This window comes from Desulfovibrio intestinalis, from assembly GCF_014202345.1.
GTDB classification, from domain to species: domain Bacteria; phylum Desulfobacterota; class Desulfovibrionia; order Desulfovibrionales; family Desulfovibrionaceae; genus Desulfovibrio; species Desulfovibrio intestinalis.
In genome coordinates this window covers 230,687-288,357 of record NZ_JACHGO010000002.1, presented here as the reverse complement: position 1 = coordinate 288,357, position 57,671 = coordinate 230,687, and the positions used below count along the sequence as shown (strand labels likewise).

48 protein-coding genes and 1 riboswitch (2 of these 49 running past the window's edge) are annotated in these 57,671 nt (G+C 55.7%); of the genes, 20 read left to right on the top strand and 28 right to left on the bottom strand.

The window, feature by feature from the left end:
* From HNQ38_RS04090 to HNQ38_RS04075, 4 genes are all read right to left on the bottom strand, one after another.
* On the bottom strand, positions 1-209 hold the start of the coding sequence (locus tag HNQ38_RS04090; protein WP_183718139.1) for a metal ABC transporter permease. It extends 658 nt beyond the left edge of the window; the window shows 209 of its 867 coding nt (coding positions 1-209); it begins with the start codon at positions 207-209; the stop codon falls past the left edge of the window.
* On the bottom strand, positions 202-1,143 hold the full coding sequence (locus tag HNQ38_RS04085) for a metal ABC transporter ATP-binding protein (protein WP_183718138.1): 942 nt from the start codon (positions 1,141-1,143) through the stop codon (positions 202-204). The genes HNQ38_RS04090 and HNQ38_RS04085 overlap by 8 nt, the downstream gene beginning before the upstream one ends.
* Positions 1,130-2,185: a metal ABC transporter substrate-binding protein gene (locus HNQ38_RS04080; protein ID WP_183718137.1), complete on the bottom strand. Its 1,056-nt coding sequence runs from the start codon at positions 2,183-2,185 to the stop codon at positions 1,130-1,132. The genes HNQ38_RS04085 and HNQ38_RS04080 overlap by 14 nt, the downstream gene beginning before the upstream one ends.
* A 599-nt stretch (positions 2,186-2,784) precedes the next feature.
* Positions 2,785-3,645 (bottom strand): pirin family protein, encoded by an 861-nt coding sequence (locus HNQ38_RS04075; protein WP_183718136.1) that lies wholly within the window; start codon positions 3,643-3,645, stop codon positions 2,785-2,787.
* 229 nt (positions 3,646-3,874) lie between these two features.
* Here HNQ38_RS04075 and HNQ38_RS14355 point away from each other — a divergent pair, with 229 nt between their 5' ends.
* The gene (locus HNQ38_RS14355) at positions 3,875-4,792 is read left to right on the top strand and encodes a M23 family metallopeptidase (protein ID WP_221277800.1); all 918 of its coding nucleotides are present in this window, start codon (positions 3,875-3,877) and stop codon (positions 4,790-4,792) included.
* On the opposite strand, the gene HNQ38_RS04065 is transcribed toward HNQ38_RS14355, so the two are convergent.
* Both HNQ38_RS04065 and HNQ38_RS04060 read right to left on the bottom strand, forming a co-directional pair.
* Positions 4,764-5,171: a hypothetical protein gene (locus HNQ38_RS04065; protein ID WP_183718135.1), complete on the bottom strand. Its 408-nt coding sequence runs from the start codon at positions 5,169-5,171 to the stop codon at positions 4,764-4,766. The genes HNQ38_RS14355 and HNQ38_RS04065 overlap by 29 nt on opposite strands.
* A gap of 3 nt (positions 5,172-5,174) precedes the next feature.
* Complete coding sequence (locus HNQ38_RS04060; protein WP_183718134.1) at positions 5,175-6,023, bottom strand: 50S ribosomal protein L11 methyltransferase; 849 nt, start codon at positions 6,021-6,023, stop codon at positions 5,175-5,177.
* 238 nt (positions 6,024-6,261) lie between these two features.
* On the opposite strand from HNQ38_RS04060, the gene HNQ38_RS04055 reads away from it, so the two are divergent.
* The gene (locus tag HNQ38_RS04055) at positions 6,262-6,984 is read left to right on the top strand and encodes a class I SAM-dependent methyltransferase (RefSeq protein WP_183718133.1); all 723 of its coding nucleotides are present in this window, start codon (positions 6,262-6,264) and stop codon (positions 6,982-6,984) included.
* Entirely contained in the window at positions 6,981-8,717 is a 1,737-nt protein-coding gene (locus tag HNQ38_RS04050) for a YcaO-like family protein (RefSeq protein ID WP_183718132.1), read from the top strand. The genes HNQ38_RS04055 and HNQ38_RS04050 overlap by 4 nt, the downstream gene beginning before the upstream one ends.
* 461 nt (positions 8,718-9,178) lie before the next feature.
* Here the strand turns inward: HNQ38_RS04050 and HNQ38_RS04045 are convergent, their stop codons facing one another.
* On the bottom strand, positions 9,179-10,369 hold the full coding sequence (locus HNQ38_RS04045) for an HlyD family secretion protein (RefSeq protein WP_183718131.1): 1,191 nt from the start codon (positions 10,367-10,369) through the stop codon (positions 9,179-9,181).
* Between the two features lie 180 nt (positions 10,370-10,549).
* On the opposite strand from HNQ38_RS04045, the gene HNQ38_RS04040 reads away from it, so the two are divergent.
* On the top strand, positions 10,550-11,260 hold the full coding sequence (locus tag HNQ38_RS04040) for a hypothetical protein (RefSeq protein WP_183718130.1): 711 nt from the start codon (positions 10,550-10,552) through the stop codon (positions 11,258-11,260).
* 557 nt (positions 11,261-11,817) lie between these two features.
* On the opposite strand, the gene HNQ38_RS04035 is transcribed toward HNQ38_RS04040, so the two are convergent.
* The 3 genes from HNQ38_RS04035 to upp form a co-directional block, all read right to left on the bottom strand.
* Positions 11,818-11,982, bottom strand: coding sequence for a chaperone protein (locus tag HNQ38_RS04035; RefSeq protein WP_183718129.1), 165 nt, complete (start codon positions 11,980-11,982; stop codon positions 11,818-11,820).
* Positions 11,983-12,113: 131 nt separating this feature from the next.
* A complete protein-coding gene (locus HNQ38_RS04030; RefSeq protein WP_183718128.1) occupies positions 12,114-13,373 on the bottom strand; it encodes a uracil-xanthine permease family protein in 1,260 nt (419 codons plus the stop codon).
* Positions 13,374-13,411: 38 nt separating this feature from the next.
* Positions 13,412-14,038 carry a uracil phosphoribosyltransferase gene (upp, locus tag HNQ38_RS04025; RefSeq protein WP_183718127.1) on the bottom strand — a complete coding sequence of 209 codons (627 nt, stop codon included), beginning with the start codon at positions 14,036-14,038 and terminating at the stop codon, positions 13,412-13,414.
* A gap of 195 nt (positions 14,039-14,233) precedes the next feature.
* Between upp and HNQ38_RS04020 the strand changes: the two genes are divergently transcribed.
* The 7 genes from HNQ38_RS04020 to cycA all read left to right on the top strand — a co-directional run bounded on the left by HNQ38_RS04020 (position 14,234) and on the right by cycA (position 23,679).
* A complete protein-coding gene (locus HNQ38_RS04020; RefSeq protein ID WP_183718126.1) occupies positions 14,234-15,352 on the top strand; it encodes a DUF362 domain-containing protein in 1,119 nt (372 codons plus the stop codon).
* Between the two features lie 314 nt (positions 15,353-15,666).
* Positions 15,667-16,434 carry a class I SAM-dependent methyltransferase gene (locus tag HNQ38_RS04015; protein WP_183718125.1) on the top strand — a complete coding sequence of 256 codons (768 nt, stop codon included), beginning with the start codon at positions 15,667-15,669 and terminating at the stop codon, positions 16,432-16,434.
* Positions 16,435-16,952: 518 nt separating this feature from the next.
* Positions 16,953-18,980: a monovalent cation:proton antiporter family protein gene (locus HNQ38_RS04010; protein WP_183718124.1), complete on the top strand. Its 2,028-nt coding sequence runs from the start codon at positions 16,953-16,955 to the stop codon at positions 18,978-18,980.
* A gap of 470 nt (positions 18,981-19,450) precedes the next feature.
* Positions 19,451-19,882 carry a CoA-binding protein gene (locus tag HNQ38_RS04005; protein WP_183718123.1) on the top strand — a complete coding sequence of 144 codons (432 nt, stop codon included), beginning with the start codon at positions 19,451-19,453 and terminating at the stop codon, positions 19,880-19,882.
* Between the two features lie 4 nt (positions 19,883-19,886).
* Complete coding sequence (locus HNQ38_RS04000) at positions 19,887-20,336, top strand: YkgJ family cysteine cluster protein (protein ID WP_183718122.1); 450 nt, start codon at positions 19,887-19,889, stop codon at positions 20,334-20,336.
* A gap of 3 nt (positions 20,337-20,339) precedes the next feature.
* Positions 20,340-21,371, top strand: coding sequence for a J domain-containing protein (locus HNQ38_RS03995; protein ID WP_183718121.1), 1,032 nt, complete (start codon positions 20,340-20,342; stop codon positions 21,369-21,371).
* A gap of 252 nt (positions 21,372-21,623) precedes the next feature.
* Positions 21,624-21,713: riboswitch (glycine riboswitch) on the top strand.
* 562 nt (positions 21,714-22,275) lie between these two features.
* Complete coding sequence (gene cycA, locus HNQ38_RS03990) at positions 22,276-23,679, top strand: D-serine/D-alanine/glycine transporter (RefSeq protein ID WP_183718120.1); 1,404 nt, start codon at positions 22,276-22,278, stop codon at positions 23,677-23,679.
* Between the two features lie 107 nt (positions 23,680-23,786).
* On the opposite strand, the gene panD is transcribed toward cycA, so the two are convergent.
* Positions 23,787-24,203: an aspartate 1-decarboxylase gene (gene panD, locus HNQ38_RS03985; RefSeq protein WP_183718119.1), complete on the bottom strand. Its 417-nt coding sequence runs from the start codon at positions 24,201-24,203 to the stop codon at positions 23,787-23,789.
* Positions 24,204-24,379: 176 nt separating this feature from the next.
* Positions 24,380-24,802 carry a hypothetical protein gene (locus tag HNQ38_RS03980; protein ID WP_183718118.1) on the bottom strand — a complete coding sequence of 141 codons (423 nt, stop codon included), beginning with the start codon at positions 24,800-24,802 and terminating at the stop codon, positions 24,380-24,382.
* A gap of 276 nt (positions 24,803-25,078) precedes the next feature.
* Between HNQ38_RS03980 and HNQ38_RS03975 the strand changes: the two genes are divergently transcribed.
* Positions 25,079-26,029 carry a DMT family transporter gene (locus HNQ38_RS03975; RefSeq protein ID WP_221277799.1) on the top strand — a complete coding sequence of 317 codons (951 nt, stop codon included), beginning with the start codon at positions 25,079-25,081 and terminating at the stop codon, positions 26,027-26,029.
* Positions 26,030-26,425: 396 nt separating this feature from the next.
* Here the strand turns inward: HNQ38_RS03975 and dapB are convergent, their stop codons facing one another.
* The 3 genes from dapB to uvrB form a co-directional block, all read right to left on the bottom strand.
* Positions 26,426-27,205, bottom strand: coding sequence for a 4-hydroxy-tetrahydrodipicolinate reductase (gene dapB, locus HNQ38_RS03970; protein ID WP_183718117.1), 780 nt, complete (start codon positions 27,203-27,205; stop codon positions 26,426-26,428).
* Positions 27,206-27,228: 23 nt separating this feature from the next.
* Positions 27,229-29,385, bottom strand: coding sequence for an NAD-dependent DNA ligase LigA (ligA, locus tag HNQ38_RS03965; RefSeq protein ID WP_183718116.1), 2,157 nt, complete (start codon positions 29,383-29,385; stop codon positions 27,229-27,231).
* Between the two features lie 340 nt (positions 29,386-29,725).
* Positions 29,726-31,762, bottom strand: a complete 2,037-nt coding sequence (gene uvrB / locus HNQ38_RS03960) for an excinuclease ABC subunit UvrB (protein WP_183718115.1) — start codon at positions 31,760-31,762, stop codon at positions 29,726-29,728.
* 57 nt (positions 31,763-31,819) lie between these two features.
* On the opposite strand from uvrB, the gene HNQ38_RS03955 reads away from it, so the two are divergent.
* Entirely contained in the window at positions 31,820-32,314 is a 495-nt protein-coding gene (locus tag HNQ38_RS03955) for a hypothetical protein (protein ID WP_183718114.1), read from the top strand.
* Here HNQ38_RS03955 and aat read toward each other — a convergent pair.
* The 9 genes from aat to hpsG all read right to left on the bottom strand — a co-directional run bounded on the left by aat (position 32,275) and on the right by hpsG (position 44,264).
* Positions 32,275-33,078 (bottom strand): leucyl/phenylalanyl-tRNA--protein transferase, encoded by an 804-nt coding sequence (gene aat / locus HNQ38_RS03950; RefSeq protein WP_343060084.1) that lies wholly within the window; start codon positions 33,076-33,078, stop codon positions 32,275-32,277. The genes HNQ38_RS03955 and aat overlap by 40 nt on opposite strands.
* A gap of 18 nt (positions 33,079-33,096) precedes the next feature.
* On the bottom strand, positions 33,097-35,652 hold the full coding sequence (gene clpA, locus HNQ38_RS03945) for an ATP-dependent Clp protease ATP-binding subunit ClpA (RefSeq protein WP_183718113.1): 2,556 nt from the start codon (positions 35,650-35,652) through the stop codon (positions 33,097-33,099).
* Positions 35,653-35,659: 7 nt separating this feature from the next.
* Complete coding sequence (gene clpS / locus HNQ38_RS03940) at positions 35,660-35,980, bottom strand: ATP-dependent Clp protease adapter ClpS (RefSeq protein WP_183718112.1); 321 nt, start codon at positions 35,978-35,980, stop codon at positions 35,660-35,662.
* Positions 35,981-36,003: 23 nt separating this feature from the next.
* Positions 36,004-36,648, bottom strand: a complete 645-nt coding sequence (locus HNQ38_RS03935) for a class IV adenylate cyclase (RefSeq protein ID WP_183718111.1) — start codon at positions 36,646-36,648, stop codon at positions 36,004-36,006.
* 2 nt (positions 36,649-36,650) lie between these two features.
* On the bottom strand, positions 36,651-38,021 hold the full coding sequence (gene radA / locus HNQ38_RS03930; RefSeq protein ID WP_183718110.1) for a DNA repair protein RadA: 1,371 nt from the start codon (positions 38,019-38,021) through the stop codon (positions 36,651-36,653).
* Positions 38,022-38,180: 159 nt separating this feature from the next.
* A complete protein-coding gene (locus HNQ38_RS14430) occupies positions 38,181-39,098 on the bottom strand; it encodes a DMT family transporter (RefSeq protein ID WP_343060083.1) in 918 nt (305 codons plus the stop codon).
* A complete protein-coding gene (locus HNQ38_RS03920; RefSeq protein ID WP_183718108.1) occupies positions 39,095-40,495 on the bottom strand; it encodes a sigma-54 interaction domain-containing protein in 1,401 nt (466 codons plus the stop codon). The genes HNQ38_RS14430 and HNQ38_RS03920 overlap by 4 nt, the downstream gene beginning before the upstream one ends.
* 27 nt (positions 40,496-40,522) lie before the next feature.
* A complete protein-coding gene (hpsH, locus tag HNQ38_RS03915) occupies positions 40,523-41,464 on the bottom strand; it encodes a (2S)-3-sulfopropanediol dehydratase activating enzyme (RefSeq protein ID WP_183718107.1) in 942 nt (313 codons plus the stop codon).
* A gap of 304 nt (positions 41,465-41,768) precedes the next feature.
* Positions 41,769-44,264, bottom strand: a complete 2,496-nt coding sequence (gene hpsG, locus HNQ38_RS03910; protein ID WP_183718106.1) for a (2S)-3-sulfopropanediol dehydratase — start codon at positions 44,262-44,264, stop codon at positions 41,769-41,771.
* Between the two features lie 730 nt (positions 44,265-44,994).
* Here hpsG and HNQ38_RS03905 point away from each other — a divergent pair.
* Together HNQ38_RS03905 and HNQ38_RS03900 are read left to right on the top strand one after the other, a co-directional pair.
* Positions 44,995-45,828, top strand: a complete 834-nt coding sequence (locus HNQ38_RS03905) for an amidohydrolase family protein (RefSeq protein WP_183718105.1) — start codon at positions 44,995-44,997, stop codon at positions 45,826-45,828.
* A 10-nt stretch (positions 45,829-45,838) separates the two neighbouring features.
* Positions 45,839-47,206 (top strand): MFS transporter, encoded by a 1,368-nt coding sequence (locus tag HNQ38_RS03900; RefSeq protein WP_183718104.1) that lies wholly within the window; start codon positions 45,839-45,841, stop codon positions 47,204-47,206.
* Between the two features lie 560 nt (positions 47,207-47,766).
* On the opposite strand, the gene HNQ38_RS03895 is transcribed toward HNQ38_RS03900, so the two are convergent.
* The 4 genes from HNQ38_RS03895 to HNQ38_RS03880 all read right to left on the bottom strand — a co-directional run bounded on the left by HNQ38_RS03895 (position 47,767) and on the right by HNQ38_RS03880 (position 52,293).
* Complete coding sequence (locus HNQ38_RS03895) at positions 47,767-48,513, bottom strand: zinc-ribbon and DUF3426 domain-containing protein (RefSeq protein ID WP_281377807.1); 747 nt, start codon at positions 48,511-48,513, stop codon at positions 47,767-47,769.
* A gap of 20 nt (positions 48,514-48,533) precedes the next feature.
* A complete protein-coding gene (hpt, locus tag HNQ38_RS03890) occupies positions 48,534-49,085 on the bottom strand; it encodes a hypoxanthine phosphoribosyltransferase (RefSeq protein ID WP_183718102.1) in 552 nt (183 codons plus the stop codon).
* A gap of 225 nt (positions 49,086-49,310) precedes the next feature.
* Entirely contained in the window at positions 49,311-49,778 is a 468-nt protein-coding gene (locus HNQ38_RS03885) for a TlpA family protein disulfide reductase (RefSeq protein WP_183718101.1), read from the bottom strand.
* Positions 49,779-49,884: 106 nt separating this feature from the next.
* Positions 49,885-52,293 (bottom strand): homocysteine S-methyltransferase family protein, encoded by a 2,409-nt coding sequence (locus tag HNQ38_RS03880; protein ID WP_183718100.1) that lies wholly within the window; start codon positions 52,291-52,293, stop codon positions 49,885-49,887.
* A 357-nt stretch (positions 52,294-52,650) separates the two neighbouring features.
* Between HNQ38_RS03880 and HNQ38_RS03875 the strand changes: the two genes are divergently transcribed.
* The 5 genes from HNQ38_RS03875 to cysS form a co-directional block, all read left to right on the top strand.
* Complete coding sequence (locus HNQ38_RS03875) at positions 52,651-53,982, top strand: RNA polymerase factor sigma-32 (RefSeq protein ID WP_425485982.1); 1,332 nt, start codon at positions 52,651-52,653, stop codon at positions 53,980-53,982.
* A 21-nt stretch (positions 53,983-54,003) separates the two neighbouring features.
* Positions 54,004-55,755: a tetratricopeptide repeat protein gene (locus tag HNQ38_RS03870; RefSeq protein WP_183718099.1), complete on the top strand. Its 1,752-nt coding sequence runs from the start codon at positions 54,004-54,006 to the stop codon at positions 55,753-55,755.
* The gene (locus HNQ38_RS03865; protein WP_183718098.1) at positions 55,752-56,546 is read left to right on the top strand and encodes a hypothetical protein; all 795 of its coding nucleotides are present in this window, start codon (positions 55,752-55,754) and stop codon (positions 56,544-56,546) included. Before HNQ38_RS03870 ends, HNQ38_RS03865 begins: the two co-directional genes overlap by 4 nt.
* Before the next feature lie 266 nt (positions 56,547-56,812).
* A complete protein-coding gene (gene rpiB, locus HNQ38_RS03860) occupies positions 56,813-57,247 on the top strand; it encodes a ribose 5-phosphate isomerase B (RefSeq protein WP_183718097.1) in 435 nt (144 codons plus the stop codon).
* A gap of 9 nt (positions 57,248-57,256) precedes the next feature.
* Positions 57,257-57,671: the 5' end (the start) of a cysteine--tRNA ligase gene (gene cysS / locus HNQ38_RS03855; protein WP_183718096.1), read on the top strand. Its footprint extends 1,037 nt past the window's final position; the window shows 415 of its 1,452 coding nt (coding positions 1-415); it begins with the start codon at positions 57,257-57,259; its stop codon lies beyond the right edge, outside the window.

Here is a 57,671-nt window from a genome sequence, read left to right as displayed (position 1 = left end):
ATAAGGCCCAGAGCCACCCCGGCAAATGCAGAATGGCCTATAGCGTCTGAAAAAAAGGCCATACGAAAGCTTATTACTTCCACACCGAGCACAGAGGCCATCGGGGCCAGCAGCAGCAAACCCAGCAGGGCCTGCTGCATAAAGCGCATCTGCAGGCAATCCAGCGGTAAACGTCCCAGAAGATCATATAGTAACGTAAGATCAGGCATTACCTGCCTCCTCGGCGGCAGAACGTGTCGGCTCGCCCGCAGGCCCGGCCTTTGCCCCATCAGGGCAATGCCCTTGCGTCAAAAGATGGTCCGGGGTCACTGCCCCGCCACGGCGCTGCACACTGGAATATTCTGGCAAAAGCTTCTCCGGCGCGCACACAGCACCGCACTGGGGGCAGCCGGGATCAGCGGGATCGCACTGGTCAGGGTAAAGATGAATGGGTACGCCAAAGAGCTCCATAAGCGTTGAAGCGCCAAGAGCTTGGTGGGGCGCGCCTTCAGCGCAGACGGTTTTATTGAGGCAAATAACGTGGGTTGCGTAATGCGCTGCCAATGAAAGGTTATGGCTGACCATTATCTGGGTGAAGCTTTGCTGCAAACGAACTTTGTTAAGCACTTCCCAGAACAGACGCTCGCCCTGCACGTCAACCCCGGCAGCGGGTTCATCCAGCACCAGCAGGCGAGGTTCGCGGGCAAGGGCCGCAGCCAGCAGCACCCGGCGCATTTCACCGCCGGAAAGATCGCTCAATCGGCGGTTTTCAAGCTTTTCTGCCTGCACCAGCGCCAAAAGTTCTCGCGCCTGCTTGCACATGGAATGCTTCAGCCCAAACCACAGCGGGCGGCGTTGCCTGTTCAGGGCCAAAAACTCGCTCACGCGCAGGGGCAGGCTTGCATCCATATGCAGATGCTGCGGCACATAGGCCGTGCGCGGCAGACCCGAAAGGCCTGCCGCCTCAATACGGCCAGTATAGTTCATTTCGCCGATCAAGCAGAGCAGCAGCGTGGTCTTTCCTGCCCCGTTGGGGCCAACCAGCACAGTACTGCTGCCAGCGGGCACAGTGGCGCACACATCTTCCAGGATGGGCCTTCCGCCACGGCACACGCATACATGATCAAAAACAAGGGCAGGAGCGGAATTGTCAGCGCTGCTCAAAATACTTCTCAAGGATGTTGATGTTGTTGTTCATAGTTTTTTCATAATGATCCAGCGATGGATTTGCCGGACCCGAGGCCAGAGAATCCAGTTGCGCGGCGGGAATGCCAACCTCGCGGGAGAGGGTTTGCACGGCCTTGTCCGAATACTGCGGCTCGCTGGCGATGAGGGCGGGCTTATGCTCGCGCAGCACCTCTGCCACTTTGAGCAGGCGTGCTGCCGAAGGCTGCGCCTCTTCATTTTCCTGAATAACGGCTACAACTTCAAGGCCGCCGTCACGCGCCATATAAACAAGGGCGTCGTGCATGAGCGCAATTCCCTTATTGGATGACTTGTTGCCCAGCGTGGCAAGCCTTTCACCCAGATTCGCCAAAACCTTTCCATAGGCCTGGGCATTAGCTTCATATGTGGCGGCATGCTGCGGGTCGGCCTTGGCAAGGCCATCAGCCATATTCTTCACCATAATGCCAGCCTGAACGGGGCTTGCAAAGGCATGAGGATTGACGCCGCCGTGATCGTGAACATGACCATGCTCGTGTGCGTGATCGTGCTCGCCTTCCTCATGCTCGTGGCTGACAGCGGCGTGGTCATGCCCGTTGTGCTCGTCCGCCGCTTCCTGATGCTCGTCTTCTTCGCCGTCAGCTTCCATCACGGGGGTGATCCCGGCGCTGCTGTCCACCACAACCAGACCCGGTTTGGCGTTGGGCAAAGCTTTTTGCATGAAGTCGTCCAGCCCAAGCCCATTGAGCAGCAACACGTCGGCCTGAGCCAGTTTCTGCATGTCTTTGGGAGTCAGGGCATAATCGTGGGGGCAGCCGGTCTGGGCCGGAATAAGCAGGTCAACCTGAACGCCGGGCCTGTTTTGAACCACGTTGCGAGCAAGAAGATATACGGGGTAGGTTGTGGCAAGAATACGCAGTGTGCCCTGGCTGGAAGCAGCGGAAACACCCTGCGGCGTAAACAGGCCCAAGCCTGCGAGGCTGGCCGCAATCAAGGCAACGGCGGCGCTATGACGAAAAACCGTAAATATGCTTTTTTTCATAGTATTACTCCATTTCACCAGATTAATGTTCTTGGTTATGCCTCCACTATGGGCCTGTCAAGGCAGCATGAGAGAGGCATTGGGCAATACAGAAAGGCCGCCTTGACGACGGTCTTCTTTAGGAGCTGTTTCTAAATAATTCTTTTGTGCAATTGGCTGCGTCAAAAGGCTTTTTTACTCCCGTCATGTACCGCGAAAGTACACTCCTCTCGTAAAAAAGCCTTTTTCCTTGTCCTTGGCGCAAAATCATTTATTTAGAAACAGCCCCTGGAACAGAGAAACTTTAAAAATATATATTCTCAAAGTTCAAGGCACGCTCGCTACGGCATTTAACCGCGCGAATAAATAGCAGTGCTGTCTTTATCCATAGCTTCGCGGCAGCCGTTGCCCCAAGGGCTTACGGATGGTGCCAGCGATTGCATGGAAAAAACAGGGTTGTTACACATGCTGTCTTTAGGCGTAGTTTCCTTCGTCACAACGCTTAAAGCCTGCGTCGCCACGGCTGAAGCCGCGCTTACGCCTTCACAACGGGCGTCTGCTCACGCAGCCACCTGAGCATTTCAAAATGAAATTGCTCAACTATTTACCACACCATACCGTTAACCCGCTTTTCCCTTGGGGGCGTGCCGTATGAAGGTGCCGTCTTCCAACTCAAAAAAAGCCTGCTTCAATTCTTCGTCCGTATTCATGACAATGGGGCCGCCCCAGGCCACGGGCTCACGCAGGGGCGCGCCGGAAACAAGCACAAATCGTGCTCCTTCGGGACCGCCCACAAGGCTCACCGCATCACCGGGAGTGAACAGACAAGCGTTTCGATGCGGAATTTCACCGTCGCCGCCAGCCAGTTCGCAGCTGCCTTCAACCATATAGGCAAAAACAGTGTCCTGCGGCTTGGTGGCCACAGTCCAGAGCGCGCCGGGTTTCAGCGTTACATCCAGAAAAACCACGTCCACATGATCGCCCCTGGTAGCCCCGGAAACACCGTTGTATTCCCCGGCCACCACGGAAACGAGGGCGCCGCCTTCTTCCACCTTCGGCACCATATCGGCCTTGATGTCCCTGTATTCGGGATCAACCATCTTGCGCGCTTGCGGCAGGTTGATCCATAGCTGCAGGCCCAGCATACGGCGGGATGCCTGGGGCATCTCCTGATGCAATATGCCGCTGCCTGCCGTCATCCACTGGCAGCCGCCGTCGACGATGCTTCCCGCATTGCCAAGGCTGTCTTCATGATCAATGCGTCCACGCATAAGGTAGGTGAAGGTTTCTATGCCACGGTGCGGATGCGTGGGAAAACCTTTGATATAGTCCTGAGGATTTTCAGAATCAAATGCGTCCAGCATGAGAAATGGGTCAAAACTGCGTACTGTGGGCGAACCAAGCACACGCACAAGGTGTACGCCAGCTCCATCAATGGCCTTTCGGCCTGTGACCAGTTCAGCAATAGCGCGTTTTTTCATGGCAGCTCCTTTGGACGGGCCTGCACAGGTGTAGAAAACTTGCCGACAATGATGGAATGCTGTACCTAGGCGGTATGCTTCTGCCATTTCGGCCTGCAAGCCCTGTTTCAGGTAAACAGAAAACAGCGCCGGGGGCAACCCGCCCATACCGCCGCTGCCTCATAAAGCCGTCCCGGCGGCCACCTGTTCCCCAATATATATCCGGCGTAACTGCCAATCGGCCAAAACCATGCATAATAGCCTTGTTGCCTCAATTCTGCTGGTCATGTTCGCCGTCCTGTACCCTGTGTCGGAATCAGCAGCTCAAGATACCGACAATCGCTCCCGTCAGGAAAACGAAACATCAGGCGCAGCCTCCGAACCATCGTCCGAAGCAATGCAGGAACCTGTTCCTGCCCCTATAGCTGCTCCCGTTTCTGGCCCCGCACCTGCCCGGGACTCTGCCTCCAAGCCTGAAGAAAACCAGCCCCAGGGCAAGCTTCAACATCAGGATGAAGAAAAGAAAAATCTGGCGGCAGAAGACAACAAACAGCCGGAAATACCCGGCGGCGCGCTGCCATCTGCTCTGGCTCCACGCCAGTTGCCGCCGCTCAAGGAACTGCTTACCTCCCCCTTCGGCCCGCGCCGCATGCCCACATGGCTGAGCCGACGCGGCATGGTGGTGCGCGATCACAGCGGCATTGACCTGGGAGCCCGTCTGGACTGGCCTGTTGTGGCCTTTCGAGGTGGCAAGGTCACACACGCGGGCAAGGACGGATTATCCGGCATTGTGGTGGATATTCTTCAGGACGACGGCATGACTGCGCGTTATGCCCACATGGGGAAGACGTTGGTAAAAAAGGGGCAGGAAGTCATACAGGGAACGCCTGTGGGGCTGGTGGGCTGTACGGGGCGCACAACCGGGGCGCATTTGCACTTTGGCCTGCGTGACGCATCGGGCAAGCTTGTGGACCCCCTGCCCTTTCTGACCAGAGGCGAAGACGTTTTGCGCCCGGCCCCGGAAGACATACCGGAGCAGCTGACGCCGCAGACCTGTGGCCCTATGGTGCGGGGACGTGATGGCCGCCCTGCGCGGGCGGGGCGCAGCCTCAAGGAGCTTGAAAACTATACGCCTCCGCCTATTCCCCGCTGGGAGGACAGACCCTGATTCTGGCATGTCTTCTGCCGCGTTTACGAACCCCGCCTGCACGCTGTTTCTTTGTCTTGCTGGCATATAATGTCGCCAGACCTGCTGTCAGCAATATCTGCCCGGCAAACAGCGTGGGATCACGGTCCATAACGGCGGCCCCGCAAACAAGCACCGCCCCGGCAATAACAAGAAATTTTCGGTGAAAAAACAGGCCCAGAGCCTGCACGCCAGCTCCAAAAACCAGCATCAGACCCCAGGCCCATAAAAAAGCAGTGTCAGAAGGCAGCCAGTAAACCTGAGGCTGATCCGACAGAATTTGTTCCGCAGCTGCAACGCGTTGTCCGACACTTTGGAGCAGCCCCTGGGCAGCAACCATCATGACCGGGCAAACGCGCACAGACTATTCCCACACCAAAGCGCACCATTCCCCGTCCAGCACCCGGCGGGGCCTGGGCAGGCACTGGGCCATGTAAGCTTCTTCCACGCTGTCGGCCTGAATTTCCAGCAAGCCTGAAAGGACGAGGCACGCGCCGGGTTTGCAGGCCTGAACAATAAGCGGCGCAAGCTCGATAAGCGGGCGGGCAAGAATATTTGCCAGCACCACATCATAGGTTTTGCCCGGCACGGCATCTATGCTGCCCTGCGCCACCGCAAAGTCCTCCACATGGTTGAGCACGCGGTTTTCCAGCGCGTTTTCCACGGCAAGGGCGTCGATATCAAGTCCTTCGCCCTTGAGACCGCTTTTGCAGCAGGCAATGCCAAGCACGCCCGATCCTGTGCCAAGATCCAGAAAAGTCTCGCCAGGCGATACGCGGCCAGCGTCAATCAGATCGCTCAACACCATAAGGCACAGGGCGGTTGTTGCATGATGCCCGGTGCCAAAGGCACTCTTGGGCTCAATAAGAACCTTGATGCGGCCGGGAAAATCCTGAGTGTCTGCCAGCCAGGGCGGCAAAACCACAAAGCGCTTTCCACACGGCACGGGCGTAAAAAACTGCCGCCACGCTGCCAGCCAGTCCTGCGCTTCAAGAGTTTGCATTTTGCATTTTGCCGAGGGCACACGCGCTTCAAACGTGCTGCGCAGCCCTTCGATAAAATCGGCATTCTCGCAGTGGATGCGAAAACGGCTTTCGCCTGTGGGCAGGCTTTCTTCCTCCCAGCCGAAAGAAACTTCCAGGGTTAAAAGACCCACGGCAATGTCATAGGCGTTTTCATCCACAATGATCTCAAGCTGAAAAATATTGTTCATTATCCATCTCTGTTTTGCTGTGACAGGCTGAAAAGCTAGGCCAGCATGACAGACTTTGCCCCTGTGGTCGAGGGCGTCGTTGCCGAACATCCCGAAATTCGAGCACAAGAGGCCGGCAATACGCTTCTTGCTCTGGCAATAATCCCTAAAATCCGTTGCATATTGCCATGCGGGAGGATTCCTAGTAAAAAAATGGTTTGCACCCCCCTTTGTAATTCGCTTTTTTCAAGGAAAGCACATGCCTACACGCACGGAAGAACTGGAAAACCTTCTCGCCGTGATCCGCGCCGACTTTGATGTGGATTTCGAGCCTATGCAGATTGATGAAAATCCTCTGCAAATTCTGTCCATTAACAACATGCAGTCCCATCTGGACAAGCTGCTGCAAAAGCATGCCATCCGCGATCCGTTGAAAGACCTGCCCCTGTGGGCCAAGGTGTGGCCCGGCTCTTTTGTGCTGGGCCGCCTGCTGCGCAAGTATGAACCGCAGGGCAAAAGCCTGCTGGAACTGGGCGCCGGATGCGGTGTTCTCAGTCTGGTGGCCGCCCGCTACGGCTTCAGCCGTATCGTGCTCAGCGACGTGGTGGAAGAAGCCCTGCGCTTTGCACGGGCCAACGTACTGCGCAATGACATGCAGGATATAGTTGAAGTGGCCCGCGTGGACGTGACCACCCCCGGGCGCGATCCGCGCTTCAGCCAGGGCTTTGACCTCATGGCCGCTTCGGAAATTCTTTATCTTGAAGAACTGCACAGGCCGCTGGTGAAGTTTGTAGACCGCCACCTTGCCCCCGGCGGCAAGGCTCTGTTCTGCACAGACATGGCCCGCGCCAAACCCCATTTTGCCAAAGTGGCTTCAAAAACCTTCAAGGTTACTGAAGGCCGCATAGGCGTTAAAACCCACGACGATGACGGCGAAGAACAGCGCCGCGTTTATAGCATTTTGATTTTGGAGCGTTCATGAACAGCCACTTGCCCTGCATCCACCTGGTCCCCTGCCCCAAGGGCTACACCCGCGACCTCGACAAAACCATGAGCCCGCCGCAGACCATTGCGCGCGTGCGCCAACGGCTGACCGAGGCCGATTTGGACATTCTGGCCCGAACCACCAGGGTGGACGTGAACAGACTGGGCATACCCGTTTTCTTGAGTGTATGCGGCGCGGACGCCCGGCGCGTCATGCCCACCCGCAAGCAGATGGGCAAGGGTTCCTCGCCGGAGCAGGCCGAGGCCTCTGCTCTTATGGAACTGATGGAGCGCTACGCCTTTTTCAGCTTCTGGCAAGAGCGCCCGCACATGGTCCGCGCCACGTGGAGCGAAGCGGAAGCCCGTTTTGGCGATGCCCTGCTGCCGCTCAAAGAAATGCTGCGCTCGGTCAATGAAGAACTGGACGAGGCTAAAGCCCGCAAAGTGCTGGATCTCATCAGCTGGAGCTTCTATCCGGCCACGCGCCTGCCGGATGAAAGCATTGTCTGGCTGCCTTTGGACTGGTTCAAGCTGCTGGGCGAATTCAACGGCACCTCGGCGGGCAACAGCCCCGAAGAATCCCTGCTGCAAGGCTTGAGCGAACTGATTGAGCGCCATGTGTGCTGCCTGGCAGACCGTGAACGCCTTGTTACTCCCAGCATTGATCCTTCCTCCTGCCACGATCCCGTGCTCTGCCAGCTGCTTGAGGCCTTTGCCAGAGAAGGCGTACACATTGTTCTCAAGGATTTTTCTCTGGATATGCCGCTGCCCACGGTAGCTGCCATTGCCTGGGACCCCACCACCATTGGCAAAAGCTCAGAAATCGTATTTACGGCAGGCACGGCAGCGTCTCCGGCCAAGGCTGCCATCCGCGCTGTGACGGAAATTGCCCAGCTTGCGGGTGATTTTTGCACCAACGCCTGCTACGAGGCCTCGGGCCTGTCCAAGTTCAATACTCTTGAAGAGGCGGCGTGGCTTTTCGATGGCCCCACTGTCAGCCTGGACAGCCTGCCCACTGTGGAAAATAACGACATCAAACAGGAGTTGCTTACGGCCCTTGAAGGCCTGCTCCCCTTGACGATGTACGCGGTGGAAACGACCCATCCCCGCCTGGGTATTCCCGCGCACTACAACATTGCGCCGGGCATGGCGTTCAGAGAGCGCGACCTCAATCAAAGCCTGGGCCTTTTTGTGGGCCGCAAGCTGGTGGAAGAAGCCGACGCCCACACTGCCCTGGAAGGGCTGGAAGTTCTTGAAGAATGTTACCCCAAGGCGCATTTTCTGCCCTTCTTCAAGGGCATGCTGGCCTTGCGCGCCGAAGACTGGAGCAGCGCCAGCGCCCTGTTCGCCGAGGCCATGCCCCTGCAACCCGGCGCAGACGCTCAGGCTCTTGCGGCCTTTTATCTGGGCTATACAGAAACCCTTCAGGGGCGCTGGGCTGAAGCCATCCCCGCGCTGGCAAAGGCCGTTGAACTTTGCCCGGAAATGAAGGAATACGGAAACCTGCTGGGCGTGGCCCATTTCAAGACAGGAAACTACAGTATAGCTGCCGATGCCTTTGCAGCCGTGCTGCGGGTGGATAAAGGCTCCGCTATGGACCTTGCCAATCTTGGCCTGTGCGAAAAATTCCTGGGCAAGAATGAAGAGGCGCGTCAGCATCTGGCCGCAGCTCTTGAGCTTGACCCCAATCTGGATTTCGCCCGCCAGCACCTGGCCCAACTGGAAGGTTAATCCTTCTCATTAGAAAATACGGCCCGAAGCCGTAGTAACTGCCAACAACCAGCGGCGCGGATTCATACAAATCCGCGCCGCTGCCATTTTATCATATAGATAGAGCAATTCAAAATTACTCTGTTCTTAACCATTTCAATTTTGAAGCTGCGCGACAAACCTCTGGCCGCCTTAAGGCGGTTTCTGCAAATGACCTGAACAAGAGCAGGCTTGCCTGCGCATTTTTATTTTAGAATGCGCAGGCGGATGCGTAAACAGACGCCCGCCGTGGAGGCGTAAGCGCTATTTATTTGCGCGGTTAAACGCCGTAGCGAGCGTGTCTTTACTTTGAGAATTTATATTCTCAAAGTAAATCTGCTCTAAGGATGAAAACACAATGAGGGAGCCTTTAAAAAAAGAGGCTCCCTCAACTCAAAATACCGCAAGTGAAAACGCGCTGACGCGGTTGCCCGGCTGTTTGCCTACAGGCCGTAAAATCCCCATACATTGCGTGTAAGCACAACACAGCGTACCGCCGAACCGGGCACGGGCAATGGATTGTCGCCAGGAATAATGCTGACGCGCACAGGCGTATAAACAGCAGGAGCCGCTGCGCCCTCTGTATATTTTGTACCCTGGGCAGTTTGCGGATTTGCAGGCAAAGGCTGTGGCGCAAGAACATCATTCACAGCGCCGCGCAGGCTCAAACCGCCCTCAAGCTCAATAAAACAGGGTTGTCCGGCCTGTATGACATCTGTTCTGTCGCCAGAAAAGTAGGCCAGCACCCAATAGTTTTCAGCTACCGACGCGCCCTCGGGCAACAGCAGAATCAGGGCTTCGCCACGCTGCGCCGCCCGGCCGGGAACGCCCAGAACCCGCAGCACGCGACTGTCAACGGGAGCGTACAGATTGGCATCCACCTGCACAGGCTGGGACCTTTGAGCATTGGGAGCCACAGGCGCATACCGCTGCTGCGAGGCCATCTGCTTGAAGCGCAGCATTTCCTGCCGGATGCGGCCAAGCTCCTGCTCCAGAGCAGCGCGCATGCGGCTGGCTTCTTCAAATTCCGCCTTTGCCTGTTCCATATGCCTGCGGGCCTGCACCTCGGCCTGAGTTGCCTCGGCATACCGGTTTTTGCCCACAGATCTTTCGCCCCCCTGGTTGTCCATAGACCGCAGTTGCAACTGAAGCCGCACATGGGTGGACACACGCTCTTGCCGCAATTGCAGCTTCGCGTCTTCTTCATTACGCGCCAAAGCCAGACGGCGCACCATATCCTGTTCCGCATCCTGCGCGGCCTTGAGTCTGGCGGCTGTCTCTTCCATTGTGGGCGGCCCGGCCATGCCGCGCAAGGCGGCGGCTTCGCGTCCGGCCTCGCCAATCCGGGCACTGTAGGCGCGGGCATCCATACGCAACAGGGGTTGCCCACGGAGCACGCGGTCGCCTTCCTTTACATAAAAAACCTCAACGGGCGCGGAAAATTCAGGCGCAACCACATGCACCATAGCGTCCAGCACGGCACGGTCACTGACAATACGCCCTTGGCCCAGCCACCATAAGACGCCGCCCGCAATAATCAATAAAAGCCCCCACAAAGGCAAAAGGCGCAACCATAAGGGGCGGGGTTTCCCCTTCTTGCGAGCGGGCATTTCTATGTACAATGCTTCGGACATGACAATTCCTTGGCTTGAAGCGTGTCGTATGGTCTTGAAAAAAGTATGCAGATACCGTACCAGATCTCGCGGCATATTTATGTAAAACACGCTTTACAAGGCCGGGGCGGGCGCATACAAAAGCTGCATCGCCGCATTTCCCGGCTTCATGTCAAAACTCCGCCAGGAGAACAAATCATCATGTCCATCGCGCGTTTTTGCGCCCTGCTCTGTCTGGGCGGCCTGCTTTTCGGCTGTTCCACACGACCCGTGGTTGTGGTGGAAAAAGATCAGTTTATCCGCATGGCCAAGGCCATGCCCAAAGAGCTTCAGGCCCGCGACCTGCTGGACGACAAGGGCTCCTATGTGGCTCCTATGTCTTTTGCAGGCTACAAAAGCTATGGCGAAGAGCTCTTTAAACGGCTTTCACCCTCATTTATGGTGGGTGAAACCACGCACGATGTTTATCTGGGCAACACCTTTGCCGCAACCATACTTCCTGACAGCCGCGTCAAACATTGGGATAACGGATTCCGCATCAGCCACGCAACCCAGACTGTAACCGTCAATATGGTGGCCATAGCTGACTGGAACAATGACGGGCAGGACGAATGGATCGTCTCCTGCATGGTAGAACCGCGCATGGGCGGACGCTCGCGCACCTACTACCTGCTTGTGCCGCCGCCGCAGAACAGCACTGAAATTCTCAAAGGCACCATAGCTGCTATCAATGAATGCTTTGGTTTGTCCTGCACGGTCTTTGTACGCGACAGCAAAATTATTGAGCGCACTGCCTCCAACCCGCTTCTGCCGCCTACCGAAGTGCACGACGTGGTTCCCGGCCTGCAGCCCGTCACCGAACCGCCCAACAAGGCTTCTTCAAAGGGCGGTCTGGAAGAACGCAGCCTGTAGAGCATTTTTATCATGGGTCGCTCTGACGGCTACATAAGCTGACGCCCCAGTAAAAGGGCAAGTGCAGTCCAGTCTTGAATTTGAGAATATGCGCTCTCAAAGTTGAGCTGCCCATATATGTCCAGACTGGGCCTGATTAGGCATCAGTTACCGTTCACCAATAAAAAGCATGAAAAGCCCCGGTCATAATGACCGGGGCTTTTCTGTAGCAAAGACTGACAAAATATACGCGAGCAGTTTGTCCATACTCAGGCTGGCCCGAGGATGCTCACTGCGTCTATTTGAGCAGATTAACTTCGAGATATATATTTTCAGAGAATATACATCTCAAATTTAAAGCACACTCGTTACGGCGTAACCGCTCGAATAAACAAAGGTGCTGTCTTCATCCGTAGCTTTGCGTCGCAACGGCTGAAGCTCCGCATACGCCGCCACGGCGGGCGTGCTCACTCAGCTGCTCACTCAGCCGCCTGAGCATTTCAAGGCGAAATGGCTCCAACGGCGTGAACGGTTTTTGTTTACAACAGTTTTTGGAGCAGTTTCAAAACGAAATAGCTCTAGTCACATACGCCGTCATGCTCCGCGCCAGCTGGCACGGTGCAGGCTTCTTGCCTTTTGCCGGTTCCGTTGCATTCAAAACACACGGTATTGTCCTGATTTTTTCCAGTGCCGCAACAGGCGGGGCAAGTGGTGTAATCGTCATTAATTTTTTTCTCAGCCATAGGAGTCCTCCTTTTTCGGCTAACTTGATGCCAAACTACCACACTTGGTCAAAAAGATACAGCCCACCTGACGGCTTTTGGGCGTCAGGTGGGCTGCAGTGATTACAAACCCGAATTTATGCTGACACAGCCTATGTGCGGCTGCGCGGCAAAAAGAGGTTGAGCGCCACGCCTGTCACCGCGGCAAGGCCGATGCCGCCCAGCTTGAAACTGCCGATGCTGAACTGCATGCCGCCAACGCCGAAAATTATGATAAGAGCCACAATAATCATATTTCTTGGCTCCATCAAATCCTTGCCAGCGCGCACAAGAGTGTTCAGACCAACAACCATGATGGCCCCAAAGAGCAAGATCATGATGCCGCCCATAACAGGCACGGGAATGGACGACAGAAATGCGCCGATTTTTGAAACAAAAGAAAGCAGAATGGCCGTCAATGCCGCCCATGTCATGACCGCAGGATTGAACACCCGCGTCAGACTTACCGCGCCAATAACTTCTGCATAGGTTGTACAGGGCGGACCGCCCACCATACCTGCGGCCATAGTGGCCACGCCGTCGCCGAACATAGTGGTGTGTACGCCGGGATCTTTAAGATAGTCCTTGCCCGTGATGGAGCTGATGGCCACAACGTCGCCAAAATGCTCAATGGCGGGAGCCAAGGTTATGGGCATGATAAAAAGGATGGGTTCCCAGGCAAACTCGGGGAAGGTAAAGTTGGGAAGGCTCATCCACGGGGTTGCGGCCACTTTTGTCCAATCGCCCATACCAAAGTAAAGCGATGCCGCAAAACCCGCCACAATGCCGCACAAGATGGGCATAAGGCGCAAAAATCCCTTGCCCAGCAGCGACACCAGCACTGTGACCAGCAAGGACGTCATCGAAACCCACAGGGCGGTTTCTTCCGGCACCAGCTGCACCGCACCGTCGCCGGTTTTTCCCAGAGCCATATTTACGGCAACCGGGGCCAGAATCAGGCCGATCACCATAATGACAGGCCCGGTAACCACTGGCGGCAGCACACGCAGCACCACATCAATGCCGCGCCAGCGGATAAGACCGCTCAGAATAAAGTAGACAAAGCCCGAACACACCAGACCGCCAAGGGTCTGGGCCATGCCCCAGGTCTGTACCCCATAGATGATGGGCGCAATAAAGGCAAAAGAAGACGCAAGGAATATGGGCACCTTGCCCCTGGTGCATATCTGAAACAACAAGGTGCCTACCCCTGCGGTAAACAGGGCCACGTTGCTGTCCAGACCAGTAAGAATGGGCACCAGCACCAGCGCGCCAAAGGCCACAAAAAGCATCTGCGCGCCAATCAGGCAATCCCTGAAGCGCAGGTTATAATCGGTGGGCAAATATTCCCGCCGTGGGCTGGCTGAGCTCATATGCGGCCTCGATGATTTTTACAGGGTGGACAGCAGCGTTACTTGGTGCCGAAAATACGGTCCCCGGCATCACCAAGGCCAGGAATGATATAGCCATCTTCGTTGAGATGATCGTCAATGGCTGCGGTGTATATGTCCACATCAGGATGGGCCGCCTGTACCTTGGCAAGGCCTTCGGGCGCGCACACCAGATTGAGACTGCATATGTTGCGGCAGTCGTGGCGTTTCAGAAGTTCAATGGTGGCAATAAGCGAACCGCCTGTAGCCAGCATCGGGTCAAGAATAATGGCAAGCCGCTGGTCCATATCACTGGCGAGCTTGACATAGTACTCTACTGGCTGAAGAGTTTCTTCATTGCGATACAAACCCACGACGCTGATCTTGGCGCCGGGTATCATGTCCAGCACGCCGTCCATAAGGCCAATACCTGCGCGCAGGATGGGAACGACGGTTACTTTTTTGCCGGAAATGGCCTCAATCTCCACAGGCCCGGCCCAACCCTGCACAATGTGCTTCTCAGTGCGAAAACCCTTGGTGGCTTCATAAATAAGCAGGCCAGCCACTTCATTGGATACACTGCGGAATTCACTGGTGGAGGTGGACTCCATGCGCAAAATGCCGATCTTGTGGCGAACAAGGGGATGGTCTACAACATAAACGGCCATGGCGCCTCCTCATAGTCATTGACTAACATATTGTTTTCATCGGAAAATAAATCGTAACAAGGTTATTCTTGAGGCTGCCATTTGTCAAGTAATATACACGCCTGCACCAAACACCATTTCTGACCGCGCAGTTTTTCTTGCCTGCAAAGACTGATGGTGAGAAAATAAAAAAAAGCTGATAATCGGAGGAATCATATGCCTGCCAAAGTATTTTATACAGATACCCATTCCCGTTCGCACGAAGAAAGCAAGCTCGCCAAGGTAGCCCGCCTTTGCGACGCTCTTAATTTCAAAAAATTTATCAAAAAGAATGAGCTGACAGCCGTAAAGCTGCACTTTGGCGAATACGGCAACGATACGCACCTGAACCCCACGCTGGTGCGTCAGGTGGTGGATAAAATCGCCGCTGCTGGCGGCAAGGCTTTTCTTACAGATACTACAACGCTTTACTCCGGCAGCAGACATAATGCCGTGGATCATCTGCAAACAGCCTGTCGGCATGGTTTTTCGCCTTCCGTAGTGGCTGCCCCTGTTGTCATTGCCGATGGCCTGTTCGGCGAAAATGACGTGCCCGTGCGCATCAACTGCAAGCACTTCAAAGAAGTTCATATCGCTACTGAAATCAGCAAGGCTCCGGCTCTGGTGGTGTTGAGCCATTTCAAGGGGCATCAGATGGCCGGGTTCGGCGGCGCTATCAAAAACCTTGCTATGGGCGGGGCCTCGGTACGCGGCAAAAAAGAACAGCACGCTACCCATGTGAGCGTGAATGAAGACGCCTGTATTGGCTGTGGCAAGTGCGTACGGTCCTGTCCGCAGGACGCCCTGAGCATCCACAAAAAGAAAAGCAAGGTGGACATTGCGCGCTGTGTGGGCTGTTTTGAATGCATGACCGTCTGCCCTGTCGCCGCCATTGATATTGAATGGGAAGCGGAAATGGAACCCTTTATGGAACGCATGACCGAGTATGCCTACGGCGTCGTCAAGGGCAGAAAAAAGCGCATCTGCTACATCAACTTTGTCATCAATGTCACGCCTGACTGCGACTGCGTGGGCTGGAGCGACATGCCTATGGTTCCCGACGTGGGCATACTGGCCTCCACAGACCCCGTTGCCCTGGATCAGGCCTGCTTTGACCTTGTAAACAAAGCGCCCTGCCTGTCTGGCGAAAAGAAAGAAAAGGGCGAAAAGCAGGACAAGGCTGAAAAACTGGACAAATTCACGGCGCGCTGGCCCAACACGCGCGGCCCGGTACAACTCCAGTATGGTGAAGAAATTGGCCTCGGCAGCCGCAAGTACGAGCTTATAAAAGTTTAGCGGCATACAGAAACGCTGCATCGCATTTTGCTGACGGGCCGGAATCTTCTTTACACAAAGGGGTTCCGGCCCCTTGTCATTGCAACTGACAGACGTTCTGCGAACTTCCGGCGTAAAGGCCGCTTCCTAGTTACTGGAGCTGATTACCTTTGGAATGTAGTACACTTCAAAGGTGTCATTCTGCCTAAAATTCTATTTCCGGCAGAATTCATGCCCATTGCGGCGCATTGCACCCTTCTGCAGCGCTAGGGCATTTAAACTTTTTCAGAGTTAAAATGATCTGAAATGACACCCACATGTGGAGGCCACAAAGCATGAAAGATACGGCCAACAAGCAAAAAACGCAGCAAGAATACTGGAACGCCAGAGCACGCACATTCCCGCGGTTTGAAGAAGGCGAGCAAACCTACGAGGCGGGCATGCTGCGCCGAATCATAGACGCAGGCGTGGATTTCAGCGGCAAAAACGTTCTGGATGTGGGCAGCGGCAGCGGCATGTATACGTTACGCCTGGCGCGCATGGCCCAAAGCGTTACGGCTATGGACGTTTCAGACGAAATGCTGCGTCTGCTGCAAGAAGACGCAGCAACTATGGGCATCAACAACATCGTTACTGTCCATTCCGGCTGGGAAGATTTTGACGCAAGCCAGCACTTTGACATCGTGTTCGCTTCAATGACTCCAGCCATTGATAGCGATGAAAGCCGTGAAAAACTTATGCGCTTCTCTTCCGGCTGGATTGTTTTTATGGGCTTTGCCAAGAGCATGCCCTCCAACATCATGCAAGGCCTGTACAAACACTACAGCATCACGCCCAAGGCTTTCAGCGACGCGCAAGACATGCGGCGCTGGCTTGACGCCAAGGGCATTGCCTACACGGGCATCCCCGTTGCCGGGCAGTGGACCACCCCCAAAAGCGAAAAGGATATTGTGGATTTGTGCCTGACAACACTGCGCGGCTATGGCGTTGATCCCGACCCGGACTTCATCGCTGCATACATTGAAGCCTTCAAGGACCAGGACGGGCAATATGTAGAACGCACCGAATACAGCATTGAAATAATTTTGTGGCAAAGCCGCTGAATTCATGCGCCTGGAGCATTTAAATTTTCCGAAGGGAAACGCGCCAAATAGTGTGACCGCGCGATGAATGTGGGGCAAAAGGAGAAGCTCAGTGCCGACGCTGCCTGACCGCACAATTCGCATAACAACATCTCTATGGGAGTACTGATTAAAGAGCCTCCTGGAAACGCGCAGTTATTTCGTTTGGCAAGGCGCGATCTTTTTTTGAAGCAGAAGTGGACTCTTCCGTCCTCGACTGTTTCAAAAAAAACGAAGCAACGCCGCCAAACGGAATAAATCAGCGTTTTCCCATGAATCTGCATTACACCTTACGAAATACAGCGCAAAAAAATCTGCCCGATCATACGCCTTATGGTACGGCATCACAGACCATATCAGACTGAAGAGAATGGCCAACAAGACGCAAGGGCATCCGCGTACAGACACCACACTGTTAAATACAAGCTACTTACTTGTATTTATTGAAGAGACTTGCGTGGCAACAGCTGTGGTGATATTTTTTTCGTCACGGAGGCCTCATGGACGTGCCCTTGCTTTATGAAATAGTCACCATTTTTCTCCTCTCGATTTTCGTCACTGTTACCTGCAACAAAATCAAATTACCCGCCACGGTGGGTTTTCTGCTTACAGGCGTTCTGTGCGGCCCCTCTCTGCTCGGCATAGTCAGCGACCGTGAGGCCATTGACCATGTGGCGGAAATTGGCGTGGCCATGCTGCTTTTCACTATCGGCATGGAACTTTCAGGCGAAGCGCTGAACAGGCTGAAACGGCCAGTTTTTCTGGGCGGCAGCCTGCAAATCGGGCTTACTGTTCTGGCTGTTATGGGGCTTGCGCTTCTGGGGGGATACACCTACCAGCAGGGCATATTTATGGGCTGCCTGGTGGCACTTTCCTCCTCGGCCATTGTGCTGCGCATCATGCAGGAACGGGGTTCCACCAATACGCCCACAGGCCGGCTTTCTCTGGCTATTCTGGTTTTTCAGGACATCATGGTTGCGCCCATGCTGCTGTGCGTGCCCCTGCTTTCAGGCACGCTGGACCTTTCGCTGGAAAGCGCCTTCTTTTCTACCCTGTGGGTGGTGCTGGCCTTTGCTGGCGTACTGCTTTTTGCCCGCTTTGGTCTTGATAGGCTTATGGAAGCTGTGGTGCGCACCCGCACCAGAGAAATCCTGTTGCTTACCACCCTGGGCCTTTGCCTCGGCATGGCCCTGTTGACCAATACGCTTGGGCTTTCCCTGTCGCTGGGCGCGTTTATGGCCGGGCTGCTGCTGGCCCGCTCGGAATACAGCATGAGCGTCATTTCGGGCATTTTGCCCTACCGTGACGTTTTCATGAGCCTCTTTTTCATTTCTGTCGGCATGATGCTCAATGTGGAGTTTTTCGGTCAGCACTTTTTTTCCATCATCGGGCTCACGGCCTTATTCATTGTGGTCAAAAGCCTGCTCACCCTGCCTGCCGTGCTGGTACAGGGCTATCCCCTGCGCGCCGCCATCATCACTTCTCTTTCACTGGCGCAGGTGGGCGAATTCGGATTTGTTCTGGCGGCATCCGGTCTGGCCGCCGGGCTTTTCGACATGGAAGCCTACCAGAACTTTCTGGACGTAAGCGTTCTGACAATGATGATTACCCCAGGCCTTATCGCTATTGCCCCGCGTCTGGCATGCAAGCTGGCCGGGCAGTGCGGCGCGCCAGAGCAGTCTGACACCGAGTCTGACGAAGGTGAAAGCCATCTGAAAGACCATCTTATCATCGTAGGATTCGGCATCAGCGGCAAGCATCTGGCCCATGTGGCCAAGGAATCGGGCATTGACTACACCATTCTGGAAATGAATCCCGAAACTGTCAGCCGCTACCGCCATAAAGAACCCATTGCCCACGGCGACGCTTCGCAGCCTGTGGTGCTGGAGCACCTTGGCGTTACCAAGGCCCGCGTGCTGGTGATCGTCATTTCCGACCCTTCGGCTGTTCGGGCCATTACCATTGAAGCCCGCCGCTTCAACCCCAACCTGCACATTATCGCACGCACGCGCTTTGTGTCCGAAGTGGCGGCCCTGCGCCAGTTGGGGGCAGACGAAGTTATTGCCGAAGAATTTGAAACTTCCATCGAAATTTTCACCAGAGTTCTTAGCCAGTACCTTGTGCCCCGGCAGGATATCGATACGTTTGCGGCCCGCATCAGGCAGGAAAATTACCGCATGATCCGCCGCATGAGTTCCCCTGCGGATACGCTGGACAGCACAATAAACCGCCTGCCGGATATGGGCGTGCAGGCCGTGCGCCTGGGGGCAGCTTCGCCTCTGTGTGGACAAAGCCTTACCCAGAGCGAGTTGCGCCGAAAGCACGCCGTGACGGTTATCGCCATCCTGCGAGAGGGCATCACCCAGGCCTCGCCTGGGCCGGATGCAGTCTTTGAAAATGGTGACATTGTCTATCTTTTTGGCAAAACCGACAAACTTATCGCCGTAACTCCGCTCTTTTCCGGTCCTGTACGGGCTTCCACAAAGGGCAAGGAAGGCGACAAGGAACATCTTCAGCCAGCAACCTAGAGCTGATTATATTTGAGATATACATCTCAACGCTCAGGACTGGCCCGCCGTGGCGTTTACTGGCGCAAAGAATTACTGCGCTGTTCTTGCGCTGCCGTTGACCGCTGGGCTTGCCTGAAGTGCGCCTCATTCACAGTGGGCGTCTGCCCATACTGGTGTCAGAGCAACTGTTGCCCGTGCAGTTGTAAAGTGAAGAGATTCCAGAGCGGATTAACTTTGAAATGTGAAGTATTTCAAAGTTGTCATTCTGCCGGAAAATGCATTTTCAGCAGAGTCCGCGCTGCATTATGACGCGCTGCACTCTCGTGCAACATTAGAGCATTGAGATTTTTTCAAAGTTAAAATGCTCTAAAAACCACCCCACTTTATCAGGAAAGCTTGCGCATTTTTCCGTAGCCGTCTACCATAGTGGACCCCTTTTGGGGCGGCAGCTCCGAACGGTCTGCCATCATTATTTTTTGAGGATCATAATGCAGGATCACAAAGAATTGCGCAGTCAGCTTGAGCAAGCGCGCCGCATTGCCATAGTGGGAGCCAAGGACAAACCCGGCCAGGCCGTGGACCGCGTGGGCCGCTATCTGATGGACGTGGGCTACGAAATTTACCCCGTACACCCGGTGCGCAAGACCGTCTGGGGACTCACGGCCTATCCTGATCTGGCGTCCCTGCCCTGTCCTGTTGATATTGTGAATCTTTTCCGCGCACCTCAATACTGCCCGGACCACGCCCGCGAAGTGCTGGCTTTGCCGTGGAAGCCCACGATCTTCTGGATGCAACTGGGCATCCAGTCGCCCGAAGCCCGCGTTCTGTTGTTTCCCACAGGCATCACTGTGATTGAAGACGCCTGTATTATGGTCGATCACGCCCATTTACTGCCCAACGCTGCCAAGACTCAAGGATAAGCTCATGCCTGCTGCATCAGATAAGGTTTTTAACTGCCGCATGTGCGGTCATTGCTGCGAAGGCAGCGGCGGAATTGTGGTCAGCCCCACCGACCTCACGCGGCTGGCCGCGCATCTGGGCCATGCCCCGGAAACAGTCGTTGAGCTCTACTGCTACCATGTGGGTGACAAACTGAAAATCCGCAGCGGTGATGACGGGTATTGCGTTTTTTTCAAACAGGGACAAGGCTGCGGCGTACACGAAGGCAAACCTGCCATATGCCGGGCCTGGCCATTTTTTCGCGGAAATATTGAAGATCCCGCAAGCCTGGCTATGGCCAAAGAATTCTGCCCCGGCATAAACCTTGAAGCCCGGCATGCAGATTTTGCCCAGGCAGGCCGCAGCTACCTGCGCCAAAAGGGGCTGCTGGCCAAAGACAGCAGCTGCGAAGCCAACGCCCTGATTCTCAAATAAATCATGCGACGCCGTACCCGCCAGATATCGCTCAGAGAATGCTATAGTGTTCTCAAGCTGGAAAAAGATGCAGACCTTGCTGCTGTCAAAAGGGCTTACCGCAAGCTCGCCTTTGAACTGCACCCGGACCTGAACCCCGGCAACGCTGAAGCCAGCCGCGAGTTTCAGCTGCTCAACGAGGCATATGTCGCCCTTACTGGCATCCTCAAGCATGAGGATGAAATCAAAAAAAGGGCTGACGCCCGACAGGGTGCTCACAAGGCAAAAAAAGAAAGCAAAGACGAAAAGGGCGCGAAAAACGCTGAAAACGCCCGGCCTGAACAGCAGGCCGAGAGCACGTCGCAGCAACAGCCTACCAGCGACGACACTGCAAAAGAAACGCAGCGCGAAGAAGCAGGAAAAAAGGCTGGCGCTGCGGCAGGCACAAGGTCAGAAAAAACCCAGGCAGCTCAAGGCGAAGCCACTGCCGGCGCGCAGGCCGAGGCCAAAGCGGGCGCCCGTGCCGATGCGGCGGGTGCTGCCTATGCCGAACAGGACGTTCTGCGCGATCTGCTCAATGACCCCTTTGCCCGCCGGGTATTTGAAGATATTTATAGTGAACTGAACAAGCAGCAGGCAGAAAAGCCGCAACAACAGGAACCCCGCCCGCAAACGGCGGAGTCTGCCCCCCAAAGCCGCGCAAAGCCCAAGCCGCCGCCAAAGGAAAAGAAAAACACTACCCTGCACAAGGACAACCTGGCCTGGGGCACCTCCAAATGGTCTTCAGATATGACGCGCAACGTCACTGGCATGGTCAAGGATTGGCTGCGCCGCCAGATTGATGAGGAGCAAAGCCTCACCATGCCTGCTACCAACCTGCTGCCGGGTTGCCGGGTGCGCCTTCAGATTCGCCAAGGCCTGCAAGCTGAACTCAAAACAGTTGAAATAACCCTGCCGCCCGACTTTACCGTGGGCAAGCCCATACGCCTTCGCGGTCTGGGCAAACGTGTTGGCCCTTGGCAGGGTGATCTTTATCTGACACTGTATACCGAGTAAAAAAACTGCAATTTTCGCCAAATCTGGCCGGGTGGCTCACGCTGCCCGGCTTTTTCTTTTATTTTGATGCCAGCGCCCATACTATTTGGCGCACACTACCAATTGCAGCATTGCATTGGCGCAATATCTTACAACGCGTTAAAAGTTTATCTATAACCATTAGCAATCAAAAAAACTATTTGACATGATCCAAATGGCTGTTTAAATTTCTTTTAAAGGTAAAATGTTTTAAAAGGCATTTACTCACCGCGAATGACGACCGTGCGAGAGCTTGCTGCTAGACAGCACGCCGAAGGGGCAAGAGCAATCGAAACTCTCAGGCAAAAGGATCACGGTCGGACGCACTCTGAAGTTGGCATACGCTAATGACAGAAGTTGAACCTCATGAGCGAGAAGACTTGTCATGGCGTTGTTTTATTCATTGGCTCCGCCCTGGTGTGCGGCCCTTCTGAGTTACAATACCCATCACTGACCACAAGTCGGATCGCGCCCGCTGGTTCTGCGGGCGGCCAGTTATATCGATAACTCCTGGCTTCCCCTGCCTTCTTGTCCTGCCCTCTTCAGCCGCTGGCTTTATCGCCTTGGGTGCTGCCGCTTGAAGCGCATTTTCTCCTCACTGGTGGAACATGCGCTAAAGATCTTTATTACTTCCTTTGCCTGCATCAGGCTTCCAGGCCGCCTTGCGTTACGCAACGCGGCCTGCGGAGTGCCTTTGTCCTTTGGTGTGCGTAGCGTTGCCTGTACTGAAAGAGTCTACGCCAGACATAACACGCCAGATTAAAGGAGGAGACGTTGGAAAGTAGTGCAGAAGCCTTTGCCTGATCATACAGGTTTCTGCCTGTGACAACAGCTTGCCTTACGCATTAGAGCCCGGTGCATTAACACCAAAACAGGGAGACGTATCATGAGCGAAACCCCCACACCCCCCGTGGGCCAGGAAGAATCACACACTCTTAAGCGTGGATTAAGTCAAAGGCACATTCAGCTCATAGCCATTGGCGGCGCCATTGGTACGGGTTTGTTCATGGGATCTGGCAAAACCATCAGCCTGGCCGGTCCCTCCATCATTTTCGTTTATGCCATCATCGGGGCATTCCTGTACCTGGTTATGCGTGCCATGGGCGAACTGCTTCTCTCTAACCTGAAATACAAATCCTTTACCGACATGGCCGAAGATATCGTCGGCCCCTGGGCGGGATTTTTTGTTGGCTGGACGTATTGGTTCTGCTGGATTGTCACAGGCACGGCGGACGTTATCGCCATTGCCTCGTACTTTCATTTCTGGTTCCCGTCGCTATCCGTCTGGATTCCGTCCATTCTATTCGTTTTGCTGATTATGGCCCTTAACCTCGTTTCGGTGAACCTGTTCGGCGAAATGGAGTTCTGGTTTGCCTCCATCAAAATTGTCGCCATTATGGCTATCATTCTTGCTGGGGCCGTAATGGTGACCACAGGCTTTACCTCATCGGTATCAGGGCATGCAGCAGCAGTGTCCAACTTATGGGAGTATGGAGGATGGTTCCCCAAGGGGGCCTTCGGCTTCTTTGCGGGCTTTCAGATAGCAATGTTTGCATTCGTGGGCATTGAGCTTATCGGCACCACAGCCGCGGAAGCCAAAGACCCTGAAGTCAACCTGCCCAAGGCGATCAACACGATTCCTTTCCGTATCGTTTTCTTTTACGTGTTCGCTCTTGTGGCGATCATGTGCATTACGCCGTGGACAGAAATTGACCCGGAAACAAGCCCCTTCGTGCACACGTTTGTGGCCGTGGGTATTCCGGCGGCAGCCAGTATTGTTAACTTTGTCGTACTGACCTCGGCGGCATCCTCCGCCAACAGTGGCATCTATTCCACAAGCCGCATGCTGTACGGTCTTTCACTGGTGGGCGTTGCCCCCAAAGCCTTTGGCCGGCTCTCTTCACACCGGGTGCCCGCCAACGGTTTGCTGTTCTCCTGCCTCTGCCTGCTGCTTGGCGCATCCATGCTCATTATCATGCCCACCATTATGGCGGCCTTCACCGTCATGACGACCATTTCATCGGTCTGCTTCATATTCGTGTGGTCCATGATACTGTACTCGTATGTGGTTTACCGCAAGCGTCACCCAGAACGGCATGAAGCTTCAAAGTTCAAGCTGCCCGGCGGCGTTTTGTCCTGCTGGCTTTGCTGGATATTCTTTGCGGTAGTGCTTGTCCTGCTGACATTTGAGGCAGACACGCGCATGGCCATGTTCACTACCCCCATATGGTTCCTGATTCTTGGCATTGGCTACTACCTGAGCCACAAGAATCATGTGGCCAAGCGCTAGAGTATTTTAACGTAATCTGCTCCAGACGCGCTAAAATGGTTTCTCCAAATCTATAACAAAAAAGCCCGGCACTGCCGGGCTTTTTTGTTTACTGCATGGGTACAATTTTATAGCGGATCAGACACAATACTGAACGTCGTGTCTTCGTCGTCCTGCTTTACTACATAGCGCAAGCGTTCTTCAATATTGTTGTGGGCGTCAAAGGTAAGCACCACAGGCTCCTTCTGACTGATGTCCTGAGGCCCGGCCACATATTCAAACGCGCCAATGATAACCTCGTCGCCGATCTGGCAGGTGCGGGCCGCTGCGCCGTTAAGTATGCAGCAGCGTGATCCGGCCTCGCCGTAAATTACATAGGTGGAAATGCGCTGCCCGCTATTTTTATTCCATATGTACACGAATTCCAGCGGCATAATGCCCGCCAGTTTGCATACTTCAGGATCAAGGGTGATGGAGCCGTGATAATCAAGCGCACACTGGGTCACCCGAATACCGTGTAATTTCGCTCGTAGAATCTTCAACATGTTGTATCTCTCCCGTTCAACAGGCGCGGCCCAAATTCAATTGCCGTTCAGGATATTTGTCCCTGTGCCGATAACGACCAGCAATTCTGCCACTCGCCAGAGGTTGGCACTCAAATTTACCCCAATAAAAAAGGCCGCTCAAGCGGCCTGAAAATTACGGACTTCACCCCGAAAGATCAATACGCCTTGATGTATTCATCCAAATTTTCTGCCGAACAGTTACGGCTGACCCAAAAAGCGGATGCCCACACCATAAGGGCGGTAGCCTGCGTATCATCCAGGCTTTTGATCTTTGACTCAAGGCTGGATTTACTGGCGCCGTGGCGCAGGTGAATGCCGCCCACATCACAAGCGTCAGAAACACGCAGCATGAGATAGGACAGCCGCGTGTGATCGGGCATGAGCTTCATGTCTTTATGTGCTTCAACAATCGTCTTCAGTTCCGGACCGCTGAACATATGCTTTATGCTTGTAATAGCGCGAAAAAACGTATCTACCGCCCAAGGCAGGATAAACTCCGCACCAGCGCTTTTGGTGCGAAAATAATCCTTGAGCCAACGTTCCTGATCTTCATTAATTCGTGCTGCGACCTGCGGCATGATGCCCCCGGAAAAATAACTGTGCTGTTGCATTGCGCCCGGTTCATACGGTTGCCGGACATCGTGTTACGCCATCTTCTATAATGCGCTACACTAGTTAAAGCAAACTTTCAAGATAAAATCTAGACTTATTTTCAAAAATATTTTCAAAGAGTTCGGTATTTTTCTTCTTCAAGCAGTATCATTTCTTCTATTTCACATAACCGGATGCAGGCTTGCGCATCAGCTCGCACTGGCGTAAATGCAGCCTGTGTACATCTTCCGTAAGGACATATCATGACATCCCCCCCGGTTAAAATGCCCGCCTCCATAAAGGCTGGGGAGCCCCCGGCCGCCCCGCCAGGTGCAACGCTTGCCACAAACGAAACCACGCCGTCTTCCAGCGCGGTGCGGCATGCGCTGGCCCGTGCCCATATTGCCACACTGCTCTTTGGCGTATCCGGTCTTTTTGGCAGATTGTGCCAATGTTCTGCCTCGGTACTGGTGTGTGGCAGAGCTGGTTTTGCGGTGGCGGCCCTTGCCCTGCTGGGTCTGCAAAAAGGGCAGGTTCCGTGGCGTGGACTGAAAACCAACGACATGGTCGGCCTTGTACTGACTGGTGTTTTGCTTGCCGCCCACTATGTGACGTTTTTTATGGGCATACAGGTGGGCGGCGTGGCGGTTGGAACCTTGGGCTTTGCCTGCTTTCCCGCCTTTACCACACTTTTTGAATCCATTGCATACAGAGAACGCCCCAGCAACAGGGAACTGCAATGTCTGACCCTGGTTACCGTGGGCCTTGTGTGTACCGCACCGTCCTTTTCCCTTGCGCACGACGGCACGGCGGGCCTTTTGCTCGGGGTTATATCCGGCCTTGCCTACGCCCTGGTAACTATTGCAAACCGGCGCTTTGCCAGCCATCTTCCCAGCTTGCAGACCACATGGTGGCAAAATGTAGTCACTGCAGCCTTTCTTTTACCATTCACCTGGTGGCAGTTTGCCGAAGTACGGGCGCTTGACTGGCTGTGGATCGCCTGCCTGGGGCTCATCTGCTCTGCCCTGGCCTATGTTATCTTTATTGACAGCCTAGTGGTGCTCAAGGCACGGCAAGCGGCTCTGATAATCACGCTGGAGCCTGTGTACGCCATTTTTGCAGCGTGGATTGTGCTTGGAGATGTGCCCGGCGTGCGCGTGATACTCGGTGGCGGGCTTATTCTTGGCGCAGTTCTTTTGCTGAACAGACGGTGATCGGCAACAGCAATCGTCACCGAATAAAATTAAGGCCCGGCAGTCTCGCTGTCGGGCCTTAAAGCAGATTAACGTTAAAATGCCTTGCACTTCAAAGTTGTCATTCTGTCGAGAAATACAATTCTCCTGAGTTCACACCGCCTTGCGGCGCGCTGCATCTCCGTACAGCGTCAGAGCAGTTAACGTCCTTCAACGTCAAGATATTCTAATTCTTGCGGAGTTGGCAGCCGCTACAAAACAATGCCGCAAAGATCTTCTGCATTTTCTATGCATTCCGCCTGAACAATCGCGAACACCAGAGAATCCGAATAAGCCATTTGCGGCAATTTATATACTTCGCGCCGCTATATGGCCACTTACCGCCACTCCCGGCAGGTTGACCAAGATCAGACAGTGTTAAAACATGTCCTGCATACCGTAGAGTTTACCCGGCTTTTGTCCGGCCAGCCATGAGGCTGCCCGCAATGCGCCCTGCGCAAAGGTTTCGCGCGAATGGGCGTGGTGCGTAACTTCAATGCGCTCGCCGGGACCCATAAAGTAGACGGTATGCACGCCCACCACATCCCCGCCGCGTATGGCCTGAATGCCTATTTGCGCCTTGGGCCTTTCGCCAATAATGCCGTCGCGGGCAGAACAACGCACGTCGTTGAGTTCCCAACCGCGCGCATCAGCCAGGCATTCGCCCAAGGTCAGGGCCGTGCCGCTGGGGCTGTCTTTTTTACGGCTGTGGTGCAGTTCAACCATTTCAATGTCGTAGGAGTCGCCCAAAGCCCGCGTCAGTTCCGGCAAAATCTTGCACAGCACGTTGACGCCAATGCTCATGTTGGAGGCCCAGAAAATAGGCGCGCGTTTTGCCAGTTCGCGCAGTTCGTCTTTTTCAGCATCAGTAAAGCCCGTTGTGCCAATAACAAGAGCATGCCCGCTTTCAGCCACAGTTCGCGCTGACTGCAAGCTCACAGCCGGGGCAGTGAAATCAATGGTCACTGCGCCAGGAGCCTTGGCCAGCACTGCCGCCAGACTGTCGCCCACAGGGCATGACGATCCGGCCAGTTTTTCCACATGCTCTTTGCTGTCCACAAGGCCCGCAAGGCTGAAAGCCGGTTCTGTTTCGGCCAGATTGCTGATGGTTCTGCCCATGCGTCCATTAGCGCCTACTACGACAATGGCTGTACTCATACTTCACTCACTTTGCATTCAAATTATTCCGAGGCCACTCCGGCCTCGTGCAACATGCTCATAAATTCTGTTTCATCGAGCACGGTTACGCCCAATTTTTGCGCCTTTTCAAGCTTGCTGCCCGCTTTTTCGCCAGCCACGAGGTAGTTGAGCTTTTTGCTCACACCGCCAAGGGGCGTAGCCCCGGCAGCCTCTGCCAGCTTTTCGGCCTGACCGCGCGCCATGCTCAGGGTTCCGGTAAAAAGAATGGTTTTGCCGGATAAGGGGCCTGAAGGAACAGCGCCTTCGCCCTGTGCGGCTTCTCCATTCGCTCCAGCCAACGCACCCTTGCCGCCCTGCGGCCACAGGCCAAGGCCCTTGAAGCGATCAAGCTGCTCTCTGTTGGCCGGGCTGTCAAAGAAATTGCGTATGGATGACGCCACCTCCGGCCCCACATCAGGCAGGCTTTGCAAGGTTTCGCCATCGGCCTTTTCAAGTTCATCCAGATTATGAAAATGCGCGGCCAGCGTGCGTGCGGTCTGCTCCCCCACATGACGGATACCCAGCGCACTGATCAGGCGCGGCAAGGTGGCTGTATGTTTGGCCCCGTCAAGCGCGTCCACAAATTTTTGCGCCAGCACTTCGCCCATGCGCTCAAAACCCAGCAATTCCTCAATCGTCAGGGTGAAAAGATCCACCGGAGACTGCACACGCCCGCTGTTGACCAATTGCTCTATCCATTTCTGGCCCACGCCGGAAATATCAAGCCCGGCCTTGGAAACAAAATGGCTGATGGCCCGTAACCGAATGGCGGGACAGGCCATATTTTCGCAGCGCCATGCAGCTTCACCTTCTTCGCGGTAGGCAGGCTGATGGCACACCGGACAATTATGCGGAAAAATGTATTCCTCGGCATCAGCCGGGCGCTTGTCCAGCACTGGCCCCACCACTTCAGGAATAACATCGCCAGCGCGGCGCACCATGACAGTATCGCCCACGCGCACATCACGGTTGCGAATCTCGTCTTCATTGTGCAGCGTCGCCCGGGAGACCATAACGCCACCAACGGCAATGGGCTCAAGCACTGCCACAGGAGTCAGCACGCCAGTGCGCCCCACCTGGATTTCAATACCCTGCAACAGGGTTTGCGCCTGCTCGGCAGGAAACTTGAAGGCCACGGCAAACCGGGGAGCACGCGCCGTGAAACCGAGCGCCTGCTGGGCTTCAAGATTGTCCAGTTTGGCGACGGCCCCGTCAATTTCCATACGAAACTGGGGCCGATGCTCCCTGACCCACTGGGCATAGTCTTCCACAGCCTGCACACTGTTGCACAGCTTGCCGTCAGGCGGCGTAAGAAAGCCGTATTCCTTCAACCGCGCCATAACCTCTGATTGCAGCTTGCAGACGGGGGCTGGCGGCCATTGCGCCTCGCCAAGACTGTAAGCCAGAAAGCGCAGAGGGCGTGAAGCCGTAATGGATATATCAAGCTGCCGCAGGGTTCCGGCTGCTGCATTGCGCGGGTTGGCAAAGGTTTTCAGCCCCAGCGCTTCCTGTTTTTCATTAAGGGCGGCAAAGTCCTTTTTGTACATGACAACCTCGCCGCGCACCTCCAGCCGGGCGGGAAAAGGCCCAGGCCCGGCAAGGCGCAAAGGCACGGTGCGGATAGTACGCACCGCCTCGGTGACAACTTCGCCAACTTCGCCGTCGCCCCGCGTAAGGGCTTCCTGCATTGTGCCGTCAACGTAGACGATTTCCAGAGCCAGCCCGTCCAGCTTGGGATCACACCAAAAGCCTTCCGGTAGGGGGCCGTTGAGATCCGCATCCCAGGCACGGCGTATACGGTCGGCAAAATCCTGCCACTGCTCTGCCGAAAAGACGTTGTCCAGGCCATACATCTGAAGGCTGTGCGCCTTCTTGGCCAGTCCGTCGATCAGCTTGCCGCCCACACGCAGCGTGGGCGAATGGGCCGAGCGCAGTTCCGGCCAACGGTCTTCCAAAGCCTGCAGTTCGTGGAACAGGGCGTCAAACTGGTCGTCGCTGATCTCGGGCTTGTCCAGGGTATGATAGAGGTAATTATGGTGCTCAAGCTCTGCCGTGAGCTGCTGCACACGCTGGCGGTCTTTGGCCGACGGGCCGGAAGGGCCAGCGGAAAAAAGGCTGAACTGGGCCTGCCCTCCCTGATTTTTATTTTGCTGTGACATGAAAAACCTTATGAGGCTGTTGGCAAGCCCATTTTGCGAGAAAACTTTTGCCCCTGCCGTCAGGGCATTTTAATTTTACCATGCTTGCCTGAAAACAACTGCGCCATGCAAGCACGGCTGTGCTGCCGCGTTCCCAAATTGTTGCACGATCAGAGGCAGTGCCCGGCAAGCCAAGGCCACCGTTGCACCAGTTAGAGCATTTAAACTTTTTCAAAGGTAAAATGCTCTAACGCTGCACAAGCGTGCAGCGCGCCGCAACGCGGCGTGGATTCTGCCGAAAATCGTATTTTTCGGCAGAATGACAACGTTGAAATGTATTACATTTCAACGTTAATCTGCTCTAGTCAGGCAAGGCGATCAGCCGTGCCCGCAGCACCCGTATGCGGTCGCGCAACTGGGCGGCCTGCTCAAACTCCAGATCACGGGCAGCCTGGCGCATTTCTTTTTCGAGCTTCGCCACCAGCAGAGCCGTATCTTCGGCGGTAAGGGGAATGGCGTCCGGTTCCTGTCCCTTGCCCTTGCCACGGCCTTTACCACGCCCGCGTGACGAGCCATCTTCCACATACAAACTATCCAGCGGAGACTCAAGGCTTTTCCGCGTGCTGGTCGGCGTGATGCCGTGCTCTTCGTTGTGCGCGGTCTGCTTGGCGCGGCGGCGGGCGGTTTCGTCCATAGCCGCCTTCATCGAATCCGTCATTTTGTCGGCATACAGTATGACCCGGCCCTGCGCATTTCGGGCAGCACGTCCAAAGGTCTGGATAAGCGACCCCACTGAACGCAAAAAACCTTCCTTGTCGGCATCCAGAATGCACACAAGAGAGACTTCTGGAATATCAAGACCTTCACGCAGCAGGTTAATACCCACCAGCACGTCAAACTCGCCCATACGCAGCGCACGGATGATCTGCATGCGCTCAAGGGTATCAATGTCGGAGTGCAGGTAGCGCGCGCGCACCCCCATACTGCAACAGTATTCCGTCAGGTCTTCGGCCATGCGCTTGGTCAGCGTGGTCACAAGTACCCTCTCGCCCCGGCTGACACAACCACGGCATTCGCCCAGCAGATTTTCCATCTGGCCCTTGGTGGGGCGCACCTCCACTTCCGGGTCCACCAGCCCTGTGGGCCGGATGATCTGCTCGGCCACAATGCCTTGCGCCTGATCCCGTTCGTACTTGGCTGGCGTGGCCGACACATAGACAACCTGATTAAGCAGGGCCGTGAATTCGTTGAATTGCAGCGGTCTGTTGTCCAGAGCAGACGGCAGGCGAAAGCCGTAGTCCACCAGTGTGGTCTTGCGCGAGCGGTCGCCCTTGTACATCCCCCCCACCTGGGGAATGGTAATATGCGACTCGTCTACGAACAGAAGAAAATCCTCGGGAAAGTAGTTGAGCAGGCATGATGGCGGCTCGCCTGCCACGCGGCCATCCATATGACGGGTATAGTTTTCGATGCCGTTGCAGTAGCCAAGCTCTTCAATCATCTCAAGATCAAGCTGGGTGCGCTGCTCAAGGCGCTGGGCCTCCACAAGCTTGCCCTGATTTTTGAACAATGTCAGACGTTCTGCCAGTTCGTCGCGAATATCGCTGGCGGCGCGCTTGAGGTTATCCTGCGCAGACACGAAGTGACTGGCCGGGTACAGCACTGTTTTGGACACGTCGGCCAGCACCTCACCCGTGAGGGGATCAATTTCGCGCAAGGCCTCGATATCGTCGCCAAAAAATTCCAGGCGCAAAGCACGCTCGTGGTGGTAGGCCGGAATGATTTCAAGGGCATCGCCGCGTACGCGGAACGTGCCGCGGTGGAAGTCGTAATCATTGCGCTCATAGTGCACTTCCACCAGACGCGTAATGAGCTTGTCCATAGGAAAGTGCTGGCCCACCTCAACGGGAATGACCATCTTGGCGTAGTATTCCGGCGAACCCAAACCGTAGATGCACGAAACCGACGCCACGATTATTACGTCACGCCGCGTAAGCAGGGCGTGGGTGGCGGCATGGCGCAACTTGTCTATGTTGTCGTTGATGGAAGAGTCTTTTTCAATATAGGTGTCCGAGGCGGGCACATAGGCTTCTGGCTGGTAATAGTCGTAATAGCTGACAAAATATTCCACAGCATTGCGCGGAAAAAGCGCGCGAAATTCGCCATACAGCTGGGCAGCCAGAGTTTTGTTGGGCGCAAGCACCAGGGCCGGGCGATTACAGCGGGCAATGACATTGGCCATAGTAAACGTTTTGCCGGAACCTGTGACGCCCAGAAGCACCTGGGCGGGCACTCCCGCCTGAATATTGCTCACCAGTTCGTCGATGGCTGTGGGCTGATCGCCTGTGGGCGTGTAGGCCGTTTCCAGGCTGAAAGGGATAGCGGACTTGTCTTCCATCATGTTCTGTTTTGGGGTAAGAGGGTGTGAAATAATACGCTAACCACGGGATGTGCTATGGAAAAAATTATTGTGCCCACGCAGTACGACCTGCCGCTGGACAGATTCTACATTGTGGCCATTACGCTTAATACCTTCAAGGGACGCCGCCATGTTGACGTGCAGGTTTTCCGGCCCAACGCCGGAGATGACGAGCTGGAACCACTGCGGGACCTTGGGCTGGTAGCTCCCGCCGACCCTTCCGTTCCGCCCGAAATTCTTCAGGGAGCCACGGAAGAAGCCGCTCTGCGCTGTATTCTTGAAGCGTTTACTGCTGAAGAAAGCCGCGCTCTGGCAGACTATCTTGAACAGCGCTACGCCGAACACATTGAAAAAATTACTGTCTGTCCTATGGACATACCCGTTCCGATGGGTGTAGCCCCGCTGGCAGGCATTACCGAGGGCAAGAGCACGGGGTTCATCCGTTTTGATACCGTGCGCGACTATCCTCTGTCCTTCCCGGCTCACGGCTTTTACGATCTGGAAGCCCACGCCCCGCTGGACAGCGAATAGCCATAGCTTTCGCGCCAGGGTTGCCAGACCTCTTCGTCTGGCACGTCGTGGACTTTATCTCCGCAAAAAACGTGGTCCGTGCTGGGCAGTTTGTCGCCGGATGCCAGAACCGCAGGGGGAACAAGAGCTTCCCGCAATTTTTGCGCAAAGACCTCACGAGGCAGAAGAACCCCGCCCATCTTCATGATGTGCGGGGTTTCCTGTTGACAGTCCAGCAGGGTAACGCCGCGCATGCGCAACAGGCTCACCAGACCAGCCAGGGCGGCGCGCGACGCTTCAGACACAAAATGAAACATGGATTCGCCAAAAAACACCCGCGCAAACCCAACGCCATACAAACCGCCAGCCAGTTCGCCCTCGCGCCAGGCTTCAACGCTGTGGGCAAATCCCATACTATGAAGGCGCTCATAGGCCCCTATCATTTCGGGCGTGAGCCAGGTGCCGCCATTGGGCGTGCGCGACTGGGCGCAGGCCCGGATGACCTTGCCGAAGGCCGCGTTAAAAGTCAGTTCAAAGGGTTTTTGCCGTAAAGTGCGGGCACTGCGAGACGGAAGGTGAAAGTTTTCCAGCGGCAAGACGCAACGGGGGTCCGGCGCCCACCAAAGTATGGGCAGCCCTGCCTCGTACCAGGGAAAAATCCCCCGGCTGTAGGCGGCCAGCAGCCGCTCCACCCGCAAGTCTCCCCCGGCACAAAGAAGGCCGTCTTCACGCGCCGCTTCAAGCGGGGGAAACTGGGCGGCCAGAACCGCGAAGATTGTCTCCACAGCTGACCGCCCCGCTGTTTAAGCTTTGCTTTTGGGCGGTTTTTTGGCCGCCGTTTTGGGTTTTGCCGTACCTGTTTTTTTCCCGGCAGCAGATGCACTTTTGGCGTCAGACCTGGCTGCGGCTGCTCCCTTGCCGGAGGTTCCCGATTTAGCGGGAGCACTGGCGGCCTTTGCAGGCTTGGCGGCAGAAGCAGACTTGGCGGCAGAAGCAGACTTGGCGGCAGAAGCAGACTTGGCGGCCGTCGCCTTTTTTGCCCCATCAACCTTGGCAAGCGCTTTTGCTGGCTTTGCAGACTTGAGCACAAGCGCGTCATCCACCACATCAAGCTTTACGCTGCCCCCCTTGGCAAGCGAACCGAACAACAATTCATGGGCCAGCTTGTCTTCCAGCTCTGTACGCAGCAAACGCCGCAGCGGCCTTGCGCCCATAGCGGGGTCAAACCCCTTGCGGGCCAGCCACTGACGGGCTGTCAGGCTCAGTTCCAGATCCACATGGCGTTGCTCAAGGCTGTGCACGATTTCGCCCACAAACTTGTCCACAATGCGCAGCATCATGTCTTCTGTCAGGCTGCCAAAGGGTACAAGAGCGTCCAGCCTGTTGCGGAACTCTGGGCTGAAGGTATTTTCCACAGCCTTGAGGCCCTTGTGGGCCGCATCCTGCCGGGAAGCTCCCCCAAAGCCCATAGCCTGACGCGACATGTCGAAAGCGCCAGCGTTGGAGGTCATGATAAGAATGACGTGCGAAAAATCCGTTTTCCTGCCCGTGTTGTCCGTCAACGTGGCGTAGTCCATAACCTGAAGCAGCACGTTGAAGATGTCGGGATGGGCTTTTTCCACCTCATCCAGCAGCACTACGGAATAGGGAGCCTTGCGCACGGCCTCGGTAAGCAGCCCGCCCTGATCAAAGCCCACATAGCCGGGAGGCGCCCCGATGAGGCGCGACACAGAGTGCTTTTCCATATATTCGCTCATGTCATAGCGCAGAAATTCCACGCCCATAAGCTTGGCAAGACTGCGGGCCACTTCCGTTTTGCCCACGCCAGTGGGGCCGTAGAACAAAAACGCGCCAGCCGGACGCTGCTCCTGCCCAAGCCCCGCACGGGCGCGCAAAATGGCACGCACAGTAAGCTCGATGGCAGTTTCCTGACCGAACACATGTCCTTTCAGGTCTTTTTCAAGCGTCGCCAGACGGTTGCGTTCCGTGCCGGACACTGTCCTCACGGGGATGCCCGCCATACGCGCCACAATGCGTTCCACATCGCCCACTCCCACCAGAGGACGCGGAGCCTTGCCGCCCTTGCTGGAGCGAACCGCAGGCTGTTTGCTTGAGCCTGTCTGCACACCGCGTCCCAGGCGCACGGCTGCGCCGGATTCGTCCAGCACGTCGATAGCCTTGTCGGGCAGCAGGCGGTCGCGCACATGCCGGGCCGTCAGGTCCACCATAGCCTTGATGGCTGTGGGACTGTAACGAACCTTGTGGAAGTCGGCATAACGCTTCTCAAGCCCCTGAATAATGGCAAGGCATTCGTCAGGACTCGGTTCCGTAAGATCGATACGCTGAAACCGGCGGGCCAGGGCACGGTCTTTTTCAAAATGGTTGCGAAACTCCTCATAGGTCGTGGAGCCTATGCACCGCAACTCGCCGTTGGCCAGCACTGGCTTGAGCAGGTTGGAGGCGTCCATGGACCCGCCAGAGGTAGACCCAGCCCCAACAATGGTATGGATTTCGTCAATAAACAAAATCGCTTCAGGAAGTTCCTGCAAGCGCTGCACAACAGCCTTGAGGCGGCTTTCAAAATCGCCCCGGTAGCGGGTACCCGCCAGCAGCAGCCCCATGTCCAGAGCGAACAACTGGGCCTTGGCGAACATTTCCGGCACCTTGCCTTCCACAATACGCAGGGCCAGCCCCTCGGCCAGAGCTGTTTTGCCCACGCCAGGGTCGCCCACAAAAAGCGGATTGTTTTTACGGCGGCGGCACAGCACTTCGACCGCGCGGTCAAGCTCTGTCACGCGCCCCACCAGAGGATCTATCTTGCCCTCGCGGGCACGGGCTGTAAGGTCCACGGCGTACTGGGCCAAAGGATCGGCTTTGCCTTCCTTTTCCTCAGCTTCACCACCCTGACCAGCCCCTTTGGAGCCGCCGCCCTCATCCATACCGTGCGACACGAAGGTCAAGACATCAAGACGCTCCACGCCCTGCTTGCGCAGGTAGTACTTGGCGTAGCTTTCCTCTTCGTCCATGATGGATATGAGCAGGTCGCCCAATTCTACGGTATCACGCCCGGCAGAACGAATATGGCTGAGGGCGCGTTCCAAAACGCGCTGCACGCCTTCGGTCTGGGCCACTTCGTGATTGCCCGCCAGAGAAACGGCTTCCATTTCACGGTTAAAAAATTCTTCAAGCTGCTCGCGCAACACGGCCACACTGGCCCCACTGCCTTCAAGCAGAATACGCCCGCGCATGCTGTTGGTGAGAGCAAAAAGAATGTGCTCCACGGTCAGCAGGTCGTGGCGGCGCCGATGGGCTTCCATAAGGGCGTCTCGTATGACGCTTTGTACACTCTTGCTCAACATAGGCATCTCAGTAAATTTTTTCCATGGTGCATTTGAGGGGAAATCCCGCAGCCTTGGCCGCCTGATGAACCCTTTTCACCTTGGTCTCTGCTACTTCATGGGTGTATACACCGCACTGTCCCACGCCCTGCTGATGTATGTTCAGCATAATGGCGGTGGCCTCTTCCGTGGTTTTGTGGAAGATGCCGCATAGAACAGCCACCACAAAATCCATACTGGTGTAATCGTCGTTGTGCAGGAGTACCCGATAGCGGTCGGGCTCCTTCAATTTTTTTTCCACAATGACCTGGCTTTCACCGTCATTCTGGTTCTCGTTAAAAACGGGCATGCACTACTCCGCGGCACAAATATTCAGCGCTGTTCAGGAAAAATGAAACCGTCTTCTTCCAGCAGCCCCAGCTGGCGTCGCCATGCGCGTTTTTGCGTTTCGTCAAACACAAATGAACGCTGGAGGGGCAGGTTATTACGTTGCAGCCAATCCTGATGCAGTTGATGATAATTCTTGGTACTGATTGCCATATTGTCAAGGGCCAGACAACTCTGCACGGCATTCATCGCCTCTACCGGGCCTTCCAGCTCCGCCCCTTGCATAAAGGGCAGAATGTCCAGCTCCACTTCAACGCCGTTCAAAAGCCAGGGTTCACGCACCTTTTCATAACGCGCCGCCGGGCTGTAGCCCAACCCCTCAAGTATCTGGCGCATGCTGTTGGCGTCAGCCACTTCAACCTCGCGTTCTTCACGCACTTTGCACTGCTCTGCCCCGGCAGGAGCCTGAACAGGCAGCTTCACGGTCAGCACATAACGGACTTTGTCCGGCCATTCCTGGCTACGCAGGCGCAACAACCGCCCGCTTGAGGCAAGGGCGGCATCCGGTGTTTCAAAAACCGTGTTGCTTTCAAAGTGCGCGCCAAGGCACTGTGCGCCTTGTTTCAGCAACCGGGCGCGCAAATCGTTCAGATCAACGCCCGGAAATTTACGTTCCACTTCCAGCGCCATTGCTATTCCTCCGGCTTCTGCCGACGGTGAAAAAGGCGCTGCTGCAAGGCCGCAATGGTGGTAATACCGCCTTTTTCCTCACCGGGATGCACAATGGGATCAAAACCCAGCCGCCGGGCCTGGGTCAGGCGCAGATCCTGCGCGGCCACAGGCCGTATCTGGCCGTTAAGATCTACCTCGCCCCAGAGCACGCATTTTTCCGGCAGCGGAACATCATAATAGGACGAAAGCACGGCGGCCACCAGCGCAAGGTCCAGCCCCGGCTCGTTCAGCTTCATGCCTCCGCCCACTTTAGCATAGATGTCCACCTGGCCAAAATTCAGTTTAAGCCGCTTTTCAAGAACAGCCAGCAAAAGATGCAGCCGCCCCACGTCAAAGCCAAGGGCCGCACGCCGTGGAATGCTCAAGAAGGTGCGGGCAACAAGCGCCTGCACCTCAACGGCCAGCGGGCGCTGCCCGTCCACGGCCATAACCACTGCTGTGCCGGAAAGCGAGGCGTCTCGCTGGCCCAGAAAGAACGTGGAAGGGTCGTCCACAACCTGCATGCCTTGCTGCCCCATGCGAAAAACCAGCAGTTCTTCATTGGGGCCAAAGCGGTTTTTAAACACGCGCAATAGGCGAAACATCTGGCGGCGGTCGCCTTCAAGCGAAATAACCGTGTCCACCATATGCTCAAGCAGGCGCGGCCCGGCGAGCACGCCGTCCTTGGTCACGTGGCCCACAAGAATAAGCGTGCAACCCAGGCGGCGGCAGAGTTCCAGCAAGGATGTTGCCACAGCCCGCACCTGACTGACGTTGCCCGGCAGGCCTTCGGCCTCAACGCTGGCGAGGGTCTGTACCGAGTCCACCACAAGCAGGGCCGGGTTTTGCGCATTGGCGGCTTCCACCACGTCTTCCACGCGGGAAGTGGCGAGGGCCAGCAAATTGGCATCCAGCATGCCAAGGCGCTCTGCCCTGCCCTTGATCTGCGGCAAAGATTCTTCACCGCTGGCATAAAGTACAGGACGGCCTCTGGCGGCCATCTGACCAGCCACAAGTCCTGCCACCTGCAACAAAAGTGTGGATTTGCCTATGCCGGGTTCGCCGCCCACAAGAATGGCGGCTCCAGGCACAAGTCCGTTGCCCAACACCCTGTCCAGCGCCTGCAGGCCGCTGCCATAGGGTTCATGACCAGAGTCCTCCACATCCCGCAGGGATATGGGGCGTCCGGCAGAATTTTCGCCGCCCAGAGGCGTGCGCGCCTTGCTCGCGGACCGGGACTGCACCGACGCTTCCAGAGTATTCCATTCGTGGCAGCCGGGACACTGCCCGCGCCACTGCATGGTCTGTGCTCCGCATGCGGAGCATATATATATTTCGCGTGTTTTCGCCATGATCCAAGACTACGGAAAAAGCCGCTTAGGTGCAAGCTAGTGTGCGGGATTGCATCAAAAATGCAAAAATCACGGGCTGTGTGATACTGAGTACTTGTGGAGGGTGTTCTTCAGCCCAGGCAGAACAGGACGCAGGGCCACAGGCAGAAGCCTTGCGGCTTATCGCCTGCACAAAGGGGTCAGGGCTGTGGCGCAAAAGATACCGCCAAGAATGGCCGCCGCGCTTATGCCGAGGCGCAGAGTGATGGCTTCTCCCATAAACAGTGCGCCGCCAACGGCTGTGATAAGCGGCACGCTCAATTGCACAACGGCGGCAGTGGGCACATTGAGTTTGGGCAAAACAGAGTACCACAACACATAGCCCAAGGCCGAGGCAATGCCTCCGGCGAAGAGGGCGCACACTACTCCCGCAAAGGGCAACACAGGGCCACCTGCCCCCACGCCGCTTCCTGCTGCATCCAGCCAGGCCAGGGGCAAAATAAGCAGGGCCAGGGGCAGACAGCGCACAAAATTGCCCGCTGTGGCGGCCACAGGCGCACTGTTGCGGCGGCCCAACAGGGTGTAGGCAGCCCATGACGCACCGGAAAGAAAAATAATGGCCGACGGCCATAACGGCGGCGCGTCCAGCCCCGGCAACAAAAGGTACACAAGACCCGACATGGCCAGCCCGATGCCCAGAGCCTGAGCGCGGCTGGGGCGCTGCCCCAGGGCCATTCCCGCTCCCACCATGCTGACCTGCACGGCCACGGCGATAATGAGCGCCCCGGCTGCGGCCGGCAGATTGACGTAGGCCCAGGAAAAGCAGGCCATATAGGCAAAAAGGGCCAGAGCTGCACTCCAGCTGCCAGACTGCAATGCGCGCTGACCACGCGACGCGGTGAGCACCCACAGCACAGCGGCAGCCGAAACAGAGCGCAACACAGTATAGCTTACGGGATCCATGCCCGCTCCAAAGAGCGCCATACGGCACAGCAGCGAGTTGGCCGCAAAGAAAATCATGCAGACAAGCGTGAGAAGCGCAGTGACAGCTATGTTGCCTTGGCGGACGCCGTTTTTTTGGCTGCCGCCGGGGGTCACTGTGAAAACCTTGTGCCTTGCAGCTTGCGGAAAATGGTACTGCGGTTGACCTGAAACAGTTCGGCTACACGCTGTACGGAACCGTGCACCTCAATGGCTTTAAGCAGAAAATCGCGCTCCATTTCCGCCATAATCTCACGCAAGGGACGGCGGGCGCTGAGCACGTCTTCCGAATAGCGCGAGGCGTCGTTACTGACGCCAGAAATCTGTGTGGGCAGGTCACGCGGAGAAATAAGCGGCCCCGTGAGCGTAATGACAAGACTGTGCACGAGGTTCTGCAATTCCCGCACATTGCCGGGCCAGGCATAGGCCGCCATCATATCCAGCGTCACGTCCATAAAGGCCATGACCTTGTGGTATTTGGCCATGTAATGTTCAAGAAAATGCTCGGCCAGCATGCGCACGTCTTCCCTGCGCTCCCTGAGGGGAGGAATGCGCACGGTGGCCACGTTGAGGCGGTAATAGAGGTCACGCCGGAATGTGCCCGCTTCCACGCTTTCTGCCAGATTGCGGTTGGTGGCCGCAATGATGCGCACATCCACCTTGCGCGGGCTTGACGCGCCCACCCGCATGATCTCGCCGTCCTGAAGCACCCGTAAAAGGCGTGTCTGCATGGACAGAGGCAGCTCGCCCACTTCGTCCAGAAAAATGGTGCTGCCGTCGGCAATTTCAAAGTACCCGGCCTTGCCCTTGTTGGAAGCTCCGGTAAACGCGCCGGGCATGTAACCAAACAATTCCGATTCCGTGAGGGTTTCGGAAATGCCGCCACAGTCGACCTTGAGCAGAACCTTGTCCCGGCGCTCCGAAAGCCCGTGGGTAAAACGGGCGAAAACGTCTTTGCCTGCCCCTGTTTCTCCAAGGATAAGCACGGTGGCGTCTGTGGCGGCAAAGCGCCGCAAAAGCGAAACCACTTCGCGCATGGACGGGCTGACATACACAGGCTCGCGTACCTTGTTGCCCTCATTACTGATATACGCCAGCTGGTCATTGATCTGGTCAATGAGCTTACACTGCCCAGTCACCTGGTCCTGCAACTGGGCCAACAGGGTAATATCACGCGCAAAGGTGACCACAAGGCAAAGTTCGCCCCGTGAATCAAAAACGGGAAACCCTGTCAGGACCAGTTTTTTGCCGTCCTTGAGCTGCTGCACATGGGTCGTGGGCCTGCCAGTACGCACGATTTCCGGGTTCAGAATGTGGTCAAAAACCCCCTCTTCCACCAGACAGCGCACGTTTTTGCCCTGTAGCTGCGCCTGCGTAAGGCCGGTCAGCTGCTCATACATGCGGTTAACGCGCAAGCTTATGCCTGAGGCGTCGCTGATAAACACGCCTTCAGGCAGAGCGTCAAGTATACGCTCCACATGTTTGGAAAGCAGTTCCTGAGAACGGTCAGCCATATTTCAACCCGGTAAGATGCTATGTAATCAGTTTGAAATCTGCACTCGCTCGCCCAAAATGTCCAGAGCCGTCTTTTGCAGCCTGCCCATAAGGGCTTTATCCAGGCTCACTTCGCCCATAGGAACGTCTCTGGCAAGAAAATGGTACTTCTGCGTACCCAAACGGTGGTAAGCCAGCATTTCGTATTTGACATGCGCATAGGGCTTGAGGAATTCGGCTATGGCCGCAATGGCTTCCTCGGTATCGTTGAATCCGGGGATGACTGGCGTGCGCGCCAGTATGGGCAGATCGGGAAATTCCTCGGCCAGGATACGAAAGTTCTCAAGAATGCGCGCATTGGGCAAGCCCGTGTGCGCTTCGTGCACCGCACTGTCCATATGCTTGATGTCGTAGAGCACATAGTTCAGGTAGGGCGCGGCTTCACGCACGGTTTCGGCCGGCACCATGCCGCAGGTTTCAACAGCGGTTTTGATGCGCCGTACGCGGGCTTCGCGCAACAGGGCCACGGCAAAGGTTCCCTGCAACAGGGGTTCGCCGCCCGAAAGGGTCAGGCCGCCGCCGGAACGCGCGTAAAAGGCCATGTCCTGCTCCACAACGCGCAGCACATCGTCCACAGTGCGTTTTTTGCCATATACCAGCAAACCCTGTGCAGGACAAATTTCGGCACAGGGCATGCCACAGCCCGTGCAATGGCTGCGGTCAACGACAGGCTTGTCATCATCGCCACAGGTGATGGAGCCGTGCGGGCAAGCAGGAATGCAGTGCCCGCATTTGGAAACATCAATGCAACGGCCGTGATTGCAGGCCAGCTCGGGATAGGATTTTTGCGATTCCGGGTTGCTGCACCACTCGCATGAAAGGGAACAGCCCTTCAAGAAAACAATGGTTCGTATGCCCGGCCCATCGTGTACGGAATATTTTTGAATATTAAATACCATGCCTTGCTGCTGGCTGTCATCCAGGCACATATTCCCTTCCTTTGCGAAGTCTTTTGATCTGTGGCGTTTCAAGGTCTGCCCGGCAAAAAGATGTTTCCTTTTCCAGCGCGGCAGTCTTCCATGTAACAGTATTTATCTGCAATAACTTACAAAGCAGCTCAATGAATCTCTCGGATGCGGGCGGCACATGAGCAACCGTAGCGTGGGCATGAACAACAGCACCACGGTCATGCCGTCCCTATAATAAAACTTTTCTCAACCTGAGGCGCACAGCCCTCAATACAATAATGCGGGGAAGGGCCATGGCCCTTCCCCGCTGTTAAGCTGTGTGTACCTACATCACATCATGTTCGGTACGGGCGATGAGGTCGTTCTGCAGATCGGGCGACAGGTCCACAAAGTAGGCGCTGTAGCCAGCGATGCGCACGATAAGGCTGCGGTACTTCTGCGGATCCTTCTGGGCGGCAACAAGGGTGCCCTTGTTGACCACGTTGAACTGCACATGCCAGAGCTTGAGGTCGCAGAAGGTGCGGATGAAGGACACCAGCTTTTCCGTGCCCTGCTCGCCTTCTACGCACTTGGGCGTGAACTTGATGTTCAGCATACGGGCGGCGCGGTCGCGCATGCCCATATTCTTGGTGGTGCAGTTGGAAAGCAGAACCGCCGTGGGGCCGTTGACGTCCGCGCCGTGCGAAGCCGAGGAACCGTCGGACAGGGGGAAGCTGTCGGTACGGCCATTGGGCGTGGCGGAAACCACCTTGCCGAAGGGCACATGCGAGGTGAAGGGCACGTAGCGCACATCGTTGTGGATGCCCAGATCCTTCATTGAATACTTGTTGCCGTATTCCACGGAAATCTTGTCGATTTCGCGGCCAATGGAGTCGGCGTATTCGTCATTGTTGCCGTAGCAGGGAGCCGAGCGCAGCAGGGCGCGCACGTCGTCGTAGCCCTCGAAGTTGGCGTCGATGGCAGCGATAAGCTTGTCCATGCTCAGCTTCTTTTCTTCAAAGACCAGCTTTTTCACTGCTGCCAGGGAGTCCACCACGGTGCCCAGGCCCATATATTCGAAGTAGCCCAGGTTGATGCCTTCGGGAATCTGTTCCTGATGCAGATCGATGCAGTGCTTCATGCACAGGTCATGCATGGCCGAACCCATCGGCTGGGCAAAGTGATTCGCGCGCAGCTTGTTGATGATGTACTGCTGGGTGAAAGCGGTCTTGAGGAAAAGCATGTGCTGTTCCACATAGGCATTCCAGAACTCGTCCCAGGTTTTGAAGTTACGGGGATCGCCGGTTTCAACGCCCAGCTTCTGGTCGCCGTACTTCTTCATGCGGCCATTGCGCAACACCATTTCCACGGCGGCGGCAAAGTTGATGTACGCCCCGCCGGAGGTGTAGGTGTCGCGGTTGGGCATGCGGGCCTCGGTGCAGCCAGAAACGGCGTAGTCCAGGGCCTCTTCAAAGGTCGCGCCCTTGGAAACATACAGGGGCACGATTTCTTCGTCGTTGATAAGCTTGGGGAAACCGGAACCGTACTTGATGGTTTCAGCCACGTCCCACAGGTAGCGTTCAGGCGCACGGGAATGGATACGGGCCGCCAGGTCGGGGTAATGCAGCGGAAATTCGCGCTTGGACTTGAGGATCAGATAGGTGAGGTCATTGCTGGCGTCACGGCCGTCCGGGGTCTGGCCGCCAACGGTCACGGCTTCCCAGTGGGCGTAGCCTTCGTTGAAAGCGCCGCCGGTGGGCGAAATGTACATGTCGATGAACTCGGCCATGCCAACCCACATGCATTCCAGCAGTTCCAGAGCCTGGGCTTCGGTGATCTTGCCTGCGGCGCGGTCCTGCTTGTAGTAGGGGTAGAAGTACTGGTCCATGCGGCCATTGGAAATGGTGGTGCCGGTCTTCTGCTCAATGCGCGAGAACATCTGGGTGAACCACTGGCTCTGGCAGGCTTCCCAGAAGTCACGGGCGGGTTCGCCAGGTACGTGTTCGGCATTTTCAGCCATGCGCAGCAGTTCGGCCTTGCGCGTGGGGTCGGTTTCTTTTTCAGCCATTTCGCGGGCGAGCACGGCGTGGCGCTTGGCCCAAAGCACGATGGCGTCGCACACGATGACCACAGCTTCAAGGAAGGGACGCTTTTCGCGGTCTTCCTTGGGGCTCATAGGATCAAGAGCAGCCAGCTTGTCTTCGGCTTCCTTCTTGATGCTGTTGAAACCGCGCTTGAGGATCTTTTCAAAGTCGTGCACCCACTGGATGGACGAGCGGAATGAAGAGGTTTCATTCACGATGAAGCGCGAAATCAGACCTTCAGGATCATCATAGGTCAGCTTGTGCACTTCGGCGGGCAGAGCCGCGTTCAGGGCTTCATGGTAGGTCTTGCCCTTCCAGTAAGGAGCTATTTCTTCCACCACACGCTTGGCGTCTTCAGGAGTAATGGTGGCCGGAGACGTTTTACGGGTGGGCAGGTCGCGCACCGCGATGTCCAGAAAGTCGCCGTCAAGCTCAGGATAAAGGATGCCGTAGCGGCCGTCGCAGCCAGCGCGGCCCAGCAGCAGCTGACCTTCCTGCACATAGACGGTCATGTTCTGGGCGATATGCATGAGCGCTTTGGCCCAGCGCAGCACAAGAGGCTGCCCTTCGGTCTTTTCCATTGACTGGGTGAAATACAGGGCACGCTCGATATCAATGCGAGGCTTCTGCCCTTCAAACCGCTCAAGCAGACTGAAAACGCGGGGATGGGTCTTGCGGAACTTGTCTTCCCTGCCCTCAATCTTGTCATACAGACGCTGTTCCTGAGGGGACCGGCATTCGCAAGTAGTCATACTCATCACGTTACTCCTGAAATAATATGAATATAAGGCGCGCGGGTCGCTTATATGCTGCCGCGCGGAGAATGCCTTGTAAAAGGGGCAATCCTCATCGCTTGCCCCTTATTTGCATGGGGCATGCCATAATTTTTAACATACTAAAATATTTACTATTTTTAAAAATTATTTCGGTTTAGGCCAAAAGCTTCTGCGCCAGTTTTCACAATAGCCGCAAATTTGCATCACTTAGTAAGACTTTTTGATAAAAGCGCCCATTTGTGCGACGCAAATTTGCATCATATCTTGATTTACGGCCTTGCAATTCTGCTCCAAGCCATTGCATACCTAATATGATTTTCTTTTCACAATCAGCGCAAATTTGCCCAAAGACAACGTTTCCTACTAGCTGCAAATTTGCGACATTGCCTTTTCCTCAAGTGTGAGTTTGATTAATTTCATAGCACAATACGCTGATTATACATGAAAATTATTATATAAAAATACGCAACAGCCCAATACGCTCTGGCACGCATCGTGCAAAACGAAAAAAATCACAAAGCAGGTCAGGTCCGTGCATACTGCCCCGCTTTTTCGTAACCGTTCAGGCAGGAGAGGAGACGATGAGAAAAACATCACATTCCACACCTATGGCAGGTGCGTCCGGAATGCCCCAAGGGCAAACCGGATCACGTGGACGCTCGGGCCGGAAAGCACGCCCTTCAACACTTCAGACAGTCCAGGAGATCTGAGCATGAAGGTCATAGACTTTCGCTTCCGTCCCAACACACCGGAAATCATCAACGGCATCAAAAACAGCGCCATGTTCAAGGCGGCTTGCAAGGCCATCGGTTTTGACAAGCGCAAGCCGCAGCCCCTTGAAGACATTGTGGCTGACCTGGACCGCCTTGACGTAGAGCTTGGCGTCATTACCGGGCGCGACTGCGAAACAACCTACGGATTCCCGGCCAACAATCAAAGTGTTTTGGAATTTTGCCGGGCTTACCCCGAAAGATTCGTGGGTTTTTGGGGTATTGATCCTCACAAAAAGATGGCGGCCCTGCGGGAGATTGAGCACGTCTCTTCCGAATATGGCATGAAGGGCATTGCCATTGACCCCTACCTTGCCCATATTCCAGCCTCTGAGGCCCGTTTTTATCCCATCTATGCCAAGTGCTGCGAACTGGGGCTGCCGGTATTCATCACAATGGCCCCGCCGCCGCAGGTGCCTGGAGCCATTCTGGAATACGCCGACCCCCGCGACGTAGACAAGGTCGCCCGCGACTTTCCCGAGCTCACGCTTATCATGAGCCACGGTGGCTACCCCTTTGTAAACGAAGCTGTTTACACCTGCCTGCGCAACGCCAATGTGTACATGGACATCTCTGAATACGAACGCGCGCCCATGGTGGACGTGTACGTACAGGCCATGAACGAGCTTATTACCGACAAGGTGCTTTTTGCCAGTGCGCACCCCTTTGTGGAGCTGGCAGACGCTCTGGAAGCATATGAAGCTTTTGAACTGACTGAAGAGGCCCGCCGCAAGGTCATGTATGAAAACGCCCGCCGAGTGCTGGGCCTGTCCTAAGGAGAAAAAAATGAGCACTGCCGCTTCCGACGTACAAGCACAAAAAAACCTGCGCCGCGTGGTAATATCCTCCCTTATGGGCGCTGTTATTGAATGGTATGACTTTTTCCTCTATGGCGTTGTGGCCGGGCTTGTGTTCAACAAGCTGTATTTCCCTGCGTTTTCACCGGGCGTAGGCACCATTCTGGCTTTCGCCACCTTTGCCGTGGGCTTTGTGGCCCGGCCCCTGGGCGGCATCATCTTTGGGCATTTTGGCGACAAGATTGGCCGCAAAAAAATGCTCATTCTTACCCTGGAAATTATGGGTGTGGCCACGGTGCTTATCGGCTGCATCCCCTCCTATGACAGCATTGGCATCTGGGCGCCCATTCTGCTCGTCATATGCCGCCTTGCTCAGGGCATCGGCCTTGGCGGCGAATGGGGCGGCGCTGTGCTTATGGCCTATGAGTCCGCCCCGGCGCACAAACGTGCCTTTTATGGCAGCCTGCCCCAGGTCGGTCTTTCACTGGGCCTTATGCTGGCGTCCGGCGTCATTGGTTTGCTCTCCTGGCTGCTGCCCGACGAAGCCTTCATTTCCTGGGGCTGGCGTATCGCCTTCATTCTGAGCGCCGTGCTGGTGCTGGTGGGCGCGTACATCCGTACTTCGGTTCAGGAAACCCAGGACTTTTCTTCTGCTAAAAAAGAAGTGGCCAAAATCCGCTACCCCATGCTGGAAGCCTTCAAGCGCTACCCCAAGACCCTCACGGCCTGCGTGGGAGCCCGCTTTGTGGAAGGTATTGCCTTTAACGTGTTCGGCGTATTCTCGTTAACATATCTTACGCAAACTGCGGGGGTCAGCCGTACCGTGGCCCTCATGGCCGTAGTGGTGGCTTCAGCCGTTATGGCCTGCTTTATCCCCTTCTGGGGCTCTATGGCCGACCGCGTCGGCAAGGCCCGCATCTTCGGCACCGCCGCCCTGCTGCTTGGCGTGACCGCCTATCCCGTCTTCTGGGTGTTGCACAACTATGCAACCACCAATCTTTTCTTTGTCTACCTGGCCATTATCATTCCTTTCGGCATCATTTACGCCGCCGCGTACGCCAGTATGGCCAGCTTGTTCTCTGAAAGCTTCGACCCCACTGTGCGTTATTCAAGTATCTCCTTCGTGTATCAGTTCTCGGGCATCTTCGCTTCCGGTCTGACGCCGATGATCGCCACCATTCTGGTGCAGGCCAACGACTCTCAGCCCTGGTATCTCTGTGGCTACCTGCTGGTGGCGGGCATCATCAGCGCCTTGGCGACTGTCTGGATAAGCTGCTTGAAGTCCGCCAAAGCCGAACCCCGCGCACTGCCCACTGACGGCAACACCGTTGTCGCCGGAAATGCCGTGCCCGAATAAAACATACAAAAACTCTCCTCCAAAAGAGCGGGGGATGTTGCCGCATCCCCCGCTCGCTCATACCGGCAGAACTCATAATGTCGGTAAAGAACCGCAGGCCATCCCCATGCGGTACCAGGCATCCGGCTCATATGCTGCCGCAAGGCCGGATGCAGCCTCCATACCTGACTCCTCGAAGTGATCTCCCACGCCCAGGCGTGAGAGATCACTTTTGCATTGGCTAGAGGGAAACACTGATTTATTCCGTTGGCGGCGTTGCTTCACTTTTAATGAAATAACTGCGCGGTTCCAGGAGGCTCTTTAATCAATGCTTCCCTGGAAATCGGCCCCTGAAATAGATTCACCGTAACATGTTTTTCATTTTAATATTGCCGTTCTGCCCAAATACAATTTCGGGCAGAACACGGCACGTCAGACAAGCTATAGCACGCCTGCAAAAAAGCATGCAGCACCGCCTGTGATTTGGCCCTGCATGGCATCGCAGATAGCAATATAAAAAATAACCCTCCGGCAAATTCACAGCCGAAGGGTTATTAAATGAACACTGATGACAGGATGAGCTAGTCTTTTTTCGCTTCGTCCTTATGCCCCTGAGCGGGTACGTCTTTTACGTCAACAATACGCACGCCAAATTCGGCAATACCCTCGGGCGGTCCATAAAACAGCACCATAAAGGGCACTTCGCCGCCACGCGGCACGTTTGTATTGTTGGTGAGAATCTCTACCTTGTTATTAAGGAAAGATTCCATTTCCTTTTCGCTCAGTACCTGCAACTGGAAGAGCGAGAGTTGCACCCCGCCCATCTGTTTTTTGGTAGCCAGGGCTTTTTTATCTTTGTCGTAAATGGCGGCCTCAACAGAAATCAGTTCCTTGGGATCTGGAAATTCGTTGACGACCTTGCCTTCTATTACAAAAACCTTGCCGACCTTTTCATTATCCACATAGTACTGGCGCACGTTGCGCATGGTGAGCAGTTCCACCTTCTTGGCAAGTTCCTGCTCAGAGGGCGGAGTGTCAGTTGTGGTAGCAAAGTATTTAAAATACCAGTAGCCGCCACCTGCGCAAGCCAGCACCAACAGCAGTACAGCCAGTATCTTGCCAAGCCTGCTCCGGCCCTTGACGGGCATGTCCGGCAGCGGGCCCTGAGTCGCAAGCTGCTCCGCCGGATCATAGGCAAAAACAGTTTTACAAACCGTGCAGCGTAACTTTACGCCCGGCTTGGCAAACTGCTCCGGCAGATTAAAGCGGCTTGAACAATTGGGACATCTTACTTCCATGCCGTTACTCCCCAAAACCATATCCGGCAGCCGGAACCAGCAGGATTCTGTTATTCGGGTATGATCTCAAAAATACCAGGCAGATTACGATAGTGTTCCGCGTAGTCGAGACCATAACCAACGATGAAGCCTTCGTTCAGCTTAAAACCGGCAAAGTCAACTTGTACATCAATTTCGCGCCTTTCATTCTTGTCGACCAAAGCGGCCAGGCGCAGGCTGCGGGCCTTGCGGGCGGCAAACTGACCAAGCAGAAAACGCATGCTGTACCCGCTGTCCACAATATCTTCCACTATCAGCACATGCTTGTCGCAAATGTCAATCTCAACATCCTTGCTGAAGATCACATGCTTTGAAGTGGAGGCTCCCTTGCCGTAGCTGGACAGGCGCACGAAGTCCAGCTCCAGATTTTTGTTGTGCAAGGCGCGTACCAGATCGCTGAAGAAGACAAAGCCGCCCTTGAGCACACACACGGCTACCAAGGGTTCCTGCCCATAATGGGCGTCAATTTCAGCAGCCAGTTCCTTAACCCGTTCGGCAATTAATTCCGCACTATAAACGGTTTTCAATTCTTTGACCTTGAGATCATGCCCCACCTTAGCCATCTGATCCTCCAACACGGGCTGCGCTGACGCCCCCGCTCTCAGGGGCCGTGGCGTTTGCCGGCTCCAGTGCAAAATACCCGCGTTGTTTCGCGCGGCAGAAGCAACGACCGTCAAATGCGCTCGCTGTCTCCATTAACAGTGCCATTACGCCCTGGCCTCCTGACGACCCACGACCATAACGCGGCCCGCCCCAATCTCAAACATGAAAACCGTTCCCGCTTCTGCTTACTTTTGTTCAAGCAGCTTGTTGAACACCATTTCCATCATCTCGGTATCGGCAATACCCGGCTCGGATATTACCCGCTGACCGTCTTTGGCGTAAAAAACATTGTGCGGGATGCTGCTGACCTGAAAAGCCTTGGTAATGTCGCGGCCAGCCATATACACAGGGTAATCCATACCCATTTTCTTCATAAAGGGCACCACGACCTTTTCGTCTTCATCGACAGAAAGGCTGATAATAAGTACATCCTTGCCCGCAAATTTCTTGTTTACGGCCACCAGATCAGGAACTTCAACCTGGCAGGGAGGGCACCATGTGGCAAAGAAGTTGAGCATGATGACCTTGCCCTTGTTCTTGGCCAGCAGATCGGTGAGGCCAGCAAGGTTGAGGGAAGGCACCGAGGCAGACGCCCCAAAGGCCGCGCATGGCAGCAACAGGCAAAGCAAGAGGGGGAGAATGATTTTTTTCATATACTACCTTGATGAGTTGCAAACCCATGTATAACGTGAGCAGTTACATGCCGCCCAGGCCCGCACGTGGATGTCCGGCATGACTACTCCCACGCACCAAGTCAGTCTACATAAAATTTTTGGCAGCCCGCACCGCTCCCACAGCATCGGCGCAATACGCGTCTGCTCCGATGGAGTCGGCAAAGGCCTGGGTGACAGCCGCGCCGCCCACCATAACCTTGATGGCCAGCCCCTTTTCTTTCACCAGTTGTATGGTGTCTTCCATACGAACCATTGTGGTGGTCATCAGGGCCGACAGGCCGATAATACTCGCTTTATGCTCAAGGGCGCAAGCCACGATGGCGTCGGCAGGCACGTCCTTGCCTGCGTCAATGACGTCAAAACCGTGGTTGCCCAAAAGCAGGGATACGATATTTTTGCCAATATCGTGAATATCGCCTTCCACCGTGGCCATAACCACCACAGGCCTTACTTCCGGCCCCCGCCCGGCTTCGAGCATGGGCTTCAGATGGGCGAACGCCGTCTGCATGGTTTCTGCCGCACGGATAAGCTGGGGCAGAAAATATTCGCGCCTTTCATAGCGCGCGCCAACTTCTGTGATGGCGGGGATAAGCACTTCCTGAACAAGACTGAAAGGCTCTGCTCCCTTGTCCAGTTCTGCTTGCAGCAGCGACAGCACATTTTCCCTGTCGCCGTTGAGCACGGCGTCGCCCAAGGTTTTAGCCGCCCCACCGCCGCCCTGGCGCTGCAAAACGCTGCCTTCGCCCGCCTTCCACCCGGCATAGCCGGAAATAAAGGAAGCCGCGTGCGGGTCGTGTTCTCCCAGCACCTTAAGGGCGTCAGCCGCCTCGCGCAGGCGTTGGGCCGAGGGATTGGCAATGCAGGAAGAAAGGCCAGCCCCGGCAGCGTAAGCCAGGAAGGTGGCATTGAGCAGGTCACGCGCAGGCAGACCGAATGAAAGATTGGAAAGGCCCAATGTGGTGGGAAGCCCCTGGCTGGAGCACCAGCGCGTCATTTCAAGGCACTGGCGAGCGCCATCCGGGCTGGATGATACTGCCAGAGCAAGAATATCCACCATCATGAGGCGGCGCGGAATGCCCAGCAGCTCGGCGCGCTGGATCAGACTTTCCACAGTGCGGATGCGGTCGGCTGCCTTTTCGGGCAGGGTTGCTCCTTCAATGGGCAACAAAATAAACGGAGCACCGTAGTCGCGGCAAAGCGGGCCCAGCAGCTCCATGCGTCCGGCTTCGCCGCTGATGGAGTTCACCAGAAAAGAACCGGGGCAATACGGAAGCGCGTTGGCAATGGCCTGGGCATTGGACGAATCCACAGAAAGCGGCACTGTGAGCCGCCCCACAAGATTCTGCAACAGTTCCGGCAAAAGCGTGGTTTCGTCTACAAGGGGCGCGCCCACGTTGACGTCCAGTATTGTTGCTCCGGCCTCCAGCTGGGCGTCGGCAAACTGCATGGCCGTGTCAAAGCGGCCTTCCTGCAATTCCAGCGTAAGCTGTTTTTTGCCTGTGGGATTGATGCGTTCGCCAATGATGGCAAGCGGATGCCCCTCGCCTATGCGCACCAGCTGTGAACGGCTGGTGAGGCAGATTCCCCGGCGCTCAACCTTTGGCGCGCAAACCTCACCAAGGCCACGCAAGGCCTGCGACAAGGCCGCAAGATGGCCGGGGGTGGTGCCGCAGCAGCCGCCAAGCACCTGTGCGCCAAGGTGGGCAAAGGGAGCGGTTTTTTGGGCAAAGCCTTCCGGCCCAAGAGGAAAGACGGTTTGCGTGCCGTGCAGTTCGGGCAGCCCTGCATTGGGTTCGGCCATGACGGGGCAGGCGCAGACGCTCAAAAGCTCCGCCACAACGGGTTCCATCTGCTCTGGTCCCAGACTGCAGTTGGTTCCCACCACGTCCACACCCATATTCTGCATGGTTTCTGCAAAAATGGCGGGGGTAGAACCTGTAAGGCTCACGCCCTGCTCAAATGTCATTGAAACCATGACAGGCAGGTCACATTCTTGCCGGGCGGCCACCACAGCCGCTCTGGCTTCTGCCAGATCAAACTGGGTTTCAATAAAGATAAGATCCACCCCTCCGGCAACGAGACCACGAATCTGAAGAGCAAAGGCTTCAATAAGCTCGCTGGGTTCCGCTGGCCCAAGAGGTTTGATGAAATGCCCGGTGGGCCCCACGTTGCCAGCCACAAAAACAGGACGGTCTTCAGAACGCGGCACGTCTGCGGCGGCAGCGCGCGCAACAGACGCCATGCGTTTATTGAAAGCAAATACGTCCAGCCCTTTCGGCAGCTTATAGGAGTTCCCACCAAAGGTGCACGAGGTCAGAATGTCGACCCCGGCCTTGAGGTAGGAGGCGTGGATTCCCCGCAGAATATCGGGGTTTTCCATACAAAATTCTTCGGGGCTGGTGCCAGCGGGAAGGCCCGAGGCCTGGAGCATGGTGCCCATGGCCCCGTCCAGCAAAAGAGGACGCCTCGTGCCGAGCGCTTGTCTGAATGTCATGAATGCCGCCTCTTGGCCGTCATAATTAATATAGTTGAAAGTCTTGCCGGGCATCAGCGCCATCGTGGCGCAAGCCCGTCTTTGCTTTCCGGGCATAATGCCTGTATGCTGTTAAAACGTCCCCAAGGCTACAGGGTGTTCCGAAAAAGAAGCGCCTCGGTGTAACCGCCAGAAGCCACGCAAGACTCGAAAATCTGAAGCGGTAGGCCGGACAGACTGATTTCAGCATGGTCTCGCACGGCAAAGGGGATGCGGTTGGCCTTTCAGTACTGAATAATATTGAAAAGAACAAACCAAAACTATAGCATACAGACATTGCAGCGCATTTCATAGCGCCAATGACTGAGTATGGATAAAATGAAAAAAAATAGCAAGATAGCCCTCAGCACGGCCAAGGCCGCCCCAAAAACGGAAAAAGGCGAAAAAAACGCGCCTCCGGTTGGGGTTGTCGAAATTCTTGATGGGCCGCAGAAATCCCAACCCCGCGCCAATTCGGCCCAAAGCGGCCCCAGCGCCCGCTCTGGCCTGAAAGGCAAAGGCAAGTCTGCTGCCGATCAGGAAGAAAAAAAGCAGCAAGGCAAAAAGAAAAAATCCTCATCGCCTGTTGAGCGGGATGAAGACAGCCGTAACTCCGGCCCTATTCTGGACGTTGACGACCTGGAATCCGCCCCCGAGCACGACGAGGAAGAACTGGATTTCGAGTCTCACGACGATCAGGAAGACCTTGTTGATTCAGGGCTGGACACAGATATGGACGAGCCCCCGCTGTCCCTCGGAGAAGACAGGGACAGAGACATGCCCGCGCCTTCGTCTTCACGCCTGCCCGCAGTGGGCACACGCGACAGCCTGCACCTGTACCTGCGCGAAATGAGCAAGTTTCCCATGCTCAAACCCGACGAAGAGCATGAACTGGCTGTGCGCGTGCGCGACCATAATGACGCAGACGCGGCCTTTCGCCTGGTGTCTTCACATTTACGGCTGGTGGTGCGCATAGCTATGGACTTTCAGCGCCGCTGGATGCAGAACGTGCTCGACCTTGTGCAGGAGGGCAACGTGGGGCTTATGCGCGCGGTCAACAAGTTCGACCCCGACAAGGGCATCAAATTTTCCTACTACGCCTCTTTCTGGATCAAGGCCTATATTCTCAAGTTCATTATGGACAACTGGCGCATGGTTAAAATCGGCACCACTCAGGTGCAGCGCAAATTGTTCTACAACCTGAACCGCGAACGGCAAAAGCTTATCATGCAGGGTTTTGACCCTGACGCAGCCATGCTCTCGGAACGCCTTGGCGTGACTGAAGACCAGATCAATGAGATGGACCAAAGACTGGCTTCTACCGACATGTCGCTCAACGCCCAAGTGGGCGAAGACACGGGCGGAGCCACAAGAATGGACTTTCTGCCCGCCCTTGGCCCGGGCATTGAAGACACGCTTGCCACTGACGAAATCGCAGGACTGGTACGTTCAAAGCTCAAGACGATCATGCCAAAACTCAATGAAAAAGAGCTGTATATCCTGCACAACAGGCTGCTTACAGACGAACCGGTTACCTTGCGCGAGATAGGCGAAAGGTATAATATAACAAGAGAGAGAGTGCGTCAGCTTGAGGCGCGGCTGGTGGAAAAAATCGGCCAGCACCTGAAAAGTGGTATCGAAGACTTCTCCGATCATTGGATTCAATCCTAAGCAGCACGGATAAAGTCCGCAATGAAACGTAAGCATATCGCGCTCTTTTGCGCCCTGACACTGGCCGCGGCCACCTCCTTCTCCCTTCTTGGCTGTGGGGGCTGTGCCGGCACCAAGACCGCAGCCGAAAAAGGTGCTACAGCAGAAGAGGTCAACTACTCTGCCCTGCGCCATGTTGAAGTGCGTCAGCCCGAAGAAAAACTTTCGCCAGAAGCCAAAAGCACCTATGCCTTCCTGCTCTATTCGCAGGCGCTTAACGACGAGGACGAAGCCGCTCTTTTGCAGGCCGCGCCTCTCATGGCGGCTGCAAAGCTTCCCGCCAACATATGGCTTGAAGGCGGCGTCTGGCTGGTGAGCAGAAAATCGGCAGAAGCCGCGCCCTATCTGGAGCAAGGCCTGGCCGTCGCGCCGGACGACATGTCTCTCAACCTGCTGTATGCCGAAGCACTTATGGAGCAAGGCACGCCGGAACGCGGCGTGCAGCTCATGCGCGCCTTCCTTGCCAAGCATCCCGGCTCGCTGGATGCCCGTCTGGAACTGGCTTTGCTGCTGGTAAAAAGCAAGGAATACGCCGAGGCTGAAACCCTGCTCAACAGCGTAAGCTCCAAGGAGCGCACGCCTCTGGTGGACTACTACCATGCCCGTGCCCTCATTGGCATGGACCGCAGTGCCGAGGCCATTCCCTTCCTTCAGAAAGCCATCAAGGAAATGCCCGATTTTGTGGAGGCAATGGCCGAACTGGCCTTTATTCACGAGCAGCGCTCGGAATTCAAACCCGCCCGTACCCTGTACGAAAAGCTGCTTAAGCTCAATTTTTCGCCCCAGGACGTACTGCTCCGCCTCATCAGCCTTTCGCTGCGCATGAACCAGCCTGAAAAGGCTTTGAAGTACATGCGCCAGGGGCCGGACACTATTCCCTTCAAGCTTACCGTGGCCGGGCTGTTCATTGATTCGCGCCACTACCTTCAGGGAGAAACCCTGCTCAAGCAGATTGCCGCCAGAGACGACGCCCCGGTTGACGTCTACCTGCTGCTGGCCGACCTGAACTACGAGCAGCGCCGCGATCTGCCGATGGCGCTTTCGTGGCTGGACAAGGTTCCGCCGCAAAGCAAGGCTGCCCCCAGGGCCGCCCTGCTGCGCATACAGCTGCTCGGCGAGGCTGGCAAGGAACAGGAAGCCCTGGCCGTGACCAGACAGTCCCAGAAGCAGTTTGAGGACGCTCCTCAGTTCTGGGAACTGGAAATCCGTCTGCTGGCGCGCCAGCAACAGATGCCACAGGCTCTTGAAATTGCCCGCAAAGCCGCAAAAAAATGGCCCAACAACGCTGACATGGCCTTTCTTCTCGGCTCGCTGCTTGACGAATCGGGCGATAAAAAAGAAGCCTTCAAGGTAATGGAGCACATACTCACCCTGCATCCCGAAAACTATCAGGCGCTGAACTATGTGGGCTATACCCTGGCGGAAGAAAACCGCGATCTGGAAAAAGCCCTGAGCCTGCTTGTCAAGGCAGATGAGCTTTCGCCCAATCAGTCCTATATTGTGGATTCCCTGGCATGGGTACTCTATAAACTGGGCAGAAACGAAGAGGCTCTCAAGGAAATACGCCGTGCCGTCAAACTCGACGAGCATGTAGACGCTTCCATATGGGAGCATTATGGTGACATAGCCTCCAAAATGGGGCTCAAAGACGAGGCCCGCACCGCCTATCAGAAGGCGCTGGACCTCAAACCCGCCAATGCAGACGCATTGCGGAAGAGGCTTTCACAGTTATGAAAAAATTTCTCGCTCTTTGCTGCCTTTGCAGTCTGGCATTGCTGACCGCCTGCGCAAAGCAGCCGTCTTTGGAAATGACGCCTGAAAATCAGGCCAGACTTGAAGAACGCTGGCAAAAATTTGCAGTCAGAGGACAGGACATGGCCCTGACGCCTTACCGCCTGCAAATGAGCCTGCGCTTTGGCACCGAGGGCGATACCCGGCGTGTTACAGCCCTTTTCTGGGGCAACAGCCAGCGCAAGCTGCGTCTGGACGTTATGGCCGGAGTTGGCGCCACGGTGGCCAAAATTCTGGAAGACGGCCAGCATTTCCTCGTCTACAGCCCCACCGACAACAAGGCATACTTCTATCAGGGAGCTTCAAAACCCCTGCTTCAGGTCGGCGTGCCGATCCCCTTCAACCTCGGGCATCTGGCTGATCTGCTCAACGGACGCTACAGCCAGGTTTTCGGCAAAAGTTTCACCTCCGGGGCATTCATACCCGGCGACCTGGCCCAATACACGCTTGAGGGCAACCCCGGCGGCGTGCTGACCCTTGATGCCGCTGGCCTGCCTGTGGCCTGGAGTGAAAAGGGCGACAGCGGCAAGGGCTGGAAGATGGAGGTGGTTTTTGATGAATCACAGCCTCCTCTGCCCCAGCGCCTCAATCTGACGCACAGCAATGGCAAGCGCGCCATCGTGCTCGTCAAGGAAAGAGAAAAGCCCGCCACGGCCTTTACAGAAGAGCAAATGACCTTATCCATACCAGAAGGTGTTCCTCTGCTGCCCTTGGCAAAATACCAGCAGCGCTAGAACATACCGGCGCCAGATTTTATCGGTTTCGGGCAATTGGGTTTCGCTTTTCCGTACTGGCGCCCTGCTGTGCCTGCAAATGAAAAGCTGCCTTCTTGGGCCAACCTTATGACCTGCGGCATTACTGACAGGTCCGGGAACAACCGATGCGACCCGGCACAAGGAATTCTTCAGCATATTGAAAATACGCATTTCTGATGCGAAACTGCTTTGGCAGGCTGATTGGCCTATGCGGTCAGCCTGCCCTCACCCTTGCAGGAGTTGTTATGCAATCCATCCATCTGGCTTCGGACCACACTGGCGTTGACCTCAAAACCACACTGGCCGAACATTTGGGAAAAATGGGCATCAATGTCATCAACCACGGCACTGATTCCAGAGACAGCTGCGACTACCCCGTGCTGGCGCACAAGCTTTGCGCCGCTGTGGAAGCCTCTGGCGAACTGGGTATTCTCATCTGTGGCACCGGCATCGGCGTTTCCATTGCAGCCAACCGCCATTCCGGCATCCGTGCCGCCCTCTGCACCACAGAACTGCACGCCCGCATGTCGCGCCTGCACAATAACGCCAACGTGCTTTGCCTTGGTGCGCGCGTTACGGGCGTGGAGCTTGCCAAAGCCATTGTGGACGCCTTTCTGGAAAACAGCTTTGAAGGCGGGCGTCATCAGCGTCGCCTGGATATGATCAACCTCCCCGCGTAAAGGAAGACCATGCAGCTTTACAACACCCTGGGCCGCCAGAAAGAAACCTTTGTTCCGGCACGTCCCGGCAAGGTCAACATGTACGTTTGCGGCATCACCGCATACGACTACTGCCATATCGGCCACGCCCGCTCTGCCCTGGTTTTTGACGTGCTTGTGCGCCAGTTGCAGCACTTGGGCCTGGACGTGACCTTCGTGCGCAACTTTACCGACGTGGACGACAAGATCATCAATCGCGCCAACAAGGAAAACCGCGACTGGCGCGAAGTGGCCCAGACGTATATCAACGCCTTTTACGAAGATATGGATCGGCTGGGCGTGCTGCGGGCAGACTTTGAACCGCGCGCCACGGACCATATCAAAGAAATTCAGGATCTTTGCTCCAAGTTGATCGCTGCTGGCAAAGCCTACGCCACGCCCTCGG

Bases quoted from the DNA above. Each gene is read 5' to 3' on its own strand.
- HNQ38_RS04080 (WP_183718137.1), bottom strand. From the start codon at position 2,185: ATGAAAAAAAGCATATTTACGGTTTTTCGTCATAGCGCCGCCGTTGCC.
- HNQ38_RS04075 (WP_183718136.1), bottom strand. From the start codon at position 3,645: ATGAAAAAACGCGCTATTGCTGAACTGGTCACAGGCCGAAAGGCCATT.
- HNQ38_RS14355 (WP_221277800.1), top strand. From the start codon at position 3,875: ATGCATAATAGCCTTGTTGCCTCAATTCTGCTGGTCATGTTCGCCGTC.
- HNQ38_RS04060 (WP_183718134.1), bottom strand. From the start codon at position 6,023: ATGAACAATATTTTTCAGCTTGAGATCATTGTGGATGAAAACGCCTAT.
- HNQ38_RS04055 (WP_183718133.1), top strand. From the start codon at position 6,262: ATGCCTACACGCACGGAAGAACTGGAAAACCTTCTCGCCGTGATCCGC.
- HNQ38_RS04050 (WP_183718132.1), top strand. From the start codon at position 6,981: ATGAACAGCCACTTGCCCTGCATCCACCTGGTCCCCTGCCCCAAGGGC.
- HNQ38_RS04045 (WP_183718131.1), bottom strand. From the start codon at position 10,369: ATGTCCGAAGCATTGTACATAGAAATGCCCGCTCGCAAGAAGGGGAAA.
- HNQ38_RS04040 (WP_183718130.1), top strand. From the start codon at position 10,550: ATGTCCATCGCGCGTTTTTGCGCCCTGCTCTGTCTGGGCGGCCTGCTT.
- HNQ38_RS04035 (WP_183718129.1), bottom strand. From the start codon at position 11,982: ATGGCTGAGAAAAAAATTAATGACGATTACACCACTTGCCCCGCCTGT.
- HNQ38_RS04030 (WP_183718128.1), bottom strand. From the start codon at position 13,373: ATGAGCTCAGCCAGCCCACGGCGGGAATATTTGCCCACCGATTATAAC.
- upp (WP_183718127.1), bottom strand. From the start codon at position 14,038: ATGGCCGTTTATGTTGTAGACCATCCCCTTGTTCGCCACAAGATCGGC.
- HNQ38_RS04020 (WP_183718126.1), top strand. From the start codon at position 14,234: ATGCCTGCCAAAGTATTTTATACAGATACCCATTCCCGTTCGCACGAA.
- HNQ38_RS04015 (WP_183718125.1), top strand. From the start codon at position 15,667: ATGAAAGATACGGCCAACAAGCAAAAAACGCAGCAAGAATACTGGAAC.
- HNQ38_RS04010 (WP_183718124.1), top strand. From the start codon at position 16,953: ATGGACGTGCCCTTGCTTTATGAAATAGTCACCATTTTTCTCCTCTCG.
- HNQ38_RS04005 (WP_183718123.1), top strand. From the start codon at position 19,451: ATGCAGGATCACAAAGAATTGCGCAGTCAGCTTGAGCAAGCGCGCCGC.
- HNQ38_RS04000 (WP_183718122.1), top strand. From the start codon at position 19,887: ATGCCTGCTGCATCAGATAAGGTTTTTAACTGCCGCATGTGCGGTCAT.
- HNQ38_RS03995 (WP_183718121.1), top strand. From the start codon at position 20,340: ATGCGACGCCGTACCCGCCAGATATCGCTCAGAGAATGCTATAGTGTT.
- cycA (WP_183718120.1), top strand. From the start codon at position 22,276: ATGAGCGAAACCCCCACACCCCCCGTGGGCCAGGAAGAATCACACACT.
- panD (WP_183718119.1), bottom strand. From the start codon at position 24,203: ATGTTGAAGATTCTACGAGCGAAATTACACGGTATTCGGGTGACCCAG.
- HNQ38_RS03980 (WP_183718118.1), bottom strand. From the start codon at position 24,802: ATGCCGCAGGTCGCAGCACGAATTAATGAAGATCAGGAACGTTGGCTC.
- HNQ38_RS03975 (WP_221277799.1), top strand. From the start codon at position 25,079: ATGACATCCCCCCCGGTTAAAATGCCCGCCTCCATAAAGGCTGGGGAG.
- dapB (WP_183718117.1), bottom strand. From the start codon at position 27,205: ATGAGTACAGCCATTGTCGTAGTAGGCGCTAATGGACGCATGGGCAGA.
- ligA (WP_183718116.1), bottom strand. From the start codon at position 29,385: ATGTCACAGCAAAATAAAAATCAGGGAGGGCAGGCCCAGTTCAGCCTT.
- uvrB (WP_183718115.1), bottom strand. From the start codon at position 31,762: ATGGAAGACAAGTCCGCTATCCCTTTCAGCCTGGAAACGGCCTACACG.
- HNQ38_RS03955 (WP_183718114.1), top strand. From the start codon at position 31,820: ATGGAAAAAATTATTGTGCCCACGCAGTACGACCTGCCGCTGGACAGA.
- clpA (WP_183718113.1), bottom strand. From the start codon at position 35,652: ATGTTGAGCAAGAGTGTACAAAGCGTCATACGAGACGCCCTTATGGAA.
- clpS (WP_183718112.1), bottom strand. From the start codon at position 35,980: ATGCCCGTTTTTAACGAGAACCAGAATGACGGTGAAAGCCAGGTCATT.
- HNQ38_RS03935 (WP_183718111.1), bottom strand. From the start codon at position 36,648: ATGGCGCTGGAAGTGGAACGTAAATTTCCGGGCGTTGATCTGAACGAT.
- radA (WP_183718110.1), bottom strand. From the start codon at position 38,021: ATGGCGAAAACACGCGAAATATATATATGCTCCGCATGCGGAGCACAG.
- HNQ38_RS03920 (WP_183718108.1), bottom strand. From the start codon at position 40,495: ATGGCTGACCGTTCTCAGGAACTGCTTTCCAAACATGTGGAGCGTATA.
- hpsH (WP_183718107.1), bottom strand. From the start codon at position 41,464: ATGTGCCTGGATGACAGCCAGCAGCAAGGCATGGTATTTAATATTCAA.
- hpsG (WP_183718106.1), bottom strand. From the start codon at position 44,264: ATGAGTATGACTACTTGCGAATGCCGGTCCCCTCAGGAACAGCGTCTG.
- HNQ38_RS03905 (WP_183718105.1), top strand. From the start codon at position 44,995: ATGAAGGTCATAGACTTTCGCTTCCGTCCCAACACACCGGAAATCATC.
- HNQ38_RS03900 (WP_183718104.1), top strand. From the start codon at position 45,839: ATGAGCACTGCCGCTTCCGACGTACAAGCACAAAAAAACCTGCGCCGC.
- hpt (WP_183718102.1), bottom strand. From the start codon at position 49,085: ATGGCTAAGGTGGGGCATGATCTCAAGGTCAAAGAATTGAAAACCGTT.
- HNQ38_RS03885 (WP_183718101.1), bottom strand. From the start codon at position 49,778: ATGAAAAAAATCATTCTCCCCCTCTTGCTTTGCCTGTTGCTGCCATGC.
- HNQ38_RS03880 (WP_183718100.1), bottom strand. From the start codon at position 52,293: ATGACATTCAGACAAGCGCTCGGCACGAGGCGTCCTCTTTTGCTGGAC.
- HNQ38_RS03875 (WP_425485982.1), top strand. From the start codon at position 52,651: ATGAAAAAAAATAGCAAGATAGCCCTCAGCACGGCCAAGGCCGCCCCA.
- HNQ38_RS03870 (WP_183718099.1), top strand. From the start codon at position 54,004: ATGAAACGTAAGCATATCGCGCTCTTTTGCGCCCTGACACTGGCCGCG.
- HNQ38_RS03865 (WP_183718098.1), top strand. From the start codon at position 55,752: ATGAAAAAATTTCTCGCTCTTTGCTGCCTTTGCAGTCTGGCATTGCTG.
- rpiB (WP_183718097.1), top strand. From the start codon at position 56,813: ATGCAATCCATCCATCTGGCTTCGGACCACACTGGCGTTGACCTCAAA.